Origin of the sequence: Pseudoalteromonas issachenkonii (assembly GCF_002310795.1) — a bacterium.
Taxonomy (GTDB): domain Bacteria; phylum Pseudomonadota; class Gammaproteobacteria; order Enterobacterales; family Alteromonadaceae; genus Pseudoalteromonas; species Pseudoalteromonas tetraodonis.
Window position 1 is genome coordinate 288,358 of the sequence record NZ_CP011030.1, and the last position, 57,671, is coordinate 346,028.

Sequence of the window (57,671 nt, forward strand, 5' to 3'; positions counted from 1 at the left end):
TTAAACCTATAACTCCTTGCGATGTTTTTAGCGGAGCGCCAAGCCAGCTGGTGGCTCTTCTAGATTCATCAATTGGTTTTTCACGCTCTACAATGCCACTATCTAATAACTCTTGTGCTCTTTGCGGGTGAATTATTTGTGTTTCTTCGGTGCTGATCACCAGCTCACTGTACCCTTTTGCAAAGCGCCTTGGTTGGGTGCTGCCTTGAAATTCGTCAACACTGTAAGGAAAACTAATCCAGCCCGTTTCTTTATCATACAAGGCAATATAAAGATTTTTTGCGTAAGTGATGGTTTTTATTATTTCGTGTATTTGAAAATAAGCATCATCTAGGTTTTTAGCTTGAGTTGTCAGCTCTGAAATTTTAAATAATATTTGCTGGCGTTGCAGGGCGCTTTTTCGCTGTTGTATTTCAACATTTAAAGCATCATTGCTTTGCGTTAATGCACGGGTTCTTAGTTTTACTTCTGATTCGAGCAACTCTCGTTTCTTAACGCGTTCAATAGCTGTCGCTAAATAAAGTGACATTGCTTCAAGTAGGTTTATTTGTTGCGAACTATAACCTTGCTCAGTGTCGTAACTTTGCGCTGCTAATACGCCAATAATATTTTTTTCTTGATAAACTGGAACGCCTACCCAGTGTTCTGCAGGTGTACCTAATGCTTTGAATAAGCCTTGCTGTGCAGCATCATGCATTTGTTGCTTAGTGAAATAAGTGGTCTTTCCTTGCTTAAACACATAACCCGTTGCGCCTTCTTCAAAATTATTCTCCCGATTAAGTGGTACAGAAATTCCATCTTTTTCATCAGAAAAATAAGACAGTTCCAACTGTTGTGATTGCGGCTCAACAAGCACCACATAAAAGCTTTTACTCGGGACATACTTTTGTAAAATGTCATGAATAGCTGGGTAAAGTAAGGTTAATTCGGCAACAGTACTTGCTTGCTCTGATAGCTGTATCAGGGCATTGTGGAGGTGGTAGGCATGTTTGTACTTTTTCAATAGTGCTTTTAGTCGTTTATTTTGGCGCACTACGCTACTCGGTACAATGAGTTTATCTTCCAATGATGTTTAACCAGTTATAATTTTTTGTATAGTTATTAATCATTATAGTTCCACTTTTAACATTTTGCGTCAAGTAGATATTTATCTTAATTATGCTGCGAAAAATCGATAATTAGAAACAAAAAAGGCTTACTGTGAGTAAGCCTTTCATTTATAGTTTTAGCCTGACTGATTTTATTTAGCAGTCATAAAGTCGATTGCTGCGCTTATTTCATCATCAGAACAATCCATACATGTACCACGTGGCGGCATTGCATTGAAGCCGTTGATTGCATGATCTAATAAGGTATCTTTTCCTTTAGCAATACGAGGAGCCCAATCGTCAGCTGATTTAGGAGCGCCTAAAGCACCTGTACCATGACAAGCAAAACAGGCCGCTTGATATACTTGCTCGCCTGAACGAGGCCCTGTTGGTGCAGCAACCGCTACTTTTTCACCTTCAAGGTAAACAGCACCGATAGGCGCTAAACGTTTTTTAATTGCATCTTCAGTCATAGAGTTATCATATGGCTGTGCGTATGCGGTGGTTGCTAGCACAAGTAATGCTGCAGCTGATAGTTTTTTCATTTTGCCTTGCCCACTTCAATTTGAACGTGATCAATCACGATTTTAAATGACGGAATTTAAACCAATTATAACTCCACTAAGTCATTTATAAAATGCTCAGAGTCGATTTTATTTAGAAATACGACTAATGATTGTCTTAACTCAATAAAATTACATGGTTTAGCGCATAGTTAAATTATAAAACGGGATCATCACGCCTTTAATGCGATCAAAGCCCTTACGACTAACTCATAGCTAATACGTTACGCACTAACTTATCGATTCCTGCATCTGCATCCATAATAGACTGTGCCAACATATAGGCCGGTGTCGTAACGAGTTTATTGCTTTTATCAATAACAATATCATCCACTTTACACTCTACGTGTTCAGCGCCTAATGTGCTAAGAGCCTCGGCTGTGTCGCTATCATTACCAATAGTAAGCTGAGGTTTATGATAAATAAAAGGCAATAGAGCCGGTGCAATACACATGTAACCCGTGGCTTTTTTTGCATCCGCAAACGCTTTACAAGCGCTAAGTACTGCCTCGTTTACTTTAGCGTTAGTGCCATTAATAGCAAAGTCAGATAGATTTTTAGCTACCCCGAAGCCCCCAGGGATAATGAGTGCATCAAATTGTGTAACGTCTAATTCAGCGAGTGACTTTATATTGCCACGGGTGATGCGAGCTGATTCAACTAATACATTTCGCGGCTGTGCTATTTCTTCACCAGTGATGTGATTAATGGTGTGGTACTGCTCTATATCAGGTGCAAAGCACTGATACTGAGCATTATTTTTTTCAATGTGTAATAAAGTCAGTACCACCTCATTAATTTCACTACCATCAAACACACCACAACCTGCTAAAATTACAGCTATATTTTTCATATCATTTCGCTCCATTAAAGTCTCTTAAATAAAGTTTAACACGATGAATCAGCCGATTTAAAAATTTATTTGCTCGTTTTTTAGGCGCAAAGCACGTTGTTATGCGCTATATGCCATTTAGTGATTAGTAGCCATGAAAAAAATTATAAAGGATCGCTATGATCTTTGATCCATTATGCTAGAATGCTCATCCAGTTATTTAAATGGACGTAAATAATTAAGGTGGGTTATAAAACCAGTGACGGTATAAATGCTTTTTCCACATTAATAAAAAAATAATAAAAAAGAACCTCGAATTATCTTTTTTAAAACAAAACAATAAATTACAAATTAATCTAGGCATTTCAAGATGCTTCGGATGAATTGCTTGTGGGTGTTATCTACATAGTTATCCACAACTTACTAAAAATGTAGCGCGATTACTCACATTAATTCACAGTCGTTTTATTTACTGCCTTATGGCATGCTTACACTCATATTACTTTTTTGTATTTAGGATCCAATTTTACCATGGCTCAGATCCCCGAAAACCCGCTTATTTTAGTTGATGGCTCTTCATATTTGTTTCGTGCTTATCATTCACCACCACATCTAACGAACTCTAAGGGTGAGGCCACCGGTGCCATTTATGGCGTGGTAAACATGCTTAAAAGTTTGATCAAACAATATGATCCCTCACATATGGTGGTGGTATTTGACGCCAAAGGTAAAACCTTCAGAAATGATATGTACAGTGAGTATAAAGCGAACCGTCCGCCAATGCCTGATGATCTGCGTACTCAAATAGCGCCGCTGCACAGTATTATCAAAGCAATGGGTTTTCCGTTAATTAGTATTGAGGGCGTGGAAGCCGATGACGTAATCGGTACTTTTGCACGGATTGCCTCTGAGCAACAACGTCATGTGCTGGTATCGACTGGTGATAAAGATATGGCGCAGTTGGTCAATGAGCATGTAACCTTGATTAATACCATGACCGACAGTATTTCAGATCCCGAAACTGTGGTTGAAAAGTTTGGTGTTGGACCTGAACTTATTATCGATTATTTAGCTTTAATGGGCGACAAAGTAGATAATATTCCTGGCGTTGAGGGTTGTGGACCTAAAACAGCAGTTAAATGGTTACAAAAGTACGGATCGCTTCAGGGCGTAATTGATAATGCTTCTGATATAAAAGGTAAAATAGGCGAGAAACTGGCAAAAGCGATTGATCATTTACCGTTAAGCTATGAGCTTGCCACTATTAAATGTGATGTTGAGGTTGAATCTGATCTTGATACTTTTAAATTACAAACACCGAATAAAGACGAATTAATTGCCTTATACGGTGAATGTGAGTTTCGTCGTTGGCTAGCTGAATTGCTAGACAACCCAAAAGATGCCGACACACATTTAGCAGTACCAACGCAAGAGAATGAGCTGCCAAAAGTTGAAGATGCGCACTATGAAACTATTTTAACTGAGGCCCAATTTGAGACATTAATAGAACAGCTTAATGAAGCTGAGCTATTTGCTTTTGATACAGAAACAACCAGTTTAGAGTATATGAAAGCGCAATTGGTCGGTATGAGCTTTGCGGTTAAAGCAGGGGAAGCGGCTTATTTACCAATAGCACACGATTACCCCGATGCGCCCGATCAGTTAAGCCTTGAATTTGTGATGCAAAAGTTGGGGCCAATATTAGCAGACGAAAATAAAGCTAAAGTAGGTCAAAATCTAAAATACGATAAAAGCGTGCTTGCCAATGCAGGCTACGAATTAAATGGTATTAAGTTCGACACTATGCTGGAGTCTTATGTATTTAATAGCGTAGGCACCCGTCATGATATGGACTCGTTGGCGCTTAAATACTTAGGCCACAAAAATATTAGCTTTGAAGATATTGCTGGTAAAGGTAAAAAGCAGCTTACATTTAATCAAATAGAACTTGAAAAAGCAGCGCCTTATGCCGCTGAAGATGCCGATATTACTTTGCGTTTGCACCAAGTGTTATGGCCGAAACTTGAAGCGGATGAAAAACTAAAATCGGTGTTTGAAGATATAGAAATGCCACTAGTAAGTGTTATTTCTGATATTGAACGCACCGGTGTTGCTATCGACAGCAACATGTTGGCCACGCATAGCCAACGTTTAGGTGAGCGATTACTTGAGCTTGAAAAAGAAGCGTTTGAAATCGCGGGCGAACCGTTTAACTTAAGCTCACCAAAGCAACTACAGGTGCTGTTATTTGAAAAGCTCGAATTGCCCGTTATCAAAAAAACACCTAAAGGCGCGCCCTCTACAGCAGAAGAAGTACTGCAAGAGTTAGCACACGATTACCCGCTGCCTAAAGTGATTATTGAGCATCGTGGTTTATCTAAGCTCAAATCAACCTACACCGATAAGTTACCCTTGATAGTCAATGAACGCACGCAGCGAGTGCATACTTCTTATCACCAAGCGGTAACAGCAACGGGTCGATTAAGCTCAAGCGATCCTAATTTACAAAATATTCCTATTCGTTCAGAGGAAGGACGTCGTATTCGTGAAGCGTTTATTGCCGCAGATGGATATAAAATTGTGGCTGCCGATTACAGCCAAATAGAACTGCGTATTATGGCGCATCTCTCGCAAGATAAGGGATTACTAAGCGCATTTGCTAATGGCTTAGATGTTCACAGTGCCACGGCTGCTGAAGTATTTGGGGTTGAGCTTGAAGATGTAACATCAGATATGCGCCGTAAAGCTAAAGCGGTAAACTTTGGCTTAATTTATGGCATGTCGGCATTTGGCTTAGCACGTCAACTTGATGTACCACGCCATGAAGCGCAGCATTATATCGATAAATATTTTGAGCGTTTTCCAGGTGTTTTAGAGTACATGGAAACAACGCGTGAAAAAGCGGCCGAAAATGGCTATGTAGAAACAATTTTTGGCCGTCGCTTACATTTACCAGAAATAAATGCGCGTAATGGTGCTCGTCGCAAAGGCGCTGAGCGCGCAGCAATTAATGCGCCGATGCAAGGCACTGCGGCTGATATTATTAAAAAAGCGATGTTAAGCGTGCATACTTGGGTTAATCAGCAAGCACCTAATACAGTTAAGCTGCTCATGCAGGTACACGATGAATTGGTATTTGAGATTAAAACAGAATGTACTGAGCAATATACCAAACAGATTTGTGAGCTGATGTCACAAGCGGCGCAGTTAGATGTACCACTTATTGTTGAAGCTGACGAAGGTGATAACTGGGAACAAGCACACTAATTTAGCGCTACTGTACTGGTTTTAATATAGGCCAAATACAGAGTCCAAAAAGAGAATCATAAAGCGCCGCTAGGCGCTTTTTCTTTATCTTGCAGGTTAAAAAAAAGTTAAATTAAACAGCAGTTTGTATTAAATCGTTAGAGGTTCGTCAATTCGCTACGATTATCAATAATATGCTTGTATTTTTACACTTGCTTTTGGTAAAGTGCCGCCCGTCCTCATCCTGTAGGACATCCTGTTGATGATGCATCGTAAGATGCAACGTATTAATAGCTTCTCCCCAGTTTGCTATATCGGCCTATCATATATTTGATGGGCCGTTTTTTTATTGCCTTGCATCCAAGCGTTAAATTTATTCTCTAATTGCACTTAGCGTTTCAAGTGATACCATCAGTCTACTTAGCATTTTCGATTTACCACACAGTAACTAATGATTTTCAGCTGGGCTGATCAAAGTATTATTTTTACCGGTATAAGTCTTTTTATTTTAGGAGTGCATTATGTTTAAAACGTTAGCTATCGCAGGTTTATCTTTATCATGTTTACTAGTTTCAGGTGCTGCATCGGCAAACTGGCAACTATTGAACGATAAAAGCCAATTAAGTTTTGTATCAATTAAAAAAAATAGCATTGCTGAAGCAAGTCACTTTACTCAGTTAGCAGGGCAGCTGAGCGATCAGGGTCAATTTAGCGTAAACGTTGATTTAACCTCAGCCGAAACCTTTATCCCAATCCGTAACGAACGTTTAAGTAAGATATTGTTTGAGTCTGACACGTTTGCAAACGCAGTATTAACCGCTGACTTATCTGATAAGTTGTCACTTATTAAGCAACCAGGGCAGTACGTATTAAAAGGTATTAGCGCTGAGCTAGACTTTCATGGTCATAAAAAGCCACTTGCTGTTGATGTACTCGTAAGCAGTGCGGCCAATGGAGATTTAAGTGTGGCATCATTCACTCCTATCATTATCAACAGTGATGACTTTAAGATCACCGAAGGGGTAATGCAGTTACAAAAATTAGCCGGATTACCTTCAATTGCTACTGCCGTGCCAGTTACTTTTGCACTGACATTTAAAAAACAGTGATTTCACTTAACGAGCTTAGCAAGCAACTCAGCGAGCCAAGCAAACCTTTTGAACAATGGCAGCCCGCTCACTGCGGGCAGTTACCATTATTGATTGATGAGCAAGGTAAATGGTTTTACGCAGGTAGTGAAATTACCCGTCAATCAATGGTGAAACTTTTTGCCAGTGTATTATGCAACGAAGATGGGCAGTTTTACTTAAAAACACCCGTAGAAAAAATCGCGATTGAGGTGAAGGATGCGCCTTTTATTATTGTAAATTGGCATAGTGAAAAGACATCAGAGGGAAGTGTTATTTGTTGTATTGATAACTTAAACCGCACATGGCTATTAAGTCGTTCTGAGTCACTTTATATCAATGACTACAAAGGTGCGGCTGTGCCTTATATGCAGTTACCCTACGGCTGCTTTGCGCGAGTTGCGCGAAATGTGTTTTATCAGTGGGCTGAAATAGCCGAAACAGATGAGCTCGGCTATTTTATTACCTCCGCACAGCAGAAATTTTACTTACAGTAATTATTCGCTATCTGGCGCTACTAAATCAGCAGGTGGAACGGCCACGATTGGGCCTAAATACCACTCATCTAGCTTTTTAGCGAGTTCTGGTAAGCCGGTGCCTTTAAGTGATGAAAATGCATGAACCGTAATATCGCCATCTAATTCACTTAACTCACGACGTACGCTAAGAACTTGTGATTTACGCGGACCTTGCTTTAGCTTATCGGCTTTAGTTAATAGTGCCAATACCGGAATTTCACTGCCTACAGCCCAATTAATTAAGTCGCGGTCTAAATCTTTTAATGGATGACGAATATCCATTAATACCACAATACCTTTTAAACTTTGACGTTTTTGCAGGTATTCGCCTAGCGATTTTTGCCATTTCTTTTTCATTTCAATCGGCACTTTTGCAAACCCATAGCCAGGTAGGTCAATTAGGCGCATATTATCTACATCGGCAAGTTCAAAGGTGTTGATCAGCTGAGTACGGCCGGGTGTTTTACTGGTTCGTGCTAACTTTTGATCGGTTAGGGCATTTAGCGCACTTGATTTACCTGCATTAGAGCGACCGGCAAACGCGACTTCAATTCCCGTATCAGCAGGTAATTTAGTGATGTCTGGCGCGCTTGTAACAAAAGACGCAGTGTTATACTTGATACGAGATTTGAGCACAGGCTCTCCTAAAACTTAAAAAAATAACATTGGGTAAACCAAATTCACCCGTGGCGCGTATTTTATACTATAAAGTAGCTATTAAAAAGTGTATTTGAGCATGTAAGATCATTGCTGACAGTACATTTTAACTGGCTTAGCGTTTAATTTTACTCAAAACCCTATAATTTATAGGTTTAATGTGTGTAGAAAACGTGCCAGAGAATTTAATATCGTGTAGAATATAAAAATCACAACATCCATATTGTAGATGATACAGGGTCGGAAACAGAGAATTCACCATGAAAAAAATAGCACTATCTTTAACTATATTGCTTGGTGCGTTGTCAGCAAGCAACGCAACAGCATTTGATGGCGATGTAAACGCAGGTAAAGAAAAATCAGCAACGTGTGCGGCTTGTCACGGCCCAGACGGTAATGCGCCGGTTAACATCTACCCAAAAATTGCAGGCCAACACGCAGATTACATATACAAGCAACTTACTGAATTTAAATTAGGTATGACTTCGGGCGGTAAAGAAGGTCGTATGAATCCAGTAATGAGCGGTATGGCAATGCCATTAAGTGATCAAGATATGAAAGACTTGGCTGCTTACTTTGCTTCTTTGAACATGTCTGAAGGTGCTACACCGAAAGATGTTCAAGAAACAGGCGCAATGTTATATAAAGCAGGTGATGCTGAGCGCGGTATCCCATCATGTGCGGCTTGTCATGGTCCACGTGGTAATGGCTCTTCACTTGCTAAATTCCCAAAGATTTCTTTCCAACATCCAGAATACATCAAGTCACAACTTGAACAGTTCAGAGATGGTGTTCGTAATAACGACCTAAATGGTGTTATGCAGGACATTGCAAAGAAACTAACAGATAAAGACATTGAAACACTCTCTAAATACCTTGGTGGTCTACACTAAAGTCGTATTTATTTAGATGTTGTTAACATAATATAATGTTAATTAGTGAAAAAGGCAGCTTTAGCTGCTTTTTTTGTGCCTGCCGTGACCGATAAAGCTCCTTCTCTTGTAAGACATTGACCATACTTTGGTGTAAGAAAAATCTCATTTTATTTTTATTTTTTAATATAACTTATTGTAATTTATATTTTTTAGTGTTTTTTGTCATATGTAGTACAAGAAAAAAGATATAAATTAGTTGTAACAAAATTATTAACGAGTAAATTAACCCCTGTCGCAAAAACAATAACAAATAGGAAAACGTTATAAGGATAGTAGCGCGGCACGACTGAATAGCACATAGAGTGTGCTACCAAAGGAAATATCAAAAAAGTGTTAGGAAGACCGAAAATAATAAAATACTCATGGAAGTTTAATAATAAAAACAAAATGGAATGCTACACGGAAGATAAATAATAAAAATACGGATAGAAAATAATAATAAAAACAATAAAGACTAAAAAGTCGAAGGGAGAAGTGTCCATATAATGGCGCTCAGATTAGTAGGCGGTAGAGATGTTTTCTCTACCGCCTTTTTATTTGTCCTGTTACAATACCCCCCGTTTAAAAAAAGCACCTTAACTGTGCTTTGGCGCACAAAACGCCCAAACTGAATTCTCCTGGCTAGGCCAGCACCGCGATGCCCATTGAGTTGCGCCTCGCTCAAAACCTCTTAAGTGAGACGATCAAGATATGAGTAGAAAGAAAAAGTCACGTAAAATTCCATCAAATGGTCCCGTTCGTTTAAGCCAAGATAAGCTTAAAGAAATGCGCGCATTGAAAGAGCAACGTGTTAAAAAAACTAAGGGCGCTAAGCCTGGTTCACGTAATGCACCGGATGCATTGAGTAATGACACTCAAAAAGCAGGTTCGGCTGCTAAAGATAAACGCGTTGGTAGTAAAAAAGCAGTGCCATTGGTTGCACCTGCTGCTGAACCAAAAATCGAAATGAAACGTAACCTTAAACCTGTAGCAGAGCTTAAAAAGGCTGTTGAACCAGAATTAACGCCTGAACAAGAGTTAGAAGCCCTTGAAAATGATGAGCGCTTACTTAAATTAGTTGAGCGTCATGAGCAAGGTGAAATGCTAACGGGTAAAGATGCAAAATACTTTAATAGCCGCATAGCGCGTCACCAAGTGCTTTGTAAATTATTAGGCATTGAAGATGAAGAAGAGTTTGAAGATGACTTCAGCGATGAAGACAGTAATTCAGACTTTGATCAATACCTATCAAACGATCTAGCGAATGAATGGCTAGATGACGACGAAGATAAGTAATAAGGACACGCAATGAGTACAGCAGTGATCTTAGCCTTAGTTGTAGGTGCTGCTATTATAGCGGGCTTGGCATTTTATGCGGGTCAGTTGCTCTATAAGCTAAATGTGCAAAAAAAGCTAATTAGCAAAAAACAGGCAGAGCAACAGCAAAAGCTAAAACAGTCGCGTTTAAAGCGTAATGCGAAGTTAGCCGATAGTATTCATTTAATTGCACGTGCTATGAATGAAAAGCAATGTGATTACTCTGAGGGGTGCTTACGTATTTGGGTGCTTATGTCGCAATATAGTTTTGATACTGAGCGCGACCTAACGAGTGCATACCCGGGTATTTATAAAATGTACGACGTGGTAAAAGAAATGCCAACCCATGATTCGCGCAAAAAGTACGCTAAAAAAGAAATTTTTAAGCAAGACACGGCGCGCTGGCGCGCAGAAGAATCACTGAGTGATGAAATTGAAGCTGACTGTAAAAAAATTATTGTTGAGTTTAAAGCAGCCCAAGGCAGCGAAAACGTGGTTTTTAACTAGCGCTTAGATTTTACGGCATATATAAAAAAAGCAGACCTTGGTCTGCTTTTTTTTATGCGTGCTAGTTTTAAATTATATAACGCGTGAGAAGCGAGTGGCATTTATCTGTTTTTGTAAATGCGCATCAAAGCACATACAAATAATACGAATAAATAAATTCCCTTTTGGTGTTACGCTAATTAGGTTGTTTTCTATTGTTACCATTTCATCGGCAATTAATGGTGCGAGTGCCTCTAAAGCATCTTGAAAGTAGTCATTAAAGCTGATTTTATGTCTGTTAGCGAATACGCTCATATCAAGCTCAAACTGGCAAATAAGCTGCTTAATCGCATCGGCGCGAATAAGATCATCTTGGGTTAAATGCATGCCTTTATTAATGGCACTGCCTGCTTGCTCATCAACTGCTTGATAATAATGTTTTAACTCTTTTTTATTTTGTAATATCGCTGTGCCTATTTGTGAAATAGACGAGACACCTAAGCCCAATAAGTCGCACTCGCCATGAGTGGTGTAGCCTTGAAAATTACGATGCAGCTGATTCGTATTTTGTGCAATGGCTAGCTCATTATCAACTTTTGCAAAGTGATCCATACCTATAAATTGATAGCCCGCCTGCGTCATTTGCTCTAGGGTATTTTTAAACATGGTGAGCTTATTATGCGCACTGGGTAAATCGGCGTCTTTAATTTTACGTTGGGCGGCAAAACGTTCTGGTAAATGAGCGTAGTTAAATACTGAAACGCGGTCAGGGTTTAAGGCAATAAGTTGCTCAATCGTTTGCGTAAAGCTCTCAGGTGTTTGTAGTGGCAGGCCATAAATCATATCAGCATTAATTGATTTAAAGCCCAACTGTTTTGCTTGGGTAATTAATTGCTGTACCTCATCAACATGCTGAGGGCGATTAACAGCCAGCTGAACCTGATCATTAAAATCTTGAATACCAAATGACACACGATTAAACCCCAACTCGCTTAAATCAACCAGCATATTGTCAGCCAGTGAGCGAGGGTCGATTTCGATACCGCGCTCGCAGGTATCGCTAAAGTTAAAGTGTTGCTCTAGCAGCTTTACTAAGCGCGTCATTTGCGCTGCGGTTAAAAAAGTTGGTGTGCCGCCCCCCAAATGTAATTGCTCAACCCGATAATCTTGAAACAGCGGCGCTTGTGCTGCAATTTCTTTAGCTAAAAAGTCTAGGTAGGTATCGGCTTTAGATTGGTGGCGAGTAATGACTTTATTACAGCCACAGTAATAACAAAGCTGACTACAAAAAGGAATATGAATATATAAAGACAACGAACGGGTTTGCGATGATTCAATAGCGCTAATCAAATCTTGTTGCTGATAACCATCAGCTAACGAAAGTGCGGTCGGGTAAGACGTATAACGCGGGCCCGATACATTGTATTTGTTTATTAAAGTTTGATCCCATTGAGGAAGTTTAATCATCACGCGCACCTTATCTTTTAAGTTGCTGCGTATTGTAAAAAAGCAAAGGGGAGGAGGTTTTGATCTACAACAAAAAAAGGTGCCGCAGCACCTTTTTAATATATAACGCGGCTGCGTTACATTATGGCGTCTTTTAAGTACTGAAATAACTCTTTGTAGCTTCTCGCTGGTTTTTCAGCTTTTACTTCTTTGGCAGCATTACGCACCATTTGGCGCATTTTTTGGCGCTCAAGAGCTGGATATTGTTCAATTGTTTCGTTAATTAAGTCATCGCCTTGTTCAATTAAATCACTGCGCAGTTGCTCAATTTTTTTGATCATAACCTCAGCTTGGTTATTTTTATTAAGCATGACATCAATGATCGCTTTAATTTCTTCAATATTTTCTACCGTACGAAGGGTTTTTGCGATGTAATTTAAATGTCGGCGGTAAGCATCACTTTTATTACTTATTTTATCAGCAACCACCATTGCTTCTTTTAAGTCATCATTGAGCGGCAGGCGTTCGCGCTGCTTTTTACCCATTTTGGCAATTTCAGATCCTAACTGATGAAACTCTTGCGCTTCGCGCTTAAGTTCACTTTTTGATACATATATAATTTCTTCTTCAATTTCAGCAGGCTTGCCTTTTTTCTTCGCCATGGGGTGCTCTTAAATAAAAATAACTTCATCTATTATACGCGATTCTTTTAGTGATTAATATTAGCTGATGTGGTGCAGTGAGTGTGTTAGCATTTAAATATAAAAAATGTGTGCAATATGGCCTTCAGGGCTCAGGACAGAATTTATGAAAAGCCAACACCAAGATCCAATTTATTCGCAAATCTCTCAAGTAAAAGACGCTGTATCAGAAGTACTTGAACATGCTAAAAAACTAGGTGCTACCGCTGCAGAAGCTGCTATGTCTAGCACTTCGGGGCTGTCGGTAAGTACGCGCATGGGGGAGGTAGAAACCATTGAGTTTAATCAAGACGGTGGTTTAGGTATTAGCGTGTATGTTGGCAATAACAAAGGCTCGGCATCAACGGCTGATTTAAATCCTAAAACATTACGTGCTGTGGTCGAAAAAGCCATCGATATTGCTAAATTCACTTCAGACGATCCATGTAATGGCATTGCTGATAAAGAACTGCTTGAGTTTGCCCCTAAAGATTTAGACTTGTTTCATCCTTGGGATGTAAGCCCAGAGCAAGGGATTGATTTGTGTCATGCCGCAGAGCAAGCCGCATTAAACGCCGATGAGCGAATTGTGAATTCAGATGGCGCGAGCTTTTCATCGCATCAAGGGTTGCGAGTATATGGTAACAGCCATGGTTTAATTGCAGGCTTTCCACGTACTCGCCACAGCATAAGCACTATGGTGATAGGTAAAGAGGGCGAGCATATGCAGCGCGACTCAGCCTACACGATTTCTCGCGATCAAGCGGGGTTAAAAGATGCTGCAAGTGTTGGACTTGAAGCTGCAGCAGAAACCCTAGCAAAACTAAACAGCCAAAAACTAGGCACCATGAAAGTGCCGGTTATTTTTAGAGCCGATATTGCTAATTCATTGTTTGGCCATTTGGTATCAGCAATTGGTGGTGGCGCACTGTATCGTAAATCCAGCTTTTTATTGGATAGCTTAGGCACGCAGGTATTTAGCAAAACCGTTAATATTTCAGAGCGTCCGCACTTACTTAAAGGCTTAGCATCATCGCCATTTGATAGCGAAGGGGTTAAAACTCTCGACAGAGAAATAATTCACGGTGGCGAGTTACAAACGTATTTATTAGCAAGCTATGCGGCACGTAAAATGAATATGACCCCAACAGGGCACGCTGGCGGTATTCATAATTGGTTAGTAGAACAGACGCATCAAGATTTAACTGCATTATTAAAAACCATGGGTACGGGCTTATTAGTTACAGAATTGATGGGGCAGGGCGTGAATACCGTAACCGGTGACTACTCTCGCGGTGCGGCTGGTTTTTGGGTTGAAAATGGGGAAATACAATACCCAGTAAGCGAAATTACGATTGCTGGTAATTTAAAAGATATGTTCAAAGGTATTTCCGCTATAGGTGGCGATATAGAACGTCGCGGCGGGATTCAGACTGGTTCAGTACTGATTGAACAAATGCAAGTAGCAGGTGCTTAATACCCATCCGCAATAATATTTATTTCAGTGAATTGGTATAAACCCACTTTGCTTGCTTAAATTAAGTTTAATTTAAGCAAGCCTTCTTTTGATGTTTTTAAGGTGTGATATGGCTAAAGATAGATATGCGCCAAAACCGTTAACCGATATTATGGCTGGGCTGAACAACCGCTTAGCAGCCTATGCGGGAAAAAGCTATGCACTGGATACACAGCAACAATTGTTGCGCGATTTCTTAGGCCCTAAGTTAGGTGAAAAGTGCCGAGTAAGTAATTACCGTGACGGCACCTTAATGATAGAAGCTGTTTCTGCACCTATTGCGCTTAGGCTTAATTATTTAAAAATGGACATGCAATCGCATTTTAGAGCCGCGGGTATGGCCGAGCTTGGGCAAATAAAAATTACTGCCAATCCACAGGCAACTCAACGGTTAAGCACTCGACCTAAAGTGGCTGATGGCAAACCAACGAACTCCCTTAAAATGAGTGAACAAACGGCTGATTATTTAAATGCGATCGCCGATTCTGCTCCACCGTCATTAAAAGAAAAGCTTCAACGCTTAGCTTTACACGGTAAAAATAAACCTTAATTAAATACCATTTGACACCTTGCTCGGTTTGTTTTGCTGGCTTTAAAATACTTTGTTACATATTCGATTTTATTGTTATTTAAATCAGGTTTATCATGCCTAGTTAGTACTTCCTAAATTAGGTTGTAGCTGATGCGTATTTCATTAAGCAGATAATAGACTGCATCCTATTGTTGTTTTTTTGAGTTATCAAATCTTAATGAAATGCGTATTTATTCTAATTAATATACGGAATTCTTATGAAAAAAATAACAATGACTGCCGCCAGTATTGCATTGGCGTTAGGTTTGGTTGGTTGCGGCGAAAAGCCACAAGAAATGCAAGCAGAAGCAACAACAGTAACCGCACCGGTAGCAACCCCTGGTGCCTTAGGTGTTGATTTACAAAATATCGATAAAAGTGTTCGTGCACAGGATGATTTTTACTACCACGTAAACGGTAAATGGTTAGAAAAAACTGAAATCCCTGGCGATAAGTCAAACTATGGGTCGTTCTCACAGTTATATGATGAATCGCAAAAAGCAATGAAAACAGTACTAGAAAATGCCAGTACCAATAGCAGCGCAAAGCCAGGTTCAGATGAATATAAGATCGGCGCATTTTATACTAGCTACATGGCTGAAAATGCTCGTGAAGAGTTAGGGATGTTACCACTTGAGCCAGCTATTAAAAGCATTGATACAGTAAAAGATAAAGTCGCGTTGGTCACATTGATGGCACAGCTACAAGTTAAAGGCGGAGATCTTCCTTTTGGCTGGTATGTTAATAATGATGCTAAAAACTCAAGTGAAAATGCGCTTTATGCCTATCAAGCGGGACTTGGTTTACCTGACCGTGATTATTATTTAAAAGATGATGAAAAATTCACAAAAATTCGCGCGGCATATCAAACCTATATTACCGATATTTTAGCTAAAGCTGGCGTTAATAATGCCGCTGATGCAGCCAAAGCGATACTTGCCCTTGAAACGACACTTGCTGAGGCACAGTGGAGTCGGGTACAAAGTCGTGATGCAACAAAATCATATAATAAAATGTCAGTAGCTGAAGCTAACACGTTAATGGGAGATTTTGATTTAAGTGCTTACTTTGAAGCCGTTGGTGTTGATGCCCAAGAGTTGATTGTGCGCCAACCAAGTTACTTTGAAAAATTTGCAGACATTTTCAAAAATACAGACTTATCGGTTTGGCAAAACTACTTAAAATTCCATTTCGTTAGTAATTACGCGCAGTTGCTAAATAAAGACTTAGTGGATTTGAAATTTAATTTTTACAGCACCACATTGCGCGGTGTTGAAGAGCAAGCGCCACTTTGGAAGCAAGCCGTTGATGCATCAAACAGTGTACTGGGTGAAATTTTAGGTAAAGTCTACGTTAAAGAAAACTTCCCGCCAGAAGCGAAAGCGCGCATGGAAGAATTAGTTGATAACGTGATTAAAGGCTATTCAGTGGCAATTGAAAACCTTGAGTGGATGAGCCCTGAAACAAAAGTTGCGGCGCAAGAAAAGCTGGATAAGTTTACGCCTAAAATTGGTTACCCAGATAAATGGAAAGATTATTCAGATTTAGTAATTAATCCTGATGAACTAGTAGGTAACTATATTCGCTACAGTGAGTGGGCTTATGCAGATATGGTTGCTAAATTAGGTAAGCCAGTTGATCGCTCTGAGTGGCATATGACGCCACAAACAGTGAATGCTTACTACAACCCAGTGAATAACGAAATAGTATTCCCTGCGGCGATTCTGCAGCCTCCTTTCTTTAATTTAGAAGCAGATGATGCGGTTAACTATGGTGCTATTGGTGCGGTTATTGGCCATGAGTTAGGCCATGGCTTTGATGACCAAGGTGCAAAATACGACGGTGATGGCAATTTACGTAATTGGTGGAGCGAGTCAGACCTTAAGCAGTTTGAACAGCGAAGTGCTGCCTTAGTTGCGCAGTATAATCAATATAAACCGTTTGAAGATGCCAGCGTTAATGGTGAGCTGACACTGGGTGAAAACATTGGTGATTTAGGCGGCTTAACCGTCGCTTATAAAGCGTATCAATTATCGCTGGGTGATTCTAAAGCGCCCATTATTGAAGGCTATACGGGCGACCAACGCTTCTTTATGGGCTGGTCGCAAATTTGGCGTCGTAAATACCGTGATGAAGCATTGCGCAATCGTTTAATGACCGATTCACATTCACCGAGTCATTATCGCGTGATTGGTATTTTGTCGAACATGCCGGAATTTTACCAAGCGTTTGATGTTAAAGAGGGCGATAAAATGTATATCAAGCCTGAAGATCGCGTAAAAATTTGGTAATTTAAGCTGAAATTAGCTTAAGCGGTTAGGCCCCACTAATCGCAAAATAAAAAGCCAGTGAGCATGATGCTCACTGGCTTTTTAGTTACTTTTATACTTGATGATAAAACTAGCTATATTTCGTTTTTATGGCGCTGATAATCTCGACATTGGCCGCAGGAAAATCATAGTTATCAAGTTCGTCTATGCTGACCCATTCGCTTGGTTGCCCTTCTGCGCCATGAGCTTGACCATTAAAGTTACTGACCACGTGTACATTAAGTCGTACGCATTTATCGCCATAGTCGTGCTCTATAGTGACAAGTTCGCTTGAGCTATGAATAGTCAGTTCTACTTCTTCAAATAATTCGCGCTTCAGTGCTTGAAAAACACTTTCTCCGGCTTCAACTTTTCCGCCTGGAAATTCCCATAAGCCGCCTTGGTGCTGTTCATCTGCACGTTTACAAATAAACACATTGTTATTTTTTTTAATTACACCCACAGCAACATTGATGATTACTTTAGTCATTATCTCTCCCTTAAATAGCATAAAAAAAGCGACGCAAGCGTCGCTTTTTATCTAACTTAACAAAGTGGTGTTATTTTAATTTACCACAACATTGTTTGTATTTTTGACCTGAACCACATGGACATGGATCGTTACGACCCACTTTTGGCTCGCTACGCGCCATAACCTGAGCGCTTTGTGGTGCTTCACCACCTACGTGCTCTGCTTCTTCATGTTGATATTCGCGAGGGGCATTTTCACTTTTACGGTGTTGCTCTTCTACTTTTTCAACATCTTCTTCAGCGCGAACTTGCACTTTACTTAAAATACCGACGACATCGACTTTTAAGTTTTCTAGCATTTCAGAGAACAATTCAAACGACTCACGTTTGTACTCTTGCTTAGGATTCTTTTGTGCATAACCACGTAAGTGAATACCTTGGCGTAAGTGATCCATTGCAGCAAGATGGTCTTTCCAATGTTGGTCAAGACTTTGAAGCATAATGGCTTTTTCAAACTGGCGCAGTACAGAATCGCCGACCATTTCTTCTTTTTGCTTGTAAGCTTGTTCAACCGCTTCTTCAATACGCTCACGCAGTTTTTCTTCATACAGTTTATTGTCATCAGCTAACCACTGAGTAATTGGTAACTCAATTAAGAAGTCTTGTTTTAAGCGTTCTTCAAGTCCTGGTATATCCCACATTTCAGCTAAGCTTTGTGGAGCAATGTATTGATCAATCACACCAGCGAGCACATCACCACGGATAGCAGTAATCGTTTCTGAAATATCACCTTCTTCAAGCAATTCATTACGTTGAGAGTAAACAACACGACGTTGGTCGTTTGCTACATCATCGTACTCAAGTAGCTGTTTACGCACATCAAAGTTACGTGCTTCTACTTTACGCTGAGCGTTTTCGATTGCGCGGTTAACCCATGGATGTTCAATCGCTTCACCGCGTTGCATACCTAGTTTACGCATCATGTTAGTCATGCGTTCACCAGCAAAAATACGCATTAACGCATCGTCCATCGATAGGTAAAAACGGCTTGAACCGGCATCACCTTGACGGCCAGAACGACCACGTAATTGGTTATCAATACGACGTGATTCATGACGCTCAGTACCAATAATGTGTAAGCCGCCAGCATCAATTACCGCATCATGGCGAATTTTCCATGCTGCTTTTATTTCAGCAATTTGTTCGTCAGTTGGGTTCTCAAGTTTTTCAACTTCGCTGTTCCAATTACCACCAAGTACAATATCGGTACCACGACCGGCCATGTTGGTGGCAATGGTGACTGTGCCCGGTAAGCCCGCATCAGAAACAATGTCTGCTTCTTGTGCGTGGAATTTAGCATTAAGTACGTTGTGCTTAATTTTTTCTTTGCGTAAAAACTGCGATAAGTACTCAGAGCTTTCAATTGAGATAGTACCTACAAGTACCGGCTGACCACGTTCTTGACAGTCTTTAATGTCTGCTAAAATCGCTTCGTACTTTTCTTCTTGCGTTAAGTAAACTAAATCAGCGCGATCATCGCGGATCATTGGTTTATTGGTTGGCATAACCACAGTGTCTAAACCGTAGATAGACTGAAACTCAAACGCTTCTGTGTCGGCTGTGCCTGTCATACCTGCTAGCGTTTCGTACAAGCGGAAGTAATTTTGGAACGTAATAGAAGCTAACGTTTGGTTCTCGTTTTGAATTTTCACACCTTCTTTTGCTTCTACAGCTTGGTGTAAACCTTCTGACCAACGGCGTCCTTCCATAGAGCGACCTGTATGCTCATCAATAATGATGACTTCGTTTTCTTTAATAACGTAGTCAACATCTTTTTGGTAAAGCTTGTGCGCACGAAGGGCGGCATAAACGTGGCTAAGTAGCGTGATGCTCGCTGCTGAATACAGTGAGTCACCTTCTTCAATTAGGCCGCGCTCGGTAAGTAACTCTTCTACTTTTATTTGCCCACGCTCAGTAAGATGAACTTGCTTAGATTTTTCATCGATAGTGAAATCGCCATCGCCTTCAATCCCTTCCTCGTCTTCTTTTTCTTGTAATTCAAGTAGAGGAACGATGGTATTTATTTCAGTGTATAGCTCAGAGCTATCTTCAGCGGGACCAGAAATAATCAGTGGCGTACGTGCTTCATCAATAAGGATTGAATCCACTTCATCCACTACAGCATAAAATAATGGGCGTTGTACGCGCTCATCAATACTAAATGCCATGTTGTCACGCAGGTAATCAAAACCAAATTCGTTATTGGTACCATAAGTGATGTCAGCTGCATAAGCTTGTTTTTTCTGTTGTGGCATCATGCCCGGAACATTACAGCCTACGGTTAACCCTAAAAATTCAAATAATGGGCGATTGGTTTCAGCATCACGTTTGGCCAAGTAGTCATTCACGGTAATGACATGAACACCTTTACCTGTTAAACCATTTAAATAAGCCGGCAGTGTCGCTGTGAGTGTTTTACCTTCACCGGTACGCATTTCTGCGATACGACCTTGGTGTAAAACCATACCACCTAATAACTGCACGTCGAAATGACGCATACCGTTTACACGCTTTGATGCTTCACGCACCACTGCAAATGCTTCTGGTAGAATATCGCCTAAGCTTTGTCCGTTATCGTAACGCTCTCTAAACTCGGCTGTTTTAGCTTTTAAATCTTCATCTGAAAGCGCTTCTAGCTGCGTTTCAAGTGCATTGATCAGTGCGACCGTCTTTCTTAGGTTTTTAATAGTGCGGTCATTGCGACTACCAAAAATCTTGGTAAATAAATTAGATATCATGATAAAACCGTTACAATGTGTTTTTTTGCTAGCCGTGCATCGGCTAACCCATTTTTTACAATTGATAATTAATGTATTCTTTAAATTAACCTTTAGGACACATTAATTAGCAATTTTGTATTAAGCTGCTTAAAAAGCACTGTTTATTACCTGCGCTACTATACCAGACTCTGCTAAACATCAAACTACCTCAATAAAAAGATCTTCATTTAAAACAGAAAAATGAGATCTCGCTCATAAAAATAGCGTTATGTAACGAAACTTGATTCAAACTGCAGATAAACAGACCCTAAAGATATGGTGCTGAATAAATTAAAAACAAGAGCAAAGCGCTTAAATTTCACCCTTAAACGCCTTGTTAGCAGCCATCGTTTTTTAAAGCTTAAATTGAGCAATCGTTTTATATATTACTCTCGGTAAGTCACTTAAGTCATACGCTTTATCTGCAGGTATGTAATGAATGGTTGCGGTATCATTAAAGAGATTACTAATTGCAAAAAAAGCGTGTGTTAATATCTTCTGCAACCAGCGTTTGCTAAAATTATTTTTAGTCGCATAAAGTTAATTATATTTTTTATCGCTATAAAACGCGTTGATTGAGTTTTAATAAGGGTAAATAAAGTGCAAACCAACAAAGATAATTTAGTCGTTCTTGGCGCTGGCTGGCTTGGCCAAGCCTTATGTATTGATGCACAAAAACAAGGTTGGCAAGTGCAGGGGACTCATCGTAGTGACACTCATCAATTTGATTTTGAACGTCAGTTTGTTTTACAAAACGGTGAGTTGCAGCACCAAGTGGATTTACAAAATGCGTATTGGGTCTGTGCAATCCCGCCTCGCAGTCGAGATAGCGAAAGTGATTACCCGCAAGTGCTTGAGCAGGCGTTAAAGCTGGCAACTGAGCTTAATTGCAAAGGCTTTTTATTGTGCTCATCGACTGGGGTGTATGATCAAGAACCTGGCGTTTATAGTGAAAGCAGCGATATATCAGGCACTAACGAGCGACAAATAAAGCTGTATGACGCTGAAGAGCAAGTGCTTGAACAGCAAGGTAAAGTGCTTCGCTTAGCCGGATTGTTGGGGCCAAATAGAGAGCCTGGTCGTTTTGTGGCGGGTAAAGAACTCAATACCTCTAGTCAGCAAGTGGTGAATATGGTGCATCAACAAGATGTGATCAATGCTATTTATGCGGTCCTTAATAACTGGTCGCAAGGACAGAGCATTTATAACGTGGTGAACCCAGCGCACCCGACCAAAGCAGATTATTATGCACAAAAGTGTGAGCTGTATGGCACACAAATGCCGAGCTTTAGTAGTAATGAGGTCGCTGAGCGCAAAGTTATTGGCTCAGCGATAGAAGCACTGGGTTTTAGTTATCAGTATGGTATTTAATAAGAAGGTAAGGGCGAGTTTTTTATAAAGTCACACAACTTACCTTCACTTAGTAGCGTGTTGGCCGCTTCAATATCGGGAGCAAAATACCGGTCTTTGTCGTAATAGCTAACATGTTGGCGTAGCAGTGCTTTGGCACTTTCTACTTTATCACACGCGCGTAGTGGTGCTCTAAACTCAAGCCCTTGGGCAGCACTGAGCCATTCTATGGCCAGTACGCCCTGCGTATTATTAGCCATATCAACTAGTCGTCGTGCTGCAAACGTTGCCATGGAAACATGGTCTTCCTGATTTGCTGAAGTCGGTAAGCTATCTACCGAAGCTGGGTGCGCTAAGGATTTATTTTCAGAGGCCAGTGCTGCTGCGGTGACTTGAGCAATCATAAATCCTGAATTTACCCCACCGTTTTTTACTAAAAATGGCGGTAATTTTGATAAATTAGAGTCAATCAATAGAGCAATACGTCGCTCAGCTAAGGCGCCAATTTCAGCAATAGCAATCGCCAGGTTATCAGCGGCCATAGCGACGGGCTCAGCATGAAAGTTTCCGCCTGAAATAATATCCCCTACATCGGCAAATACGAGAGGGTTATCGGTTACTCCGTTTGATTCACACAGTAGTACTTCGGCGGCTTGACGTATTTGGGTTAAACATGCACCAAGAACTTGCGGCTGGCAACGCAGGCAATATGGGTCTTGTACTTTTTCACAATTAATATGTGAGTCACTAATTTGTGAGTGGGTATCGAGTAATTCTCTAAATACGTGAGCCGTATCTATTTGCCCTTGCTGACCACGAATGTCATGAATACGCGCATCAAATGGCGCGCGACTGCCCATGGCCGCTTCTATACTGATAGAGCCAATAACACAGCTTTGTGCGTACAAGTCTTCGGCTCTAAATAAGCCTTGTAGTGCAAATGCAGTGGATGCTTGGGTGCCATTCAATAAGGCTAACCCTTCTTTTGCAGCTAATGTTAGTGGCTCAAGCCCTGCAATTTTTAGCCCTTGTGTAGCGCTTATCAGCTCACCTTGATAACGCATTTTACCCTCACCTAATAAAGGCAAACACATATGCGCAAGCGGTGCTAAATCGCCCGATGCACCCACTGAGCCCTTTTTAGGTACGCAAGGGTAAACTTCACTTTTAAGCAGCTGCATAAAAAACTCAAGCACAGCTAAGCGAATACCAGAATAACCGCGCGATAAAGAGTTTATTTTTAGTGTGATCATCAATCTAACGGTGCTGTCATCCATTAACTCACCAATACCTGCGGCGTGTGAAAGCACGATACTGCGTTGTAATAGTTCGAGTTCATCGTCAGCGATTTTAGTATTGGCCAATAACCCAAAGCCAGTATTAATACCATATACAGTGCGATGTTCGTTTATCACGTTTTGGACTGTTTGAGCACTGGCAGCTATTTGCGCCTGTGCATCATTGGCCAGAGTTAAGTGTATGGCTGATTTGTTAATTTTTCTTAGCGTGTTTAAGTCAAGCTGACCCGGTTTGAGTGTATATGAAATCATGACTTGTCCTCATTAAGCATTGGTAGGTCTAGCTGCTGCTGTTGCGCACAGTTTTTTGCAATTTCATAACCCGCATCAGCATGGCGCATTACACCGGTGGCGGGATCGTTCCATAATACTCGAGCAAGACGCTGCTCTGCTTCATCAGTACCATCGGCAACAATCACTACGCCTGAGTGCTGGCTAAACCCCATGCCTACACCACCGCCATGGTGAAGTGATACCCAAGTAGCACCGCCTGCGGTATTAAGCAGGGCATTTAATAGTGGCCAATCGGAGACCGCGTCGGAGCCATCTTTCATACTTTCAGTTTCACGGTTAGGGCTGGCAACTGAGCCTGAGTCGAGATGATCCCGTCCAATAACTACCGGCGCTTTAAGCTCACCGCTTTTAACCATATCATTAAAGGCAACAGCAAGGCGCGCTCTATCTTTTAAACCGACCCAACAAATACGTGCAGGCAAGCCTTGAAATTGAATTCGCTCACGCGCCATATCAAGCCAATTATGCAGGTGTTTATCATCTGGAATGAGCTCTTTTACTTTTGCATCGGTTTTATAAATATCTTCAGGATCGCCAGATAGCGCTACCCACCTAAATGGACCAATACCTTCACAAAATAATGGACGAATATACGCAGGCACAAACCCAGGGAAATCAAATGCATTACTCACGCCTTCTTCTAGGGCCATTTGACGAATATTATTGCCATAGTCGGTTGTTGCTGCGCCCGCTTTTTGTAGTGCCAGCATCGCCTTTACTTGGACTGCCATTGACTGTTTAGCCGCTTTTACAACTGCTTGTGGGTTATCGATTCGCATTTTAGCTGCGTATTCCATACTCCAATCTTGTGGCAGGTAACCGTTAAGTGGATCATGAGCTGAGGTTTGATCGGTAACTATATCGGGAGTAATACCACTCTTTACCAAGGTACTAAACACATCGGCGGCGTTACCTAGTAACCCCACAGAAAGCGCTTCTCCTTTTATGCAAGCATCTGTTATTAATTTTAGTGCATGCTCAAGATCTGTGGCTTTTACATCGACATATCCTGTTTTTATCCGAAAATCGATACGGCTTTCATCACATTCCACCACCAAGGCACTAAAGCCTGCCATAGTAGCCGCTAATGGTTGTGCGCCCCCCATACCTCCAAGACCACCCGTTAATACCCACTTACCTTTAGCATTACCAGCAAAATGCTGTTTTGCCATAGCCACAAACGTTTCGTAAGTGCCTTGCACTATGCCTTGAGAGCCAATGTAAATCCAAGACCCTGCGGTCATTTGGCCATACATCATCAAGCCTTTTTTATCTAGCTCATTAAAGTGCTCCCAATTTGCCCAGTGCGGTACTAGGTTTGAATTGGCAATTAATACCCGTGGTGCATTGCTATGAGTTTTAAATACACCCACAGGTTTGCCTGATTGCACTAATAAGGTTTCGTCATTTTCAAGGCGTTCCAGTGTAGCAATTATTTTGTCATAACTTGGCCAATCACGTGCAGCACGGCCAATCCCGCCATACACCACCAAAGCTTGAGGGTGCTCGGCAACATCAGGGTCTAAATTATTCATTAGCATGCGTTTAGCCGCTTCGGTTTGCCAGCTTTTGGTGGTTATTTGATTGCCATGTTGCGCGCGTATTGTGCGCTGTGTGTCCAGTCGATGATTCATTGTTCACTCCTGTTTAATAGTGTTATGCGTTATGCGCTTTATTATTATTTTTAAATGTTAATTGTCCGCCCAAGCGGTACTTACTGCCCGGCGATATAAGTCGTGCAAAGCTAACAATCCCGTTAACCGACCAAGTGCGGCGTATTACTTGTAAACAAGGCTCTTCGTTATATAGGTTAAGCCATTGACACATTTCATTATTTGGCGTTATAGCCTCTACGGTATGCCTTGCTTGTGTTAAAGGGGCAACCGTTGATAGGTATTCGTGTGGGGTGAGAGCGGTAAAATCTTGTTGTAAATAATCCTTGGCAAGTAACGGGTTTACAAAGCGTTCTTCAACTTGCAAGGGACTGTCGTTTTCGTTATGAATAATGACACTTCTATACACCACACTATCTACCTCAACACCTAAAGCAATAGCAATTGGCGCCACGGCATTGATTGATTCCAACACCTGTACTGTGCAGCTGTAGTTTCCGTTTCGCTCTTTGACTTCATGTGCAATGTTTTTTATTTCCAGTAGTGATGACTGCGACTTAAAGCTTGCGACAAAAGTACCTAGCCCTTGGCTACGGGTTAAAATGCCTGTATCAGTTAGCTCACTTAACGCTCGACGTGCGGTCATTCTGCTTACCGCAAACTGCTTTGCCAGTTCATTTTCTGAGGGCACGCGTTGGTTTTCAAGCCAAAGCCCACTGCGTATTTTATCCACAATAAACTGTTTTATTTGTGTAAATTTAGGTGTTGGCATAAACGCTTTTGGTGTATTAAAAATAAACAATACTTAATAAGATGGCATAATTACCTTGTATATACAAGATGTGTTGTTAAACTCGTTTGAACATTATCGCGGAGAAACTTATGCAAGCCACAGAGTCTACAGAACAGTTAAATGATATCGATTTATTGCTCACAGATGCCAACATTGCGACCATGGATAGCAATATTGATGCGCCTTATGGGGCGATAGAAAATGCGGCATTAGCTATTAAAAATGGCAAAATAGTGTGGCTAGGTAAGCAAGCTGACTTACCTAATTTTGATGTGTTAGCCACCCCGATATTAAGTGTAAAAGGGCAATGGTTAACCCCAGGCTTAATTGATTGCCATACACATTTAGTGTTTGCCGGTTCTCGTGCGCAAGAGTTTGAGCAGCGTTTGCAGGGCGTGAGCTATCAGCAAATAGCCGCGCAGGGAGGGGGAATAGCAAGTACAGTTAAAGCAACCCGAGAGGCTGACCACGAACAGTTATTTGTAGCAGCAAAAGAGCGTTTAAATGCATTGTTAGCTGAAGGGGTGACGACGGTTGAAATTAAGTCAGGGTATGGGCTTGATATAGACAATGAGAAAAAAATATTGGAGGTGGCTAGGCTGTTAAATCAACATCACCCCATTGAAGTAGTTAACACCTTTTTAGGGGCACATGCGCTACCTTTGGAGTTTAAAAACCGCAGTGATGATTACATAGATTTGGTATGCAATGAAATGCTAAGCACGCTTGTTGAACATGACCTAGTAGATGCCGTTGACGTTTTTTGTGAAGACATTGGCTTTAGCTACGCACAAACTCAACGCGTATTTGATGCAGCTAAAAAACAGGGTTTGGCAATCAAGTGTCATGCCGAGCAATTATCAAATCAACACGGTGCAGCGCTGGTAGCACAATACAATGGCCTGTCGGCTGATCATTTAGAATACCTTGATGAAGCAGGCGTTAAAGCTATGGCAAACGCAGGCACTGTGGCGGTATTACTGCCTGGGGCTTTTTATTTTTTAAAAGAAACGAAATACCCACCAATTGAGCTGTTAAATAAATACAAAGTACCTATTGCGATCGCCAGTGACTTTAATCCCGGCACATCACCCTTGTGTTCGTTGCAATTAATGATGAATATGGCCTGCACCTTATTTAATTTCACCCCAGAGCAGGCATTAACTGGCGTAACAGCACATGCGGCTCGTGCTTTAGGTTTTACTGATAGAGGGATGTTAAAAGTTGGCGCTCGCGCAGATATAGCTCATTGGCAAATTGACCATCCTGCACAATTAAGTTATCAGTTTGGGGTAAATAAACTGTTAAATCTATGGATATTGGGTAAACTTAGTTAGTTTGTATAAAATTAACTCTTAAACCTATGTTTTATTTAATGTCAGTGAGTACGTCAGCTATGGATGGAACGTTATTGAGCTACAGCAATTTAGCTATTTTTTTAAGTGGTGCACTTTTAATGGCAATGGTTGCCACGCTATTAACCGTTAAAAGTAACGTAATGAGACTCAGCTTTTTATGTACTGGGCTCATTGGCTTAGCTATGGTCAGTAGTGCAATACCTTGGCTCGCTATTTTACTAGCGCTAGGTTTTGGTTTTAATTTATATCAAGCGAAGTTACAAAAGCAAAAAAAACCACTTCTTATCAGTGCCTGTGCAAGCGCATTACTTGCTTTATTATTAATAGGGTATCTCTTTTTTACGCTGCATTTAGCGTGGTTGCTCATGGCTATTTTACTGCTCTCAGTCAGTGGTTTTTTAGCTGATAATGAGCCTATAGCTACTGCGCCTTTAAAGCCACAAACCGAGCCTGAGGTGTATGTTGAAAACTCACCCTTAGCCAGCTTCCCCGATAAACAACAGTTACGTCAAAAGTATAATGAGCTTACTGATGAAGGTTCATTCAGAGCCGCACTTATTGTATTAAGGCTAGAGGGGTTTGCGCAGGTAAATCAACATATTGGTCGAGATTTTGGTGACTTATTGTTGTCGCAGTCGGCAAATCGAATAAAAGACTTACTAGACAGTGATGAAGTGTTGTTCCTTGCTCCGCACGCTAAATTAGCGCATTTAGGCGGGTTAAATTTTGCGTTTATTTGTGATCTACAAAGCCATAATCATTTACATCAACAGCTTATCAAGCAAATTATTGGCGCTACATTAAAGCCCTTTAACGTGGCAAATTGCACTATTGAAGTAAAGGTAAGAGCCAGTTATGTTCATTGCGATCAACAAAGTACGAACTTTGATGATTTAATTAGTCATGCTTACTTGGCACTTGATAGTCAGCCAAGTAAACAAATAGTGGCTTATCATCAACAAATGACGGTTGAGCATTTAGAGCAACAAGCGCGATTAACAGAGCTTGCGAATATCAGCTTTGCTGATGAGTTTGAGCTGTTTTTTCAACCCGTTATTCGCAACGGCGATGGCCAAATTGAGTTTTTAGAATTGTTATTACGTTGGCAACACCCCACGCAAGGCACCTTATCGGCAAGCCGATTTATAAATGATATTAGAATTGCAGGGCTTGGTTATTCACTGGCTACCTTTGTTATAGAGCGTGCTGGCGAATTAGCCATGGCACTTCGTATGGAAGGGATATCGGTACCTTTGAGTGTTAATTTATTTGGCCCAGAAATGCTCAACGAAGAGTTTGTTGATTTTGTTTATGGGGTTATTGGTGAGCATCAACTCAGGCCAGGCGATTTAATTATTGAATGTCCGCTTCATGTTTTTACCAGCCTCGATGATAAAGGCAGAGCCATGATTGCAAGGCTTAATAGTTTAGGTTTAAAAGTGTGTGTTGATGGTTTAGGTGATAACCCTGTATTACTTTCTAAGTTACCTAGTTTAGCGGTGGAATATATTAAAGTATCGCCTGCATTAACTGCAGACTTTAGTAATCAAAATAATATACGCAGCTTAGTAAGCGGTATGGTAGAAATGCATAATCAGCAACAAACAAAAGTGATTTTTGAAGGTGTTGAAACACTGGACCAACTTAAATTTGTGAAAAGTTTGAAAGCTTATGCCTCACAAGGCTACTACTTCGGACACCCTTTAAGTAGCTTAGGGTTAATGAGTTGGTTTAAACAGTGGTTACAGGCACAAGAAGACTAGGGAAGATTAGATTTTTTGCTTGGTTTGTAGGTAGGTATTTACTAAGGCGCTGATAACTTGACCACATTGTAATTTACCCGCAGCAAGAGAGTGAGGATGTTGCGAGGGTGCTGCTTCGCATAAATGTAAATAAGCACTGTGATGATTACTTGCAGCTAAATAAACATAATGCTCGCCATCGCTAACATCAAAACCGCAATAATTAAATGCGCTTGCAGGCATGTTGGTTAGGCTATCTAAATCAACTTCTATTCCTAACGGTGCGTTATCAAATGCGTTTAGTGCATTGTTAGTTGCCTCCGTTAAACTTATTTCTCGCCTAACATTAATCGCTTGATAGCTGGTGAAACTAAATTTTGCACTTTGCATCGCATTAAAAATTTGTTGATTATTTTTAAGCTCATGTAAGCCAATTACATGGTAACTGTTAAGGTGCTGCTCTTGATAGGCGTAGTGAAAACCATTGCCACTGTGTCTGCCTTCACACTCTCTAAAGTCGGCGTGGGGGTCTAAATTAATGGCGTTAATTGCGCTGTTTTTATATTTTGCAAGCGAGCGAATAATACCTAAGCAGTTATTATGTCCGCCACCAATAATGATGGGTTCAAGACCTGCTTTAAAAATCATGCTTAAAATTGCTTCAACCCGCACATCGACCTCAGCGCACAACTGACGTAATTGGTCTAAATCGAGAGGATTTTGGTTATCAAGCGGGTGTGCTTGTTCCATTAAGTCATCGAGGTTTACTTCGCCAAGCAGTAACACTTTTTGCATGGCAATAGCGTGATTGTGAGGTTGGTTTAAAAAGTGTTGTAAAAAAGCGGGCCAAGCATGCTGTGCTCCGCCTTTACCTAAATTGGCTCTAGGTCCAATGTCTTCGCAAACGCCCAGTAAAACAAAGCGCATACCAAACTGTGCAGCATCAGTAAGCGCTTGTTGTATATTAACGTTTGCGTCAAGTAATGCCATTGACTGCCACGCTTTTTGTTCACCTGCACGGTTAGAACAAATGCGCTTGAGCGTGCTTTCGTTATATACTTTAAGGTGTGCTGTCACGCTACAGTTCTATTATTTCTAGCTCTAATTCTTCAGCAGAAAGTACAATACCTGTACTGTCGGCATAAACAAAATCATCATCGAAAAATGATACACCCGCAAAGTTAACGCCTATGCCGCTTTCACCCGCGCCTTCACTGTCAGCTGCAACCGGAATTGATCCAATGGCTTGAATTCCTAAATCCAGTTCTTCAAGTTCATCAACATGGCGCAGTGCACCATATACAATAATACCTTGCCAATTGTTTTCAAGTGCCAGCTCAGCCAGTTCAATATCAATTAAGGCTCTGCGAGTGGAGCCACCACCATCAATAAGTAAAATCTGATCTGTACCATCTTGAGAAAGCAATTGACGGATCAGTTCATTATTTTCAAAACATTTTACCGTTTTAATGCGGCCACCAAAACTGTGTCGACCACCAAAGTTGATGAACATAGGTTCAAGCACGTCAACCACATCAGCGAAATGGTCACATAAATCAGAAGTGCTGTAATCCATTATTTTATCCTCAAAAGATACATAAGTTAGTAACTTAGTATACCCTCCTTATATTCAATAACAACGACTTAATTGCAGTAAATTTAGCCAGAAATAGAACTAAATCAATAACACGACTCATAATTTTTTAATAAAATTGTCATCTTTATAAATAAATATTTTTAAAGCTATGGGCTGAGCGCTTATAAGTGCGAGAGATTTAAGTTCTGATTGGCGAGACTGTAAAAATTAAACAATACTGTGATCAGGCCGATGATTATATTGTCCATTTGTATAAAGGGAGTTTGTTAATGGTTAAATTTTACTGGTAGCCCTTTTTTGGTTTTTAATGATAGGCATTATTGTTTATTTCATGTAGCAAAATTATGTTAATACAAGAAAGCATCACGTTATACTGAACTGGCAAATTTAATATAGGTATTTACAATGAACTTTTTACAGAATCTAACGATTAAACGTCGTTTACAATTTAACGCATTAATCGTTGGCTTAGCGATGATTGTTATGCTGTGCATCATCATTTATGAAGCACGTATTATGCTTAAATTAAATGAAACTATTCAGTACGCTGAAGAGCTAGATGTGCATGAGCTTTCGATGCGTAAATACGAAAAAGACTTTTTGTTTTACAAAGATGAGTCTAGTTTAGAGCTATTTGCACAAGAATATAAAAAACTACAATTTAAACTAGAAAAGCTATCTGTTTTATCTGCAGATTTAAATATTGCTACGGCTCAGGTCAATCAATTTTCTACGTTAGCCCAACAGTACTATGACGACTTTCAAAATGTTGTAAAACTACAGCGTAAAATCGGGTTGCACCCAAAAGACGCTTTATATGGCGAGCTGAGAGAAGCAGTTCATAAAATAGAAACATTGCTTAGTGAGCAAAATAATTACCAATTACTCACCACTATGCTACAGCTGCGTCGAGCTGAAAAAGATTTTATGCTACGTTTAGATACCAAGTATTTAGATCGATTTAATAAATTAGCAAGCGAGTTAAAACAACAAGTAAATGCTGCAGAGCTACCTAATAATTTACGCAACCAATTGGTCTCGTTAATGACCAACTACCAAAATAAATTTACTGCATTGGTAGAGGCGCAGGTGGAATTAGGCGTCGATTTAAATTCGGGTGCCCTAGGGAAAATGAGAATAAGTGTTAAGAAAAGTGATGAAGTGGTTACTTTGATCACTAATGCGACTAAAGAGCAAGTAACTGAAACGGCGCAGCAGGCGCAATTATTAGCAATAGTCATTTTTATAATTGCTAGTATCATCGTTATGCTACTTGTGTACTTGACCAGTCGTTCAATTATCCAGCCTATTGAAAAAGTTTATCAAGCAATAGATAAGATAAGACAAAACAATGACTTAAGCTTGTTTATAGAGCATAAAGGGAAAGATGAAGTAACGAGGATGACCATAGACTTTAATAGTTTAATTAGTGACTTTAAAGATCTCATCTACGAAGTAAATACGGCTCTAACAACGCTTAATATAGCAACAGGGAACCTATCTGAAACAACCTCAGCGACTAGCTCTGGTATGCAAGAGCAATTACATGAAGCGGATATGGTAGCAACCGCTGCTACAGAAATGCAGGCAACGATTCAAGATATTTCACACAATACTGAAGCCGCCGCTAAAAAGGCTGAATCGACCAATGTAAGCGCCCAGCAAGGTCAGGTTGAAGTAGAGTCAACCATTAAGCATATTAATGCCTTATCTGATTCACTTGGTAAAGCTTCCAGCGTGGTGTCTCAGCTAGAAAAAGATGGTGAAACCATAGGTTCTGTGCTTGATGTGATACGTGCGATTGCAGAGCAAACTAATTTACTTGCTTTAAATGCTGCCATTGAAGCGGCGAGAGCGGGTGAACAAGGTCGTGGCTTTGCGGTTGTTGCAGATGAAGTGCGCTCACTTGCACAGCGTACGCAGGAGTCAACCAGCGAAATAGAAGGCATTATTAACACCCTACAACAGCGTACTCAAGAAGTTGTGAGTATCATGCACCAATGTCGTACTCAAGGTGGCGAAAGTGCTACACAAGCAACAAAAGCGGGTGAGCTGCTAGGATCAATTACCATTGATGTGCAAACTATTATGGAAATGAGTACACATATTGCTACTGCTATTGATGAGCAAAGTCAGGTGGCTTCTGAGGTAAATAAAAACGTGGTCCGTATTCGAGATATTGCAGAGGGGGCTGCGGCTCACTCACAAACTAATGCGCAAACCAGTGAAGAGGTCTCTGAGCAAGCAAGGGTACTTCATCAAGCAATTTCAAAATATAAGGTTTAACTACTAACAGAAAAAAGTGGCTTAATTGCCGCTTTTTTCTCATTCACAGAGTATAAGTTCAGACTAAATACTAGGGGACAAACTTTATGGGTACGCTGTCTTTGTTGTTTTCATGTTGTTTAACACGCTCTAAATACGTATCCCATAAGCTTGTTTGTTCAGCTTGTAATTTAGCAAAATATTGCCAGCTGAACAGCCCGCTGTTATGGCCATCGTCAAACTCTAAACGTAACGCGTAATGCCCTACCGGCGTAATGGTTTTAATGCCCACTGCTTGTTTATTTAGTACTAACTTCATAGGCTCAGATCCATGGCCTTGAACCTCTGCTGAGGGGGAGTGTACCCGTAAAAACTCAGCGCTAAATATAACTTCAGAGTTATCATCAAAATAAACATCTAAATTTTTACTCACACTATGATAGTGCACTTTTGTAACTTGTTTCATCGTCATCTCGCTTACAAAAAAGCCTCCATATTGGAGGCTTTTAGTATAACTGTTTGTGTTTTCAATTAAAGAATAAAACGACTTAAGTCTTCATCTTCAACTAGCGCACCTAAGTGTTTTTCAACGTAGGCGGCATCGATAACAAGGCTTGAACCCGCTTTTTCAGAAGCGTCATATGAAATCTCTTCCATTAGCCTTTCCATAACTGTATGAAGGCGACGCGCACCGATATTTTCGGTTTTTTCGTTTACTTGCCATGCCGCCTTAGCAATACGCTCAATTGCGTCGTCGCTAAATTCAATAGCGACTTGCTCTGTTTTGAGTAGCTCGCGTTGTTGCTCAGTAAGTGACGCGTGTGGCTCAGTTAATATACGTTTAAAGTCATCGGCTGTGAGTGCTTCAAGTTCAACACGAATAGGTAAACGGCCTTGTAACTCAGGGATCATGTCTGATGGTTTAGACATTTGGAATGCGCCTGAGGCAATAAACAACATGTGGTCAGTTTTTACCATGCCGTGCTTAGTATTAACGGTAGAGCCTTCAATAAGCGGAAGTAAATCACGTTGTACACCTTCACGACTTACATCTGGGCCAGAGGCTTCACCACGTTTACAAATTTTGTCTATTTCATCAATAAACACAATGCCGTTTTGCTCTACTGCAAAAATGGCCTGTTCTTTTAATTCTTCAGGATTAACCAGTTTACCGGCTTCTTCTTCAGTAAGTAACTTAAACGCTTCTTTAATTTTAAGCTTACGCTTAGTGCGTTTATCACCACCCATGTTTTGAAACATTCCCTGTAACTGGTTGGTCATTTCTTCCATACCAGGAGGAGCCATAATTTCAATATTAGGTTGAGCTTGGGCTAAATCAATATCAATTTCTTTGTCATCTAATTGGCCTTCGCGTAACTTTTTACGAAACGATTGGCGTGTCGATGAATTTTCATCGCGCTGAACTTCACCGTATTGATCTTTCGCTGGAGGCAGTAATACATCTAATATACGTTCTTCAGCCGCTTCTTCAGCGCGATGTTTGAACTTTTTAGTTTGTTGCTCTCGTGTCATTTTAATTGAAACATCAACTAAATCACGGATGATAGTTTCAACTTCTTTACCGACATAACCTACTTCTGTAAATTTAGTGGCTTCAACTTTAATAAAAGGTGCGTTGGCAAGCTTTGCTAAACGACGAGCAATCTCAGTTTTACCTACACCCGTAGGGCCAATCATTAAGATATTTTTTGGCGTTACTTCTGCGCGTAAGTCTTCGTTTAACTGCATACGGCGCCAGCGATTACGAAGGGCAATAGCAACCGCTTTTTTCGCTTTAGCTTGGCCAATAATATGTTGGTCTAGCTCATGAACAATTTCTCTTGGGGTCATATCAGACATAGCGAGTTCCTATTACAATTCTTCGATAGTTTGGAAGTTATTCGTAAATACACAGATGTTGCCAGCAATTGTTAGACTTTTCTCTACAATTTCACGAGCACTTAAGTCGGTATTTTCTAATAAGGCGGTTGCAGCTGATTGCGCAAAGTTACCGCCGCTGCCAATTGCGATTAGGTCGTTTTCTGGTTGCACCACGTCACCGTTGCCGGTGATAATTAGCGAAGCTGTTTCATCAGCAACAGCAAGTAAAGCTTCAAGTTTACGCAGGGCACGATCGCTACGCCAATCTTTAGCCATTTCTACAGCAGCTTTAGTGAGGTTACCTTGGTGCATTTCTAATTTGCTTTCAAAACGTTCGAAAAGAGTAAAGGCATCAGCAGTGCCGCCAGCAAACCCAGCGATAACTTTGCCATTATAAAGGCGTCGAACTTTTCGGGCATTGCCCTTCATTACTGTGTTACCAAGAGATACTTGGCCGTCACCACCAATAACAACTTTGTCATCACGGCGTACACTTACGATTGTAGTCATGTTATTCCTCATCATCGCGCTGTAAGGGGCAGCGCGTAAAAAACGATTATGAAGAGGTTATATGGGTGAATGGTTTAAATTCAAGTCCAGCCCCAAATTCCGCAGCCGACAATATTAATTCGTTTAAGTTTGTTCTTGTCACTTTCTGCATGACGCTTGGTTTCATAAGGCCCTAAACGCACTTTGTACCAAATACCATTGCTGCCTGTGGTTTTTTTGATTTCTGAAATTAATCCTGCAAAGGCTATTTTAGCTTTTAAGGTTTCAGCTTGCTGATGGGTTCTAAATGAACCACATTGCATGACATAAGGGCCTTTTTGTTCAAGTTCTTTTACTTCAACCTGAATCTCATGCTCTTTAATTTCTTTAATAAATTTAGGTGGCCGCGGTTTAGCTATTTCTACTTGTTTTTCGGGTGTTGGATTTGCTTGCTTTTCAACAAGCTCTGGATCGGCATTGTTTTTAACAAACCAGAGTCCGTATGCAAAACCACCGACTAGTAACAAGGCAATAATGATTAACAAAAACGGGAAGGGTTTTTTAGCCGGCTCTTGTTTAGTGTTTTTTCTATTTTTTGGTTTTTTATTAATATAATCGTGCTGTGCCATGGTGTTATATGTGGCCTTACCTAAATCATGTCTGTAGGGTCTACGTCTAAACTCCAGCGAACTTTTTGTGCAAGTTTGCTAGTGCTGAGATAATCAACCATTTGCGCGAGATACTGATGTAGTATGCGTCGATCTTGCGCTTGAATATGTAATTGAAAACGATACATTCCCGCAATTTTTTCTAAAGGCGCGGGGATCGGTCCGAGCAATTGTATACCAGATACCCCATTGACAGGAACCAAATCCGTTAGAAAGTCGACGACTTGCTTTATGTTATGCCCTTGTGCGCGAACAATTGCCATACTCGTAATAGGTGGCAACTGTGCATCACTTCGCTCAGTGAGTGCAAAGCGGGCAAAATCTTGATAGCCATTATTAACTAAGTCTTGTAATAACGGGTGCTCAGGAAAGTGCGTTTGTAATAATACTTCACCGGGTTCGCCAGAACGTCCCGCGCGTCCTGCAACTTGTGTTACTAATTGTGCTAAATGCTCAGTAGCCCTAAAGTCACACGAATACAAACCACTATCGACATCTAAAATAAGTACTAGGCTAACATCAGCAAAATGGTGGCCTTTTGCCAGCATTTGCGTACCAACTAAAATACGTGCGCCGCCTTGGTTTATTTCATCCAGTGCTTTTTCAAGGCTACCTTTACGCCGAGTTGAGTCACGGTCGATACGGCTGATCGGGGTGTCTGCAAATTCACTACTTAAAAACTCTTCTATTTGCTCGGTGCCTTTGCCGTTAGGAAATATTTGCGTACTACCACAGTCAGGGCATTGATGCGGTACATGATATTGATCGCCACAATGGTGGCAAATCATTTGGCCTATTGCCTTATGAAAAGTCGCACTGGTGCTGCAGCGGTTACATTCACTCAACCAACCACATTCATGACAAATCAAGGTAGGAGAAAACCCACGGCGATTTAAAAATACCATCACCTGCTTTCCTCTATTTAGGTGCTGGCGCATTATTGCAAGACTGGCATGCGCAATACCGGCTCGATCAGGCTGACCTTTCATGTCGAGCAGCTTAAACTGATTATCGGTGGCGGTTTGTGCGCGCTCACTTAATGTAAGCAACTGGTATTTGTTATTAATCGCTTTATGCAGTGTTTCTAGTGCTGGCGTGGCGCTACCTAAAATAAGTGGAATTTGATGCTGATAGGCACGATACGCAGCTAAATCACGGGCATGATAGCGTAAAGTGTCTTGTTGTTTAAATGAGGCATCATGCTCCTCATCAACCACAATCATCCCGAGCTTTAAAAATGGCAGAAAAATACTCGAACGGGTACCTATAACAATGGCGCAACTGCCTTTTTCACAAAAGCGCCATGTTTGCAGACGCTCGTTATCGGTTAATGCCGAGTGCCATAACATAATAGGGGTGTCAGGAAAGCGACGTCTAAAACGATTGACCGTTTGAGGCGTTAGCCCGATTTCAGGAACGAGCACTAACGCCTGTTCGCCACGTTTTAATACTTCTTCTAGGCATTGCAGGTAAACTTCGGTTTTTCCGCTGCCAGTGACACCTTCTAGCAAAAAGCTATTAAACCCCGTACTTTGATTAATTGCAGTGCAGGCAATGGCTTGCTCTTTATTCAAACGAGGTTTGCTGCCAACCGTTGGCGAGGTATGTTGCCATTGATTGTCGTGCTCAATGGTTTGAATTATTAGCTCTTTATCTAAAAGGGTATCAATGGTTTTTTTATTAAACCCGAGGGCTTTGAGTTCGGTTAATGATGATTTACCGGATGCTGATAATTGCTTAAGCAAATTAAGCTGTGTTTTAGCTTTTAAAGACGGTAAAAGTGCCCCCTTTTCGCTTAATGTCACCATGTTTATACTGGTTTTATCAGGGCACTCACCTTGGCGCAGTGCACTGGGCAATGCAATATGAATAGTTTCACCGAGTGGATAGCAATAATAACGCGCTGTAAATTTCAGTAGCTCTAAATGCTGCGCAGATAACACCGGTGAGTCGTCAATAACTTCAATAATAGATTTTATTTTGCCTTCGGGGACTGCTGTTTCCGCTTTTAAGCTAAGAATAACCGCTACTTTACGTTGATTACCAAAAGGGACTAACACGCGCATACCAGGCTGTAATTGAGTCAGCGGTACTAATTGCTCATCCACTTTATAATCAAAGGTGCGAGGCAAGGGGACTTTTATTGCAACTTCAGCAAAACGCATAACAACTCAACCAATTAACGTAATGGTTTAATGTACTAAAAATAGCATTAAAAGCCTACCGACAAATCAGTAATGAATAGGTGTTTGCCGACTTTTTAGCAAAAAGGGTAATTAAAGCTTGTGTGCGTGCGGGTTGTTGGATAAAATTCGCGGCCAATAAATTTGTTTTAACGACGTATGGTGCCAGACTTCGGGTTTGGAGAGCGATGCGGCCTTAACTAGAGGTTCCTATGAAAGAAGGTATTCACCCTAAGTACGAAGTAATTTCTGCAACTTGTTCATGCGGAAACAAATTCGAAACTCGTTCTACTCTGTGTAAAGACATTCACTTAGACGTATGTTCTGCGTGTCACCCGTTTTACACTGGTAAGCAAAAGATTTTAGACACTGGCGGCCGTGTTGATCGCTTCAACAAGCGCTTCGGTGCACTTAGCAGCAAAAAATAATTTTTTGTTTCTATGTAAAAAAAGCACCTTAGGGTGCTTTTTTTGTGGCCAAAATTTACTTTCCTACCTGCTTTATTAGCAATTTTGTATTTATTTTTTTTTGCATAACTATTTCCTGTTCTTATTCTGAGTATGCATAAACATTTGCAGACAAAACAGCCAATATTCTCTATATTTTTATTTGTTAAACTTTAAAGATGGTACTCAAATGCAGGTAACGTGAGGTTATTTGTGTTTAAAGTTAAATAAAATTCGGTATTTCACTATTTTAATTTAAGACTAAAAAATACGCTTTATAAAAATAGAACAAGGGCAAAAAGTACCTGTGTTTTTCATTTTTATGACGAATTTATATTTTAAAAATGTCAGGATAATCTAGGGAAGTTGCTGATAAATCACTTAAAATTAACAGTTCTAGCATATAACAGGATAGACCTGATATTGCTTGGAATTTAAAAATAATAAAGGTATCGTAGATTAAAACTACCTCTCACTTTAACTTAAATTGCAGGATATAATCGCGTTATGTCAGATTTTCGTGAACAAGCACTACATTACCATGCCCATCCCGTTCCAGGTAAAATCAGTATTGAGCTGACCAAGCCCGCTGAGACGGTTAAAGACCTCGCGCTCGCATACAGCCCCGGTGTCGCAGAACCTGTTCGTGAAATTGCCGCTGATCCAGCAAATGCCTACAAATATACTGGTAAAGGAAATATGGTTGCGGTTATTACTAACGGCACCGCAATTTTAGGCTTAGGTAATTTAGGTCCACTGGCTTCAAAACCCGTTATGGAAGGTAAAGCGCTACTATTTAAGCGTTTTGCAGGGTTAGACTCTATAGATATTGAAGTTAAGCACCGTACTACCGAAGACTTTATTAACACGGTGGCTAATATTGCCGACACCTTTGGTGGAATTAATTTAGAAGATATTAAAGCGCCCGAGTGTTTTGAAATAGAAAAAGCGCTTATAGAGCGTTGTAGCATTCCTGTTTTTCATGATGATCAGCATGGTACGGCTATTGTAACGGCTGCGGGTATGCTAAACGCGCTGGAAGTACAGGGCAAAGCAATTGAAGATGCAATTATTGTATGTTTAGGTGCCGGCGCTGCAGCTGTTGCCTGTATGGAGCTTTTAATTAAATGTGGCGCGTTGCGTGAACATATTTATATGTTAGATCGCAAAGGAGTTATTCATACGCGTCGTGATGACTTGAATGAATATAAGCAATTATTTGCAAACAATACCGATAAACGTACTTTACAAGATGTAATTGAAGATGCCGATGTGTTTGTGGGTGTATCGGGCCCTAATTTATTAGCCCCTGAAGATTTAAAATTAATGGCTGATAGACCCGTGGTATTTGCTTGTTCAAACCCCGATCCTGAAATCGATCCGCAATTAGCACACGCTGCACGTAACGATTTAATTATGGCTACAGGTCGCTCTGATTATCCGAATCAAGTTAATAACGTATTGTGTTTTCCGTTTATTTTCCGTGGTGCGTTAGATGTACGTGCCAGTGAAATAAACGACGAGATGAAAATTGCTGCTGTAGAAGCAATTCGCAGTATTGCTAAAGAGCCCGTGCCGACTGAAGTGCTTACTGCCGCAGGCATCGACAAATTAGAGTTTGGTGCTAAATATATTATACCAAAACCAATGGATCCACGTTTGTTACCACGTATAGCTAAAGCGGTTGCGCAGGCGGCGGTTGATTCAGGTGTGGCACAAATTGATATGCCAGAAAACTACATGACGTAATTGTTAAGTGTAAATTAGCGCAAAAAAAACCTCAGCATTTGCTGAGGTTTTTTTGTATAAAGACCCTTCTAGTCTTCATTTAAAATAGGCACTTCTAGTCCCATTTCTTGCATTATTTTCTTCACTTCTTCAGGTACTTTTTCTGCGTTATCTTTACGCAAATCATCATCATTAGGCAGCGGTTGCCCGGTAAACGCATGCAAAAACGCTTCGCATAAAAGCTCGCTATTTGTTGCATGACGTAAGTTGTTTATTTGACGACGAGTACGTTCATCAGTTAATACTTTTAATACATTTAGCGGGATCGAAACGGTGATCTTCTTTACTTGTTCGGATTTTTTCCCGTGTTCTGCGTATGGGTGAATATATTCACCATTCCATTTAGCCATAAGATGTATCGTTGCCTCAGATTATAAATTGCTCACACAGCATCAAAGCGTGTAAATATGCGTGAAATTCTATCGGTTTAAAAAAGATAGTCAAATACTAGTTATTTAGCTATCTAGACATTTAAATGTTTTGACATCTTAAATTGCATGCGCTACCTTTTAGACGTCTAAACATCCAAATTAGTAAAGGTAGCGAAAATGAGTGAAAAAAATAAGGCAACAATTGCTGTTCGTAGTGGAATAGAAGCCGACAAACAGCATGGTGCGGTTGTTCCACCGCTTTATTTATCAACAACTTACTCATTTGCTGACTTTGATACAAAGCGTCAATATGATTATGGCCGCAGTGGTAACCCTAATCGTGACATTTTGGCTGAGGCGCTCACGGAGCTTGAAGGTGGCGCTAAAGGCATTATTACCGCAACAGGCATGGCAGCCGTTCACCTAACAACACAATTACTTAATAGTGACGATACGTTAGTGATCCCTCATGACTGTTATGGGGGCAGCTATCGCTTATTTACTTCGCTAGAAAAGCGCGGCTTATTAAAACTAGAAGTGGTCGATTTTACCAAAAGCGACAGTTTGACACGCATCCTTGCTATTAAACCTAAGCTGATTTGGATTGAAACACCTAGCAATCCTATTTTACGCTTAACAGATATTAAAGCGGTAACTGATACAGCTAAACAGTGTGGTGCACTGGTTGCCGCCGACAACACATTTTTATCGCCAGCATTACAAAACCCGATTAAGTTTGGCGCTGATATTGTGGTGCACTCAACCACAAAATATATCAATGGCCATTCAGACGTTGTTGGTGGCGCGGTTATCGCAGCGACTGCTGAGTTAGGTGAAGAGTTAGCGTGGTGGGCAAATAACATTGGCATCACTGGCGCGCCATTTGATAGCTATTTAACGCTCAGAGGCTTACGTACGTTAAACGTGCGTTTAAGGCAACACCAAGAAAATGCACTCGCCATTGCACAGTATTTAGAACGCTCCCAGTTTGTTGCCCAAGTTTACTACTCAGGTCTTGAATCACACCCTCAACATGCGCTAGCTAAGGCGCAGCAGCTTGGCTTTGGTGCTATGGTTAGTTTTGATATAAAAGGCGATATAAACGATGCTGCAGCGTTTTTAACGCGCTTAAATGAATTTAGCTTAGCGGAATCATTAGGTGGAGTAGAAAGTTTGATTTGTCACCCTGCGACTATGACCCACGCCGGCATGGACGCAACCGCGCGTGCAGAAGCCGGAGTAGGCGACACGCTTATTCGTATCTCGGTGGGTATTGAAGATGTAAATGATTTACTCGCTGACTTAGACAGGGTATTTAATTTGGTGCGCCCAGGGCAAGCCAATCCCGGCCTATCGGCAAAAAGTGGTGCTAGTGAATCATTTGGTTCAGCAAAGTTAAACGCGGCGCATCCGGCGTTATGGTAGTGCATACCAATCTTCAAAATACAAAACATAAATGCGAGTCGGTATTAATATGGTAAATCAGGTTCATAAATTTGGTGGTTCGAGTTTAAGCTCAGCGGATCGCTTTAAAAGTGTCGCAAATATTATTTTAACTCACGCTCAAGCTGGGGATTGTGTGGTGGTATCGGCTGCCGGTAAAACCACCGATACCTTAGTTAAACTGTGGCAAAGCTACCAACAGCAAGACACTCAAGCTATTGCTGATATTGTATTGCTATTGAGCAACCATCAAATAGCTCTAATTGAGCAATTATTAATAGCTAACGCTAAGCACCATGCGCTTGATTTACTTGAAACTGAGCTCAGTATTATTACCAAGCAGGCTAAGCAAGGGACATTAGCTGAAGCTGCGTTATTAGCACATGGTGAATTGTGGTCTGCAAGGTTACTAAGCGCTTACTTAGAACAGCTTAACGTTAGCGCTTGTGCCCATGACGCTAGGCAGTTATTTACGTTAGATACCGGACAGCTGCAGCATGCTAATAATCAGCAGCAGTGCTTAAAAGCCATACAGACGAGTAAAATTAATGTAGTTACTGGGTTTATTGCGGCTGATTTACATGGTGAAACAGTGACCTTAGGGCGAAATGGCAGTGATTACAGTGCCACTTTATTAGCGCGGTATTGCAATGCTAAAAAAGTCTCTATTTGGACTGACACTCAAGGTGTTTTTAGTACTGATCCGCGTAAGGTTGCTAATGCGGTTAAGTATGCGCGAGTGTGCCGTGATCAAGCGAATTTATTAGCGAGGTTAGGTAATCCAGTATTACACGCTAAAACATTATCGCCATTAAAAGATACCGATATAGAATTAGTTGTTCGCAGTAGTTACGATCCTCAAGGCAGTCATACCGAAATAGTTAAACTAGGAATGAGTAAACAAAAACGCTTTTTAACCACAGTAAATAATGTGGATTTACTCATTGTTGATGATCTGAGTGAAGGCGAAGTAGCACATGTTAGCCAACTTATTCAGCATAGTTTGCATCACTTTGAACACGAAGGCGAAATCTACTTACTAGTCCCTGCGTCAGCGACACATCAGGTGGCTAATTATTTTGCTGGCCGCGCCAATATTAGTGAGTCAAACTTAAATGGGGTGGCGATTATTGCACCTGATCAAGAGGTAGCGCCGCTTGGTAAGCAAAGTGAAGCCTTATTACAAACACAATCTATCCAGCCTCGGTTTACCCATTACGGTGAGGGATATACGTTACTATTAACCGATCAAGTACTTGAAAGTGATGTGCTGAGCCTGTTACATGACAAGCTCATTAATAAAGCACAAGAAATAGCTTTAATTATTGCAGGACTTGGCAATGTAGGTGCTGAGTTTATGCGCCAATTACCTGCTCAACTAGCACGCTTATCAACTGATTTTAACGTCAAGTTAGTAGCGCTTTTACGCTCAGAGCAGATGTTGGTGAATGCTAATGGATTAGACTGTGAAAGCTGGCAACTTCAATGGGAAAACCATGCAAGCTCCTATAAACAAGCCGATTTATTGTCATACATAGATACTCTTGAGTATGAACATAAAATAGTGATCGACATTACCGCCAGTGAACATTTTAGTCAGCTTTATAGTAAGTTAGTTGAATTAAACTGCCATCTAATTAGTGCTAATAAATACGCGGGAACCGCATCGCTTTCGTGGTATCAAACACTACGTGAAAGCCTTGCTCAACGTGGCTTACATTGGCGTTATAATGCAAGTGTAGGGGCCGGACTACCGATTAATTTTGCCTTGGCTGATTTACAAAATAGTGGCGATAAAATAACGCGAATAGAAGGCGTGTTTTCAGGCACGCTGTCATGGTTATGCAGTATGTATGATGGCAGTAAAGCGTTTTCAGATTTAGTTCTAGAAGCGCAAGCTTTGGGGTTCACAGAGCCGGATCCTCGAGAAGACTTATCTGGACGAGATATGCAACGTAAGTTGCTTATTTTAGCGCGTGAATTAGGTATTGAATTGGAACTTGATGACATTTCTTTATCCGCTTTGATGCCCGATGAGTTAAGTGCAGGCAGCTGGAATGACTTTATTGATAATAAGGCTCGTTTAGATGCATTTATTGAGCAGCATGCGCAAGCGGCTCAGCAACAAAATGCTGCACTGTGCTACACTGGGTTATTAGAGTTTGAAAACAACACGCTAAACGCTAAGGTAGGGATTACCTATGTACCAAAAAGCGAAGCGGTTGCGAATTTGACCCCTGGCGATAATATTTTTGTGATTAATACCCAGTGGTATAAGCAAAACGCATTAGTGATACAAGGCCCCGGTGCGGGTAAAGAAGTGACTGCTGCTGGCGTTCACTCTGACTTATACTGGTTGGTACAAAATATTAGTTAGACCATCAAAAAGGCCGCTAATTTGCGGCCTTTTTACTGTTCGCTATATTTAAAATAGCTCTTCTTCAGTTTTAGTGTTTTCTTCAAATATATCATTTGGTTGTGATAACACATACTTGGTAGGAGCGGTGCCTTTTTCAAAGTATTCAAAACGGCTGGTGTAATCGTTTTTATGACTTAATAATCCGGTTTCTAAATCAATACGAATAGAAACTAAGCCTTCAGGTGGTTCGATTGGCGCAGCAGGTTTACCATCCAGTGCGGCGCGCATAAAATCAACCCATGCAGGCTGAGCTGTTTTTGCGCCTGACTCAGCACCTGATATTTGACCACTTCCTAAGTTGTTATTGTAGGTTGAGCGTCCCAGTGTATTACCTGGGTTATCAAAGCCAACCCAAACTGATGTCATCACATCGCGGTTAAAGCCACTAAACCAAGTATCTACAGAATCATTAGTCGTGCCTGTTTTACCAGAAAGATCGCGACGTTTTAGCGCTTGTGCACGCCAGCCTGTTCCACTCCAACCGGTTTTATGTGACCAGCTACCGCCACCCCAAATAGCACTATTCATTGCGCTGGCAATTAAAAATGCATTTTGTTTAGAGATGATCTGCGGCGCACAATTTGGTGCTACTTGCTCACCTAGCATTAGCGAGCTAGGTGTTGTCGTTTCATCATCACAAATAATGGTGGGATTGGTTTTAAATAACGTATTACCCATTGCATCTTGGATTTGTGAAATAAAGTACGGCTCAATTAGGTGACCGCCATTAGCAAAAGCACTCATCCCACGAGCTAATTCAAGCGGCGTAATGGATGCACTGCCTAATGCCAGTGACTCACTACGATTTATATCTTTATCGTCAAAACCAAATTTTAATAAATGATCGGCTGTTCTCTGCAGTCCAACGCCCCTTAATAAGCGTACGGAAATTACATTCTTAGATTGGGCTAAAGCACGACGAATGCGAATTGGACCATTATAAATAGCTGGGCTGTTTTTTGGTCGCCATGCAACGCCTTGGCTCTTATCCCATTGATTTATAGGAGCATCATTTAAAATTGACGCTAGTGTGTAGCCTTTTTCAAGCGCAGCTGAATATATAAACGGCTTAATATTTGAGCCTACTTGGCGTTTAGCTTGTACAGCTCGGTTATATTGGCTTTGTTCAAAACTATATCCACCAACAATGGCTTTTATGCGCCCGTCTTGTGGGTCTAAAGAAACAATGGCGCTCGCCGCTTCAGGTATTTGACTTAAAATATAGCTATTATCGTCATTTTTGCGCAGCCATATTTGCATGCCTGGGGTTAATATATCGCTTGCTGTTTCAGGCGCAAAGCTTTGGCGATAGCGTGTAATAAACTTACGTGCCCATTTTAGGTTATCCCAAGTAAGGGTTGTGCGCTCGCCGCTTTTAAGTATAACTTCAGCGCTTTTATCGCTCACGCTTAACACCGCAGCCGTTTTTAAAGGGCCAAATTCATTAACAGTTTTTAAAGTGTTTAATAATTTCGACTGCGGTAATGGCGGCTCTGTTTGCGGATCCCACAATATGGCTTCAGGGCCTCTAAAACCATGGCGCATATCATAGGCATGTAGGTTATTAACTAGAGCTGTTTGTGCTGCTTTTTGAACATCTGATTCAACAGAGGTGTACACTTTAAACCCTGAGTTATAGGCTTTATCTATACCGTAGCGTGACACCATTTCTGCTCGTACCATTTCTGAAATGTACGGCGCATATAAGTCAATTTCAGCTCCATGAAAATACGCGGTAATTGGTTGGTTAGTTGCTTCATTATACTGCGCTCTTGAAATATACTTCTCTTCAAGCATTCTTCCTAACACCACATTTCTTCTTGCTTTAGCACGTTCTGGATTACGAATAGGATTAAGTGCCGAAGGAGCTTTTGGTAAACCAGCAATCATTGCCATTTGCGCAAGAGTTAACTCTTTTAGTTCTTTACCATAATAAACTTGAGCCGCAGCACCAATACCAAAGGCACGATTTCCTAATTCTATTTTATTTAGGTAAAGCTCAAATATTTCATCTTTTGAGAGGAGGTTTTCGATATGAATGGCAATAAATATTTCTTTTACTTTACGAATGTAGGCTTTTTCTCGTGTTAAAAAGAAGTTACGAGCTAATTGCATGGTAATAGTACTGGCACCTTGCTTTTTCTCACCAGTAGAAATAAGTACTAGCGCTGAGCGCACAATACCAATTGGATCAATACCGATATGATCGTAAAAGCGGTTATCTTCAGTTGCCAAAAAAGCCTGCAATAAAGGCTGGGGAATTTGGTCTATAGTTACAGGGATCCGTCTTTTTTCACCAAATTGGTTGATTAAAAGCCCATCTTTAGTAAATACTTGCATAGGCGTTTGTAATTGCACGTTTTTTAAAACTTGCACGCTGGGAATATCGGATTTAACGTAGTAATAAAGGCTGAGCAATGTAATTAGTGCAAGTAATGCACAAATGATCAAAAATTGTAAAGTTCTTTTTAATAAAATCACTGATATTTCCCTAAACGGACTCCCAATTACAGGTTGAGACTGCTAGTATATATTGATTAAAAATTGAATAATATTTTTTAAGATATAAATTATAACTTGTTTATTATTAAAACAAAGGCAAAGTTGCAAACATGCTAAGTCAACTAATAAAAAAACCATCACCAATGATGGTAGGTATTGATATTGGATCGCACTCTATCAAGGCCGTACTTTTAAGTGAAACAGAAACTGGGCTTCGACTAGAAGCACTTGCAATTGAACCTATGCCAAAAGGCGCTATGAGCGAGCGTAATATTCAAGATATTGAAGCAATTGGTAATGTGATAATCAAGTTAAAACGAAAGCTACCAAAGTCGCTAAAATTCGCGTCTGTTGCCGTCTCTGGGCAAACCGTGATTACCAAAGTTATTTTCATGGATGTTTCCTTAAGCGACGCTGAATTAGAGTCGCAGATTGAAATTGAAGCCGACAGCTTAATTCCTTACCCACTAGATGAAGTGAGTCTTGATTTTGAAAAGCTCTCTACAAATAGTGCTGACCCGAGCAAAATAAATGTACTGCTCTCTGCCGCTAGAACCGAAAGCGTTGAAGCCAGAGTCGGTGCGTTAAGTGCTGCGAATTTAACCGCAAAAGTAGTGGACGTTGAAAGCTATGCGCTAAGTCGCGCTATGGATGTTTACTACCAACAGTTACCATCAGATGCATATGACAAAACGGTTGCAGTGGTTGATATTGGTGCTGTACTCACCTTGGTGAGTGTAGTGCAATCTGGTGAGACAATTTATACCCGTGACCAAGTATTTGGTGGCGACCAATACACAAATAGTATCGTTGCTTACTACAACAAAGGCTTTGATGAAGCTGAAATTGGCAAAACAACCGGTGATTTACCTCCAAACTATACATTTGAAGTGTTAGCTCCTTTTCAAACATCGTTACTCCAGCAGGTTCGTCGTGCTGTTCAAATGTTTTTAACCACCACAGGTAAAGAACAATTGGACTATATTGTATTGACGGGCGGCTCAGCGATGATTAAAGGCATTGATAGATTGCTGATTGAAGAATTAGGAATACACACAGTTGTTGTTGAACCATTTGATAAGATGGAAATATCCCCTAGAGTTGATCGTAATATAATACAGCGCCACCGCACTCAATTTGCAATTGCGACTGGCCTGGCGTTGAGGAGCTTTTCATCATGCCACATATAAATTTATTACCTTGGCGTGAGCTACAGCGTGAGCAGTCTAAAAAGAAATTTATAACACTTCTTATGGCTGTGGTTATCGTCTGTTTTGCTGGTATGTATATGCTGAGCGTGTTTTATGGTGCTCTAAAAGAAGGGCAAACGTTAAAAAATAATTATCTTAGTTCAGAAATTACAACGCTCGACAATAAAATTCGCGACATACGTGATCTAGACAAGAAAAAAGAAAACTTACAACAACGTATGCGTTTAATTGAAGAGTTACAAAGCAGCCGTAATTTAGGCACCCAAATAATGGATGAAGTGGCAAAAATAGTGCCTGCAGGGGTTTATTTAACCAAGCTGGAGCGCAAAGGTAATCAAATTCATGTGTTAGGCAAAAGTGAGTCTAATAATCGTTTATCTACTATGCTCAGACAGGTACAAAGCTCTTACTTATTAGAGCGCCCGACTATGCAAGGTATTGTTGCCGGCGATCAATCTTCACGTTTACTCAGCGATTTTAATATGGAGTTTTACGTAAAACCATTTGGCAAAATAGGTGAGGTACGTAATGAACCTTGATTTTAAATCGTTTACAGAAATCGATTGGAATGAAATCGAGCTCGATAACATCGGTGAGTGGCCCGTTATTGTAAAAGCAATATGCGGAACTTTTGTAGCTTGTTTGGTGTTGTTTTTTAGCTACAGCTTATTAGTGTCGGATGAAATAGACAGCTACCACAATGCGGTTGCTAAGGAAATTGAGTTACGCACAACCTACCGAACTAAATATGCAGTTGCCAGTAAGCTTGATATTTATCGTGAGCAAATGGTTGAGATGGAAGATAAATTCTCTCAATTATTAAAACGCCTACCTACTTCAAATGAGACGCCAGGATTATTGGACGACCTTTCTTATGTGGGTACAACCAGCGGGTTAACATTTTTAAAAATTGGTTGGTTGCCAGAAGTTGAAAAAGAGTTTTATACCGAGTTGCCAATTAAAATTGAAGTGGTAGGTACTTATCATGAGTTTGGCGAATTTGTAGGGAAAGTGGCTCAACTACCAAGAATTGTCAGTTTACATGACTTTTCTATTTTATCATCTGGCGAAAAGCAGCTAACATTCAGTGTAGTAGCAAAAACTTACCGTTATGAAGAGGGAGTAAGATGATGAAGCAGCTTCTCTTTTTAACCACTGCGATGTTTTTGCTCAGTGGCTGTAACGAGGATACATCGGAGCAAAAAGAATTTATTGATCAGGTTAAAGCAAATACCACGGCACGTATTGAAAAAATACCTGAGCTAGTTAAGTTTGAGCACTTTGAGTATAACGCCAAAGACTTACGTAGCCCTTTTGTAGCGCCAGAACCAGAAATTATTCAAAACAAGCTAACACAAGTTAAAAACTGTCTTCACCCAGATCCAGAGCGTGTTCGTCAGCCACTGGAGAAGTACCCATTAGATAATTTAGCAATGAGGGGCACAATAGGATCGAACGGCAAAACATGGGCGCTCATTACAGCTGCTGATGACACCTTGCACCGAGTAACAATAGGAAGCTATTTAGGCACCTATGACGGAAAAGTAAGCAGTGTTAATAGTGACTATATTGAATTAGTAGAATTAATCCCTGATGGGTCAGGTTGTTGGAAAGAACGTTTGACCAAATTAGAAATGTTAGAGGCGGCAACCAATGGCGCAAATTAATAAGAAAAAAGGTATACCCTATATGCACAAAGGTGAGTGTTCGCATCATCGTATTTTATCTGCTTTATTGTTTGTTTTTTTACTACTAATGACAAAAGCCGTAAGTGCAGCCCCTTTACTCTATGACGTTCGATATAATCCATTGCTTAAAGGTGAAACCGAATTACAGCTAGTTTTTGATGAAGAGTTGCAGCAGCAACCAGCAGTACAAGTTTTTAATAGCCCTGCAAGAATAGAGCTACTATTTGATGGGGTAGAATTAGATGAAGGGTTGACGAATATCGCTATCAACCAAGCTGGTATCAGTAACATCACGAGTATGATGACCAGTGCGGGTTTAAAAGTGACCATTAACTTGGACCGATTAAAAATTTATGAGACTGAAGTAAACAATAATTTAGTTTCTATTAGAATTTCTGATAACCCACTCACAGAGCAAATTTTAACAACCAGCGAAGATAAGCCTGCTTACACGTCTAATTATATTAACGGTATTCAAGCAATTGACTTTCGACGTGGAGAAAAAGGTGAAGCGAAAGTACTTGTTTATCTACAAGATACTCAGGCAGCTGTAGAGGTTCATGAAAGCGGTGGAAAAATCATTGCCGAGTTTCATCATACCGATATTTTAGATGATTTATTGTATGAATTAGATGTACTTGATTTTGGCACTGTGGTGAGCAGTATTGAAACGTTTAAAGAAGATAACCTTACACGTTTAGTGATTGAACCAAACACTGCATTTGCCTATACCTATCAGCAAATTGAGAATATTTTTACCTTAACGGTTGAGAAAGATGAAACGCAAAATGCCTACTTAGATGGTGGTAAAGAGTACTTGGGTCGTCCTATGACGCTTAATTTTCAAGATATCTCTGTTCGTGCTGTGTTACAGATTATTGCCGGTTACAATGATTTTAACTTGGTAACAAGCGACTCAGTGACAGGCAATATTACTCTTCGCCTTGATGGGGTTCCGTGGGATCAGGCGTTAGATGTCGTGCTTAGAATAAAAGGCTTAGACAAACGCATGGACGGTTCTATTTTAATGGTTGCACCATCTGAAGAGCTGGCTGCCCGTGAAGCAAAAGAGTTAAAAGCTAAACAGCAAGTTGAGGATTTAGAGCCACTTTATAGTGAATACATCCGCTTAAATTATGCAAAAGCAGAAGATTTTGCCGACTTATTAAAAACAGATACCAACAGTATTATTACAGCCAGAGGGAGCGTGTCTGTTGATCAACGTACTAATACGTTATTAATGAAAGACACTGCAAAAAGTATTGAAAGTGTTCGTCGTATGGTCGAAACCTTAGATATACCGGTTAAACAAGTGGTTATTGAAGCGCGTATGGTAACCGTACGTGACAACGTAACTGAAGACTTGGGGGTTCGTTGGGGGTTTAGTGATCAGCAAGGCTCAGACGGTGTTTCTGGCACATTAGAAGGAGCTGAAACGATTTCTAATGGTAATATTCCTAGTCTTTCTGATCGACTTAACGTTAATTTACCAGTGGCGAATCCATCGGCGAGTATAGGTATGCACATTGCTAAATTGGCTAACGGAACATTAATTGATTTAGAATTAACCGCCCTTGAAGAAGAAAACAAAGGTGAAATCATTGCAAGCCCACGCATTACTGCTGCTAATCAGCAAAAAGCGCGTATTGAGCAAGGTACTGAGATCCCTTATGTGGAGTCAGCTTCAAGTGGTGCAACAACCGTAAGTTTTAAAAAGGCGGTACTAAGCCTAGAAGTGACACCTCATATCACACCCGATAACAAAGTTATTTTAAATTTAATCATTACTCAAGATACCCGAGGGGATACGGTTCAAACAGGTACAGGCCCAGCGGTTGCCATCGATACGCAACAAATTGAGACTCAAGTACTCGTTGAGAATGGACAAACGGTAGTGTTGGGTGGTATTTTCCAACAGCAAATTATTAATTCGACCAAAAAAGTACCTTTATTGGGCGACCTTCCTTACGTAGGAAGACTATTTAAAAGCACTAGCGAGTTCAATGAAAAGCGCGAACTGCTGATTTTTGTCACACCTAAAATCCAAATAGACTAAATATTTAAGCTTATCTAGGTTGAATACCAGCCTAGATAGTATGGGTATGTAATTTAGTTATCGTGGTGTGAACACTCCCTATAAATGTACAATAAGACAGTATATAATTTTGATCATGTACTGTACTGCGGATGTATTTAAGGCTGCGTTTATGTTGTTTGTAATTCAGGCTCTTGTAAAGTTACCATGCAAAAGCTTTCATGAAGCAACAATGTAGTAACCTTAATTGCATAAATTTTAACCCTAGAAGATAAACTTGCCTATAATAAGGTGCTTTTTTGTTAACCAGTGGGTAATTATTTAGTTTAATTGCTCGTTATATGGCTTTTTATCCTAATTGACTTGAAATACCCGACCGATTACTGAGATAATCCCTTTCTTAATTTTGGGGCCAGGTCGTTAGGCGGGGTTTTATTTCAAATTTTAGAGTTCGTTTGTACTAAAAGATATGGCTGAGAAACGTAATATATTTCTAGTTGGCCCCATGGGGGCTGGCAAAAGCACGATTGGTCGTCACATCGCTGACCAATTACACCTTGAATTTGTTGATTCTGATCAAGAAATCGAACGTCGCACGGGCGCAGATATTGCCTGGGTATTCGATCTTGAAGGTGAAGAAGGCTTTAGACTTCGTGAAGAATCTGTTATTGGTGACTTAACCGAAATGCAAGGTATTGTACTTGCAACAGGTGGTGGCTCAGTAATGAGTAAAGAAGTTCGAAACAAGCTTTCGGCTCGCGGTATTGTTGTATACTTAGAGACACCGATTGAAAAGCAAGTTGCACGTACGCAACGCGACAAGCGTCGCCCATTACTGCAAACAGAAGAAGCACCTCGTGATGTACTTGAGCGCTTAGCAGAAGAGCGTGAACCATTATATAAAGAAGTAGCTGATTTTGTTGTACGCACTGATGAGCAGAGCGCGAAAGTTGTTGCTAACCAAATCATCGAGAAATTGGATTTTTAAAAGCCAGTATTAAAAAGGACTAACCCAGCATGCTTGAATTAACTGTTAATTTAGACGAGCGAAGTTATCCTATTTATATTGGTCAATCTGCACTTCAAGATACAGGCCGTCTAATCCATCACATTGGTGATTGTCGGCCTATCATCATTACTAATGAAACGATTGCACCGCTGTACCTTCAACAGTTGCTTGATTCATTAGCACAGCTAAACCCACTGCATTTTATTATTCCAGATGGTGAGCAATATAAATCACTCACTTGGTTTGAAAAAATTTCGGCATTCCTACTTGAGAATAATTGCGGCCGTGACACCTGCTTAATTGCATTAGGTGGTGGCGTTGTAGGTGATTTAACTGGATTTGTTGCTGCTTGTTATCAGCGTGGCGTCCCTTTTATCCAAATACCAACCACTTTATTATCTCAAGTTGATTCTTCAGTTGGCGGCAAAACAGCGGTTAATCACCCGCTAGGTAAAAATATGATTGGAGCTTTTTATCAACCCCAAGCTGTATTTATTGACACGCGTTCGTTGCATACCTTACCAACACGCGAGTTTGCTGCAGGCATGGCTGAAGTTATTAAGTATGGCTTGATTTACGATACTGAACTGTTTGCTTATCTAGAGCATAACATCGCTAAATTACAACAATTAGACGAGACGTGTTTACAGCACATCATCTTCAGATGCTGTGAAATTAAAGCGCTTATTGTTGCACAAGATGAAAAAGAGCAGGGCCTTCGTGCGTTGTTAAATTTAGGGCACACGTTTGCGCATGCTATTGAAGCACAAATGGGTTACGGTGTTTGGTTACATGGAGAAGCTGTCGCGACAGGTATGGTGCTTGCTGCAAAGCTTGCTTATACTCGCCAAGATTTAACACGAGAAGATGTAGAGCGTATTGCTACATTAATAGCGCAATATAGCTTACCAATCGAGATACCTAGCGATATGACCAGTGAGCACTTTTTACTGCATATGCGAAAAGATAAAAAGAATAAAAAAGGGACTATCCGATTCATTTTACCCACCGAATTTGGTCAATGTGCATTAGTTGATGATGTGTCTGATGATCAAGTCAGAGCATTGATCGAGCAATAAATGCAGTCACAAATTTTACCGAGCCGTGCGGCTTTGGTGGATAGAATCGCATTGCAATTTGAATATGGTCAAAACCTAATTGTTTTGTTGGGCACTTCTGGTTTAGGTAAAAGCTATTTGCTTGAAACCTTCATCACTGATAAATATAACGATTTTAATAAAGCGTTTGTGCAAGTTGGCGCTCAAATGACTGATGTGCAATTGATGACTCAATTATTAGAGCAAAGCTTTAATGCCCCTTTAATTGATCACAACCTGAGCTTATCACAAAACTATTATCAATTAGCGAAGCAACAACAATGCGGCGCGTGTTTATGGGTTATCGATGGCGGCAGGCACCTATCTGAAGAACTAATTGCAGAGCTCGAGCTGTTATCAAAAAGTGCGCCCAATGTGCTTTACATTATGATTGCATCGCAATCTAAATTGCCGTTTAAAGAGGCAGTTAATATTCATTTAGAGCCATTAAACTTAGTTGAAAGTAAGCAGCTAATGGGATGGTACTTTACGGCGTTACCTTATGATGAAGACCCTGTATTTAAAACCTTTTTAGTTGAAGCCCAAGGTAACCCAAGTCTTTTATTAGCCTGGCAGCCTAGCGAACAAGTTGCTGATATTATCGTAAAAGACAAAGTATCTTGGCGCTTACAGTTGCTCACACTATTACTCATAATAATGTTATTGATTATTGGCGTTGTATACAAAGCTGATATGACCCAATGGTGGAAAAATGCTAATCGTCAAAGCGATGAGCAAGTCCTCACAACCGCTATTACAACCGAGCAAGCTATTCAAAATAAACAACAACCGGTTAAATCACCAACCCTGTTTACTTCGCCACAGCCTATAACTAAAGAGCCAACTACAGATGAGCGTGCCCACAATGACGTGCCAGCAATTGTAGGAAGTTTAACTGAGCCATCGACTTTAACTGAACAAGAAAAGCCAGCACCGCCGCCGGTTGAAGAAGCCATTAGCGTACCTGAGGTGGTAAAGCAGCAAAGCCAAATAGTAAAAATACCCAGTAACTGGTACCTAGAACAACCTGAAGATAATTTTGTTATTCAGCTATTAGCCGTAACTCAGCATCAGGTAGGCAATGAGTTTATTGCTGAACATAAGCTAGAAAGTATTACCAATACATATCAAACTAAGCGAAATGGTAAAATATGGTGGGTGGTAACAACAGGCAGTTTTGCTAACTTAAATGAGGCAAAACAAGCACTGCAAGCACTCCCCGCTGGAGTAAGAAAAAATAAACCTTTCTATAAAAAAATTAGCAAAATAAAACAAGAAATTGCACGAGTTGATCAGTAAACTCAGTGACTTTAGTGTAAAATCGCGCAACACCGAATTGAAGTAAAGAGCCAATGCAGCAAAAGAGTAGAGCCTTCCTTAAATGGGCTGGCGGAAAATACAGCCTCGTTGAAGATATTAACGCGCGACTAAATCAAGCAAGTAAACATGCAGATACCTTGGTTGAACCTTTTGTTGGTGCGGGCTCAGTGTTTTTAAATAGTAATTTTAAACACTACGTACTTAACGATATAAATGCTGATTTAATCAATTTATATAAAGAGCTTAAACGTTCGCCGGATGAGTTTATTAGCGATGCAAAAAAACTATTTGTTGATTTAAATAACCATCCAGATGCGTATTACGATTATCGTGTGCAGTTTAACCAAAGCAGCGATGTGTATGAGCGAGCTATTTTATTTTTATATATGAACCGCCATGGTTATAACGGATTATGTCGATATAACTTAAAGGGCATTTTTAATGTGCCTTTTGGTAAATATAAAAAGCCTTATTTTCCTGAAAAAGAAATGTACTTTTTTGCCAACAAAGCACAAAAAGCAACATTTACCTGCTTAGGCTACGATGATGTATTTAAACTGGTCCCTAAAAATGCGGTGATATACTGCGATCCGCCCTATGTGCCATTAAGTAAAACCGCATCGTTTACCTCTTACGCTAAAGGCGGATTTAACTTAGATGATCAGGCTAATTTAGCTAACTTGGCTGAGCAAGCGGCATTTGAGAATAACACGCCAGTCCTTATTTCAAACCACGATACCGTGTGGACACGCAAAATTTACAGTCAAGCATCACTGGATAAAATTCAGGTTAAACGTACGATTAGTCCAAAGGGCGGTTCACGAAATAAAGTGGATGAGCTAATGGCTATGTATTTAGCACCGAAGTCACGGTTGCATAAATAGCCAGTACAAATAATACAAACAGTACTACGGCAATAGCTATTAGCGTAATTGGAGAGTGGTACTTAAAGTCTGTTTTGCGCTTATCTTCAGATTGAACACCAAAAAATGCAGCCAGTACGCTTTGTAACGCGCTAAAAAAGTGCTGCATTTAATTAAAATAATGGCTTGATTGAAGAGGGTTTGTGTTTGTCATCAGTACCCGTTAACAACTCTAGCAAGTCTAAGTAATGAAACTGAGCGCTACGGCTATCACCTGTTAACCAAGAGGCCCAAGACGAATCCTCTTCAATTTGAATGCAACGGGTTGCGCTATTATTAATAGCGTTGGTTTGCTCTTTATGAAGACAAATGTTGGCAGAGCTTAAATCTTGCTCAGTATTTGAGCAAAGCGATGTTGCTCCAATAATAACACTTACCGACGTGATTAATAATCCAATTTTAAAAGCACGCATAATATAAACCTAATAATTTAGTTCTTCGTGCAGCATAACAAAAACTGCTTAAATAATACACTTTATTTTTGTTATTGTTTATTTGTATTGTGTTTTAAATACTGAGTGACACCCGCTTAAAAACTGATTCTTTTTTTAATTATAAAGCCTACATCCTCAGCAGGTTATTCTTTTTCATGAATAGCCGCAAATAAGGCTTTAACATTACTTATTTGGCGCTATTTTTAAAGGTGCTACTTGGGTAACTTCGCTAATTAAGTTACATTAACGGCATAAATTATTCATTAACGGATTAGCGATGCTCAACTGTGAACAAAAATACTTAATAGCGCCCTCAATATTATCTGCAGACTTTGCACGATTAGGCGAAGATGTCGACAAAGTGTTAGCCGCAGGTGCTGATGTCGTTCATTTTGATGTAATGGATAACCATTATGTACCTAACTTAACGATTGGCCCAATGGTATGTAAAGCACTTCGCGACTACGGGATTAAAGCCCCGATTGATGTGCATTTAATGGTAAAACCGGTAGATAGCTTAATTCCACAATTTGCCGAGGCGGGTGCATCAATTATTACCTTCCATCCAGAGGCGAGCGAGCATATTGACCGTACTTTGCAATTGATAAAAGATGAAGGTTGTCAAGCAGGCTTAGTGTTCAACCCTGCAACAAGTTTAAGTTACCTCGATCACGTAATGGATAAAGTAGATGTGATCTTATTAATGTCTGTAAATCCTGGGTTTGGTGGGCAAAGTTTTATTCCACAAACACTCGAGAAACTGCGAGAGGCAAAACAACGCATTGTTGAATCTGGACGTGATATTCGTTTAGAAGTAGATGGTGGTATTAAAGTAGATAACATAGCCGCGGCGGCTGAAGCGGGTGCCGATATGTTTGTTGCAGGCTCAGCTAT

Annotated in this window: 49 protein-coding genes (2 of these 49 only partly in view); 27 read left to right on the plus strand and 22 right to left on the minus strand. The window is 40.5% G+C overall.

Features of this window, described 5'->3' with window-relative positions; translation table 11 throughout:
* The 3 genes from PISS_RS01335 to elbB all read right to left on the minus strand — a co-directional run.
* On the minus strand, positions 1-1,066 hold the beginning of the coding sequence (locus tag PISS_RS01335) for a bifunctional diguanylate cyclase/phosphodiesterase (protein ID WP_013463870.1). Its footprint begins 1,499 nt before the window's first position; 1,066 of the gene's 2,565 nt are visible here — the first part of the coding sequence; the start codon lies at positions 1,064-1,066; its stop codon lies off the left edge, out of view.
* A gap of 174 nt (positions 1,067-1,240) precedes the next feature.
* A complete protein-coding gene (locus tag PISS_RS01340; protein WP_016899314.1) occupies positions 1,241-1,633 on the minus strand; it encodes a c-type cytochrome in 393 nt (130 codons plus the stop codon).
* Positions 1,634-1,856: 223 nt separating this feature from the next.
* A complete protein-coding gene (elbB, locus tag PISS_RS01345) occupies positions 1,857-2,504 on the minus strand; it encodes an isoprenoid biosynthesis glyoxalase ElbB (RefSeq protein WP_171040101.1) in 648 nt (215 codons plus the stop codon).
* 510 nt (positions 2,505-3,014) lie between these two features.
* On the opposite strand from elbB, the gene polA reads away from it, so the two are divergent.
* The 3 genes from polA (at position 3,015) to PISS_RS01360 (ending at position 7,353) form a co-directional block, all read left to right on the plus strand.
* A complete protein-coding gene (gene polA / locus PISS_RS01350; protein WP_024602128.1) occupies positions 3,015-5,750 on the plus strand; it encodes a DNA polymerase I in 2,736 nt (911 codons plus the stop codon).
* Between the two features lie 500 nt (positions 5,751-6,250).
* Positions 6,251-6,838 (plus strand): YceI family protein, encoded by a 588-nt coding sequence (locus PISS_RS01355; RefSeq protein ID WP_013463874.1) that lies wholly within the window; start codon positions 6,251-6,253, stop codon positions 6,836-6,838.
* Complete coding sequence (locus PISS_RS01360) at positions 6,835-7,353, plus strand: DUF1285 domain-containing protein (RefSeq protein WP_013463875.1); 519 nt, start codon at positions 6,835-6,837, stop codon at positions 7,351-7,353. The genes PISS_RS01355 and PISS_RS01360 overlap by 4 nt, the downstream gene beginning before the upstream one ends.
* Here PISS_RS01360 and yihA read toward each other — a convergent pair whose 3' ends face one another.
* Entirely contained in the window at positions 7,354-8,010 is a 657-nt protein-coding gene (gene yihA, locus PISS_RS01365; RefSeq protein ID WP_058154050.1) for a ribosome biogenesis GTP-binding protein YihA/YsxC, read from the minus strand.
* A gap of 281 nt (positions 8,011-8,291) precedes the next feature.
* Between yihA and PISS_RS01370 the strand changes: the two genes are divergently transcribed.
* The 3 genes from PISS_RS01370 (at position 8,292) to PISS_RS01380 (ending at position 10,769) form a co-directional block, all read left to right on the plus strand.
* The gene (locus tag PISS_RS01370; protein ID WP_013463877.1) at positions 8,292-8,924 is read left to right on the plus strand and encodes a c-type cytochrome; all 633 of its coding nucleotides are present in this window, start codon (positions 8,292-8,294) and stop codon (positions 8,922-8,924) included.
* Positions 8,925-9,656: 732 nt separating this feature from the next.
* Complete coding sequence (gene yihI / locus PISS_RS01375; protein ID WP_013463879.1) at positions 9,657-10,241, plus strand: Der GTPase-activating protein YihI; 585 nt, start codon at positions 9,657-9,659, stop codon at positions 10,239-10,241.
* A gap of 12 nt (positions 10,242-10,253) precedes the next feature.
* The gene (locus tag PISS_RS01380; RefSeq protein ID WP_024602131.1) at positions 10,254-10,769 is read left to right on the plus strand and encodes a DUF2489 domain-containing protein; all 516 of its coding nucleotides are present in this window, start codon (positions 10,254-10,256) and stop codon (positions 10,767-10,769) included.
* A gap of 72 nt (positions 10,770-10,841) precedes the next feature.
* Here the strand turns inward: PISS_RS01380 and hemN are convergent, their stop codons facing one another.
* Together hemN and yjgA are read right to left on the minus strand one after the other, a co-directional pair.
* Positions 10,842-12,215, minus strand: a complete 1,374-nt coding sequence (gene hemN / locus PISS_RS01385) for an oxygen-independent coproporphyrinogen III oxidase (RefSeq protein ID WP_058154051.1) — start codon at positions 12,213-12,215, stop codon at positions 10,842-10,844.
* A gap of 116 nt (positions 12,216-12,331) precedes the next feature.
* Positions 12,332-12,856: a ribosome biogenesis factor YjgA gene (gene yjgA / locus PISS_RS01390; protein ID WP_013463882.1), complete on the minus strand. Its 525-nt coding sequence runs from the start codon at positions 12,854-12,856 to the stop codon at positions 12,332-12,334.
* Positions 12,857-13,001: 145 nt separating this feature from the next.
* On the opposite strand from yjgA, the gene pmbA reads away from it, so the two are divergent.
* The 3 genes from pmbA (at position 13,002) to PISS_RS01405 (ending at position 17,252) form a co-directional block, all read left to right on the plus strand.
* Positions 13,002-14,351 carry a metalloprotease PmbA gene (gene pmbA / locus PISS_RS01395; RefSeq protein WP_013463883.1) on the plus strand — a complete coding sequence of 450 codons (1,350 nt, stop codon included), beginning with the start codon at positions 13,002-13,004 and terminating at the stop codon, positions 14,349-14,351.
* Between the two features lie 109 nt (positions 14,352-14,460).
* Positions 14,461-14,940 carry a DciA family protein gene (locus PISS_RS01400; RefSeq protein ID WP_058154052.1) on the plus strand — a complete coding sequence of 160 codons (480 nt, stop codon included), beginning with the start codon at positions 14,461-14,463 and terminating at the stop codon, positions 14,938-14,940.
* A gap of 239 nt (positions 14,941-15,179) precedes the next feature.
* Complete coding sequence (locus tag PISS_RS01405) at positions 15,180-17,252, plus strand: M13 family metallopeptidase (protein ID WP_058154053.1); 2,073 nt, start codon at positions 15,180-15,182, stop codon at positions 17,250-17,252.
* 109 nt (positions 17,253-17,361) lie between these two features.
* On the opposite strand, the gene mutT is transcribed toward PISS_RS01405, so the two are convergent.
* On the minus strand, positions 17,362-17,760 hold the full coding sequence (mutT, locus tag PISS_RS01410) for an 8-oxo-dGTP diphosphatase MutT (protein ID WP_058154054.1): 399 nt from the start codon (positions 17,758-17,760) through the stop codon (positions 17,362-17,364).
* 70 nt (positions 17,761-17,830) lie between these two features.
* Entirely contained in the window at positions 17,831-20,539 is a 2,709-nt protein-coding gene (gene secA, locus PISS_RS01415; RefSeq protein WP_013463887.1) for a preprotein translocase subunit SecA, read from the minus strand.
* Between the two features lie 621 nt (positions 20,540-21,160).
* Between secA and PISS_RS01420 the strand changes: the two genes are divergently transcribed.
* Positions 21,161-21,931 carry a Rossmann-fold NAD(P)-binding domain-containing protein gene (locus PISS_RS01420; RefSeq protein WP_016899310.1) on the plus strand — a complete coding sequence of 257 codons (771 nt, stop codon included), beginning with the start codon at positions 21,161-21,163 and terminating at the stop codon, positions 21,929-21,931.
* Here the strand turns inward: PISS_RS01420 and hutH are convergent.
* Genes hutH through hutC form a run of 3 tightly spaced genes read right to left on the minus strand, consistent with a single transcriptional unit; the run spans position 21,928 to position 25,887 of the window.
* Entirely contained in the window at positions 21,928-23,460 is a 1,533-nt protein-coding gene (hutH, locus tag PISS_RS01425) for a histidine ammonia-lyase (protein ID WP_058154055.1), read from the minus strand. The two genes, PISS_RS01420 and hutH, sit on opposite strands and share 4 nt — an antisense overlap.
* The gene (gene hutU / locus PISS_RS01430; RefSeq protein ID WP_058154056.1) at positions 23,457-25,136 is read right to left on the minus strand and encodes a urocanate hydratase; all 1,680 of its coding nucleotides are present in this window, start codon (positions 25,134-25,136) and stop codon (positions 23,457-23,459) included. The genes hutH and hutU overlap by 4 nt, the downstream gene beginning before the upstream one ends.
* A gap of 22 nt (positions 25,137-25,158) precedes the next feature.
* The gene (gene hutC, locus PISS_RS01435) at positions 25,159-25,887 is read right to left on the minus strand and encodes a histidine utilization repressor (RefSeq protein ID WP_058155442.1); all 729 of its coding nucleotides are present in this window, start codon (positions 25,885-25,887) and stop codon (positions 25,159-25,161) included.
* Positions 25,888-25,997: 110 nt separating this feature from the next.
* Here hutC and hutI point away from each other — a divergent pair, with 110 nt between their 5' ends.
* Together hutI and PISS_RS01445 are read left to right on the plus strand one after the other, a co-directional pair.
* Complete coding sequence (hutI, locus tag PISS_RS01440; protein WP_058154057.1) at positions 25,998-27,245, plus strand: imidazolonepropionase; 1,248 nt, start codon at positions 25,998-26,000, stop codon at positions 27,243-27,245.
* Between the two features lie 59 nt (positions 27,246-27,304).
* Positions 27,305-29,029: a GGDEF domain-containing phosphodiesterase gene (locus PISS_RS01445; RefSeq protein ID WP_058154058.1), complete on the plus strand. Its 1,725-nt coding sequence runs from the start codon at positions 27,305-27,307 to the stop codon at positions 29,027-29,029.
* A 6-nt stretch (positions 29,030-29,035) separates the two neighbouring features.
* On the opposite strand, the gene PISS_RS01450 is transcribed toward PISS_RS01445, so the two are convergent.
* Together PISS_RS01450 and rraA are read right to left on the minus strand one after the other, a co-directional pair.
* Complete coding sequence (locus PISS_RS01450) at positions 29,036-30,085, minus strand: formimidoylglutamase (RefSeq protein WP_058154059.1); 1,050 nt, start codon at positions 30,083-30,085, stop codon at positions 29,036-29,038.
* Position 30,086: 1 nt separating this feature from the next.
* Complete coding sequence (gene rraA / locus PISS_RS01455) at positions 30,087-30,584, minus strand: ribonuclease E activity regulator RraA (protein WP_008115004.1); 498 nt, start codon at positions 30,582-30,584, stop codon at positions 30,087-30,089.
* Between the two features lie 426 nt (positions 30,585-31,010).
* On the opposite strand from rraA, the gene PISS_RS01460 reads away from it, so the two are divergent.
* The gene (locus tag PISS_RS01460; RefSeq protein ID WP_036955757.1) at positions 31,011-32,891 is read left to right on the plus strand and encodes a methyl-accepting chemotaxis protein; all 1,881 of its coding nucleotides are present in this window, start codon (positions 31,011-31,013) and stop codon (positions 32,889-32,891) included.
* Positions 32,892-32,961: 70 nt separating this feature from the next.
* Here PISS_RS01460 and PISS_RS01465 read toward each other — a convergent pair whose 3' ends face one another.
* The 5 genes from PISS_RS01465 to priA form a co-directional block, all read right to left on the minus strand.
* Positions 32,962-33,336: a gamma-butyrobetaine hydroxylase family protein gene (locus PISS_RS01465; RefSeq protein ID WP_008115008.1), complete on the minus strand. Its 375-nt coding sequence runs from the start codon at positions 33,334-33,336 to the stop codon at positions 32,962-32,964.
* A 65-nt stretch (positions 33,337-33,401) separates the two neighbouring features.
* Positions 33,402-34,730, minus strand: coding sequence for an HslU--HslV peptidase ATPase subunit (gene hslU / locus PISS_RS01470; protein WP_013463899.1), 1,329 nt, complete (start codon positions 34,728-34,730; stop codon positions 33,402-33,404).
* 12 nt (positions 34,731-34,742) lie between these two features.
* Positions 34,743-35,261 carry an ATP-dependent protease subunit HslV gene (gene hslV, locus PISS_RS01475; protein ID WP_008115012.1) on the minus strand — a complete coding sequence of 173 codons (519 nt, stop codon included), beginning with the start codon at positions 35,259-35,261 and terminating at the stop codon, positions 34,743-34,745.
* A gap of 80 nt (positions 35,262-35,341) precedes the next feature.
* Entirely contained in the window at positions 35,342-35,869 is a 528-nt protein-coding gene (locus tag PISS_RS01480; protein WP_028834485.1) for an SPOR domain-containing protein, read from the minus strand.
* A 20-nt stretch (positions 35,870-35,889) separates the two neighbouring features.
* The gene (gene priA / locus PISS_RS01485) at positions 35,890-38,073 is read right to left on the minus strand and encodes a primosomal protein N' (protein WP_058154060.1); all 2,184 of its coding nucleotides are present in this window, start codon (positions 38,071-38,073) and stop codon (positions 35,890-35,892) included.
* Between the two features lie 230 nt (positions 38,074-38,303).
* On the opposite strand from priA, the gene rpmE reads away from it, so the two are divergent.
* Positions 38,304-38,519 carry a 50S ribosomal protein L31 gene (gene rpmE, locus PISS_RS01490; protein ID WP_008115018.1) on the plus strand — a complete coding sequence of 72 codons (216 nt, stop codon included), beginning with the start codon at positions 38,304-38,306 and terminating at the stop codon, positions 38,517-38,519.
* Positions 38,520-39,044: 525 nt separating this feature from the next.
* Positions 39,045-40,286, plus strand: a complete 1,242-nt coding sequence (locus tag PISS_RS01495; RefSeq protein ID WP_058154061.1) for a malic enzyme-like NAD(P)-binding protein — start codon at positions 39,045-39,047, stop codon at positions 40,284-40,286.
* 68 nt (positions 40,287-40,354) lie between these two features.
* Here the strand turns inward: PISS_RS01495 and metJ are convergent, their stop codons facing one another.
* The gene (gene metJ / locus PISS_RS01500; RefSeq protein ID WP_008115021.1) at positions 40,355-40,675 is read right to left on the minus strand and encodes a met regulon transcriptional regulator MetJ; all 321 of its coding nucleotides are present in this window, start codon (positions 40,673-40,675) and stop codon (positions 40,355-40,357) included.
* 198 nt (positions 40,676-40,873) lie between these two features.
* On the opposite strand from metJ, the gene metB reads away from it, so the two are divergent.
* Both metB and metL read left to right on the plus strand, forming a co-directional pair.
* On the plus strand, positions 40,874-42,121 hold the full coding sequence (metB, locus tag PISS_RS01505) for a cystathionine gamma-synthase (protein ID WP_058154062.1): 1,248 nt from the start codon (positions 40,874-40,876) through the stop codon (positions 42,119-42,121).
* A gap of 49 nt (positions 42,122-42,170) precedes the next feature.
* The gene (gene metL, locus PISS_RS01510; protein WP_058155444.1) at positions 42,171-44,516 is read left to right on the plus strand and encodes a bifunctional aspartate kinase/homoserine dehydrogenase II; all 2,346 of its coding nucleotides are present in this window, start codon (positions 42,171-42,173) and stop codon (positions 44,514-44,516) included.
* Positions 44,517-44,564: 48 nt separating this feature from the next.
* Here the strand turns inward: metL and PISS_RS01515 are convergent, their stop codons facing one another.
* On the minus strand, positions 44,565-47,039 hold the full coding sequence (locus PISS_RS01515; protein ID WP_058154063.1) for a penicillin-binding protein 1A: 2,475 nt from the start codon (positions 47,037-47,039) through the stop codon (positions 44,565-44,567).
* 131 nt (positions 47,040-47,170) lie between these two features.
* Between PISS_RS01515 and PISS_RS01520 the strand changes: the two genes are divergently transcribed.
* The 9 genes from PISS_RS01520 to PISS_RS01560 all read left to right on the plus strand — a co-directional run bounded on the left by PISS_RS01520 (position 47,171) and on the right by PISS_RS01560 (position 56,304).
* The gene (locus PISS_RS01520; RefSeq protein WP_013463905.1) at positions 47,171-48,250 is read left to right on the plus strand and encodes a pilus assembly protein PilM; all 1,080 of its coding nucleotides are present in this window, start codon (positions 47,171-47,173) and stop codon (positions 48,248-48,250) included.
* Positions 48,238-48,810, plus strand: a complete 573-nt coding sequence (locus tag PISS_RS01525) for a PilN domain-containing protein (RefSeq protein WP_008115031.1) — start codon at positions 48,238-48,240, stop codon at positions 48,808-48,810. Before PISS_RS01520 ends, PISS_RS01525 begins: the two co-directional genes overlap by 13 nt.
* Entirely contained in the window at positions 48,800-49,402 is a 603-nt protein-coding gene (locus tag PISS_RS01530) for a type IV pilus inner membrane component PilO (protein WP_008115035.1), read from the plus strand. Before PISS_RS01525 ends, PISS_RS01530 begins: the two co-directional genes overlap by 11 nt.
* Complete coding sequence (locus PISS_RS01535) at positions 49,402-49,938, plus strand: pilus assembly protein PilP (protein WP_008115036.1); 537 nt, start codon at positions 49,402-49,404, stop codon at positions 49,936-49,938. Before PISS_RS01530 ends, PISS_RS01535 begins: the two co-directional genes overlap by 1 nt.
* Positions 49,925-52,015 carry a type IV pilus secretin PilQ gene (locus PISS_RS01540; RefSeq protein WP_013463907.1) on the plus strand — a complete coding sequence of 697 codons (2,091 nt, stop codon included), beginning with the start codon at positions 49,925-49,927 and terminating at the stop codon, positions 52,013-52,015. Before PISS_RS01535 ends, PISS_RS01540 begins: the two co-directional genes overlap by 14 nt.
* Positions 52,016-52,463: 448 nt before the next feature.
* Positions 52,464-52,982: a shikimate kinase AroK gene (aroK, locus tag PISS_RS01545; RefSeq protein ID WP_008466255.1), complete on the plus strand. Its 519-nt coding sequence runs from the start codon at positions 52,464-52,466 to the stop codon at positions 52,980-52,982.
* 29 nt (positions 52,983-53,011) lie between these two features.
* The gene (gene aroB, locus PISS_RS01550) at positions 53,012-54,082 is read left to right on the plus strand and encodes a 3-dehydroquinate synthase (protein ID WP_033104301.1); all 1,071 of its coding nucleotides are present in this window, start codon (positions 53,012-53,014) and stop codon (positions 54,080-54,082) included.
* On the plus strand, positions 54,083-55,399 hold the full coding sequence (locus PISS_RS01555; RefSeq protein ID WP_058154064.1) for an SPOR domain-containing protein: 1,317 nt from the start codon (positions 54,083-54,085) through the stop codon (positions 55,397-55,399).
* 53 nt (positions 55,400-55,452) lie between these two features.
* Complete coding sequence (locus PISS_RS01560; protein ID WP_008115051.1) at positions 55,453-56,304, plus strand: Dam family site-specific DNA-(adenine-N6)-methyltransferase; 852 nt, start codon at positions 55,453-55,455, stop codon at positions 56,302-56,304.
* Here the strand turns inward: PISS_RS01560 and PISS_RS01565 are convergent.
* A complete protein-coding gene (locus tag PISS_RS01565) occupies positions 56,267-56,452 on the minus strand; it encodes a DUF2970 domain-containing protein (protein WP_008115053.1) in 186 nt (61 codons plus the stop codon). The genes PISS_RS01560 and PISS_RS01565 overlap by 38 nt on opposite strands.
* Before the next feature lie 4 nt (positions 56,453-56,456).
* Positions 56,457-56,756, minus strand: coding sequence for a hypothetical protein (locus tag PISS_RS01570; protein ID WP_028834491.1), 300 nt, complete (start codon positions 56,754-56,756; stop codon positions 56,457-56,459).
* 298 nt (positions 56,757-57,054) lie between these two features.
* Here PISS_RS01570 and rpe point away from each other — a divergent pair, with 298 nt between their 5' ends.
* Positions 57,055-57,671, plus strand: the 5' portion of a protein-coding gene (gene rpe, locus PISS_RS01575; RefSeq protein WP_016900317.1) for a ribulose-phosphate 3-epimerase. The gene runs 67 nt beyond the window's last position; the window shows 617 of its 684 coding nt (coding positions 1-617); it begins with the start codon at positions 57,055-57,057; its stop codon lies off the right edge, out of view.

Excerpts from the sequence above, each read along its gene's own strand:
- PISS_RS01540 (WP_013463907.1), top strand. The coding sequence starts at position 49,925 with ATGGCGCAAATTAATAAGAAAAAAGGTATACCCTATATGCACAAAGGT.
- hutC (WP_058155442.1), bottom strand. The coding sequence starts at position 25,887 with ATGCCAACACCTAAATTTACACAAATAAAACAGTTTATTGTGGATAAA.
- PISS_RS01445 (WP_058154058.1), top strand. The coding sequence starts at position 27,305 with ATGGATGGAACGTTATTGAGCTACAGCAATTTAGCTATTTTTTTAAGT.
- PISS_RS01525 (WP_008115031.1), top strand. The coding sequence starts at position 48,238 with ATGCCACATATAAATTTATTACCTTGGCGTGAGCTACAGCGTGAGCAG.
- PISS_RS01570 (WP_028834491.1), bottom strand. The coding sequence starts at position 56,756 with ATGCGTGCTTTTAAAATTGGATTATTAATCACGTCGGTAAGTGTTATT.
- PISS_RS01400 (WP_058154052.1), top strand. The coding sequence starts at position 14,461 with ATGGCTAAAGATAGATATGCGCCAAAACCGTTAACCGATATTATGGCT.
- PISS_RS01480 (WP_028834485.1), bottom strand. The coding sequence starts at position 35,869 with ATGGCACAGCACGATTATATTAATAAAAAACCAAAAAATAGAAAAAAC.
- PISS_RS01460 (WP_036955757.1), top strand. The coding sequence starts at position 31,011 with ATGAACTTTTTACAGAATCTAACGATTAAACGTCGTTTACAATTTAAC.
- PISS_RS01530 (WP_008115035.1), top strand. The coding sequence starts at position 48,800 with ATGAACCTTGATTTTAAATCGTTTACAGAAATCGATTGGAATGAAATC.
- PISS_RS01370 (WP_013463877.1), top strand. The coding sequence starts at position 8,292 with ATGAAAAAAATAGCACTATCTTTAACTATATTGCTTGGTGCGTTGTCA.
- rraA (WP_008115004.1), bottom strand. The coding sequence starts at position 30,584 with ATGGATTACAGCACTTCTGATTTATGTGACCATTTCGCTGATGTGGTT.
- aroK (WP_008466255.1), top strand. The coding sequence starts at position 52,464 with ATGGCTGAGAAACGTAATATATTTCTAGTTGGCCCCATGGGGGCTGGC.
- hslU (WP_013463899.1), bottom strand. The coding sequence starts at position 34,730 with ATGTCTGATATGACCCCAAGAGAAATTGTTCATGAGCTAGACCAACAT.
- PISS_RS01405 (WP_058154053.1), top strand. The coding sequence starts at position 15,180 with ATGAAAAAAATAACAATGACTGCCGCCAGTATTGCATTGGCGTTAGGT.
- rpmE (WP_008115018.1), top strand. The coding sequence starts at position 38,304 with ATGAAAGAAGGTATTCACCCTAAGTACGAAGTAATTTCTGCAACTTGT.
- yjgA (WP_013463882.1), bottom strand. The coding sequence starts at position 12,856 with ATGGCGAAGAAAAAAGGCAAGCCTGCTGAAATTGAAGAAGAAATTATA.
- metB (WP_058154062.1), top strand. The coding sequence starts at position 40,874 with ATGAGTGAAAAAAATAAGGCAACAATTGCTGTTCGTAGTGGAATAGAA.
- metL (WP_058155444.1), top strand. The coding sequence starts at position 42,171 with ATGGTAAATCAGGTTCATAAATTTGGTGGTTCGAGTTTAAGCTCAGCG.
- PISS_RS01565 (WP_008115053.1), bottom strand. The coding sequence starts at position 56,452 with ATGCAGCACTTTTTTAGCGCGTTACAAAGCGTACTGGCTGCATTTTTT.
- PISS_RS01355 (WP_013463874.1), top strand. The coding sequence starts at position 6,251 with ATGTTTAAAACGTTAGCTATCGCAGGTTTATCTTTATCATGTTTACTA.
- aroB (WP_033104301.1), top strand. The coding sequence starts at position 53,012 with ATGCTTGAATTAACTGTTAATTTAGACGAGCGAAGTTATCCTATTTAT.
- polA (WP_024602128.1), top strand. The coding sequence starts at position 3,015 with ATGGCTCAGATCCCCGAAAACCCGCTTATTTTAGTTGATGGCTCTTCA.
- PISS_RS01555 (WP_058154064.1), top strand. The coding sequence starts at position 54,083 with ATGCAGTCACAAATTTTACCGAGCCGTGCGGCTTTGGTGGATAGAATC.
- pmbA (WP_013463883.1), top strand. The coding sequence starts at position 13,002 with ATGAAAAGCCAACACCAAGATCCAATTTATTCGCAAATCTCTCAAGTA.
- PISS_RS01340 (WP_016899314.1), bottom strand. The coding sequence starts at position 1,633 with ATGAAAAAACTATCAGCTGCAGCATTACTTGTGCTAGCAACCACCGCA.
- secA (WP_013463887.1), bottom strand. The coding sequence starts at position 20,539 with ATGATATCTAATTTATTTACCAAGATTTTTGGTAGTCGCAATGACCGC.
- PISS_RS01535 (WP_008115036.1), top strand. The coding sequence starts at position 49,402 with ATGAAGCAGCTTCTCTTTTTAACCACTGCGATGTTTTTGCTCAGTGGC.
- PISS_RS01560 (WP_008115051.1), top strand. The coding sequence starts at position 55,453 with ATGCAGCAAAAGAGTAGAGCCTTCCTTAAATGGGCTGGCGGAAAATAC.
- hutI (WP_058154057.1), top strand. The coding sequence starts at position 25,998 with ATGCAAGCCACAGAGTCTACAGAACAGTTAAATGATATCGATTTATTG.
- hemN (WP_058154051.1), bottom strand. The coding sequence starts at position 12,215 with ATGATTAAACTTCCTCAATGGGATCAAACTTTAATAAACAAATACAAT.
- elbB (WP_171040101.1), bottom strand. The coding sequence starts at position 2,504 with ATGAAAAATATAGCTGTAATTTTAGCAGGTTGTGGTGTGTTTGATGGT.
- hutU (WP_058154056.1), bottom strand. The coding sequence starts at position 25,136 with ATGAATCATCGACTGGACACACAGCGCACAATACGCGCGCAACATGGC.
- metJ (WP_008115021.1), bottom strand. The coding sequence starts at position 40,675 with ATGGCTAAATGGAATGGTGAATATATTCACCCATACGCAGAACACGGG.
- PISS_RS01465 (WP_008115008.1), bottom strand. The coding sequence starts at position 33,336 with ATGAAACAAGTTACAAAAGTGCACTATCATAGTGTGAGTAAAAATTTA.
- PISS_RS01380 (WP_024602131.1), top strand. The coding sequence starts at position 10,254 with ATGAGTACAGCAGTGATCTTAGCCTTAGTTGTAGGTGCTGCTATTATA.
- hslV (WP_008115012.1), bottom strand. The coding sequence starts at position 35,261 with ATGACTACAATCGTAAGTGTACGCCGTGATGACAAAGTTGTTATTGGT.
- hutH (WP_058154055.1), bottom strand. The coding sequence starts at position 23,460 with ATGATTTCATATACACTCAAACCGGGTCAGCTTGACTTAAACACGCTA.
- mutT (WP_058154054.1), bottom strand. The coding sequence starts at position 17,760 with ATGACTAAAGTAATCATCAATGTTGCTGTGGGTGTAATTAAAAAAAAT.
- yihI (WP_013463879.1), top strand. The coding sequence starts at position 9,657 with ATGAGTAGAAAGAAAAAGTCACGTAAAATTCCATCAAATGGTCCCGTT.
- PISS_RS01495 (WP_058154061.1), top strand. The coding sequence starts at position 39,045 with ATGTCAGATTTTCGTGAACAAGCACTACATTACCATGCCCATCCCGTT.
- priA (WP_058154060.1), bottom strand. The coding sequence starts at position 38,073 with ATGCGTTTTGCTGAAGTTGCAATAAAAGTCCCCTTGCCTCGCACCTTT.
- PISS_RS01520 (WP_013463905.1), top strand. The coding sequence starts at position 47,171 with ATGCTAAGTCAACTAATAAAAAAACCATCACCAATGATGGTAGGTATT.